Origin of the sequence: Mariprofundus ferrinatatus (assembly GCF_002795825.1) — a bacterium.
In the GTDB taxonomy this organism is placed as follows: Bacteria; Pseudomonadota; Zetaproteobacteria; order Mariprofundales; family Mariprofundaceae; genus Mariprofundus; species Mariprofundus ferrinatatus.
This window is the reverse complement of sequence record NZ_CP018800.1, coordinates 281,171-337,952: the sequence shown is the minus strand read 5'-3', so window position 1 is coordinate 337,952 and position 56,782 is coordinate 281,171. Positions and strand designations below refer to the sequence as shown.

At 56.1% G+C, this 56,782-nt stretch carries 58 protein-coding genes (2 of these 58 cut by a window edge); 24 read left to right on the top strand and 34 right to left on the bottom strand.

Going from position 1 to position 56,782, the window contains the following annotated elements:
• Positions 1-430: the 5' portion of a DNA internalization-related competence protein ComEC/Rec2 gene (locus Ga0123462_RS01690; RefSeq protein ID WP_100264707.1), read on the bottom strand. 1,961 nt of this gene lie to the left of the window's left edge; 430 of the gene's 2,391 nt are visible here — the first part of the coding sequence; the start codon lies at positions 428-430; its stop codon lies off the left edge, out of view.
• A gap of 63 nt (positions 431-493) precedes the next feature.
• Positions 494-1,588, bottom strand: coding sequence for a bifunctional diaminohydroxyphosphoribosylaminopyrimidine deaminase/5-amino-6-(5-phosphoribosylamino)uracil reductase RibD (gene ribD, locus Ga0123462_RS01685; RefSeq protein ID WP_100266431.1), 1,095 nt, complete (start codon positions 1,586-1,588; stop codon positions 494-496).
• Positions 1,589-1,684: 96 nt separating this feature from the next.
• Here ribD and yaaA point away from each other — a divergent pair, with 96 nt between their 5' ends.
• Positions 1,685-2,449: a peroxide stress protein YaaA gene (gene yaaA / locus Ga0123462_RS01680; RefSeq protein ID WP_100264706.1), complete on the top strand. Its 765-nt coding sequence runs from the start codon at positions 1,685-1,687 to the stop codon at positions 2,447-2,449.
• Between the two features lie 55 nt (positions 2,450-2,504).
• Here yaaA and Ga0123462_RS01675 read toward each other — a convergent pair whose 3' ends face one another.
• Together Ga0123462_RS01675 and metA are read right to left on the bottom strand one after the other, a co-directional pair.
• Positions 2,505-3,779, bottom strand: a complete 1,275-nt coding sequence (locus Ga0123462_RS01675; RefSeq protein ID WP_100264705.1) for an O-acetylhomoserine aminocarboxypropyltransferase/cysteine synthase family protein — start codon at positions 3,777-3,779, stop codon at positions 2,505-2,507.
• Between the two features lie 26 nt (positions 3,780-3,805).
• Positions 3,806-4,846, bottom strand: a complete 1,041-nt coding sequence (gene metA / locus Ga0123462_RS01670) for a homoserine O-succinyltransferase MetA (protein ID WP_100264704.1) — start codon at positions 4,844-4,846, stop codon at positions 3,806-3,808.
• Positions 4,847-4,996: 150 nt separating this feature from the next.
• Here metA and polA point away from each other — a divergent pair, with 150 nt between their 5' ends.
• The 4 genes from polA to Ga0123462_RS01650 all read left to right on the top strand — a co-directional run bounded on the left by polA (position 4,997) and on the right by Ga0123462_RS01650 (position 9,542).
• A complete protein-coding gene (gene polA, locus Ga0123462_RS01665; RefSeq protein ID WP_100264703.1) occupies positions 4,997-7,771 on the top strand; it encodes a DNA polymerase I in 2,775 nt (924 codons plus the stop codon).
• A 16-nt stretch (positions 7,772-7,787) separates the two neighbouring features.
• Positions 7,788-8,423, top strand: coding sequence for a PDDEXK family nuclease (locus Ga0123462_RS01660; RefSeq protein ID WP_100264702.1), 636 nt, complete (start codon positions 7,788-7,790; stop codon positions 8,421-8,423).
• Positions 8,424-8,426: 3 nt separating this feature from the next.
• Positions 8,427-8,756, top strand: coding sequence for a cupin domain-containing protein (locus Ga0123462_RS01655; protein ID WP_100264701.1), 330 nt, complete (start codon positions 8,427-8,429; stop codon positions 8,754-8,756).
• 87 nt (positions 8,757-8,843) lie between these two features.
• Complete coding sequence (locus tag Ga0123462_RS01650; RefSeq protein ID WP_100264700.1) at positions 8,844-9,542, top strand: histidine phosphatase family protein; 699 nt, start codon at positions 8,844-8,846, stop codon at positions 9,540-9,542.
• Between the two features lie 170 nt (positions 9,543-9,712).
• Here the strand turns inward: Ga0123462_RS01650 and Ga0123462_RS01645 are convergent, their stop codons facing one another.
• The 3 genes from Ga0123462_RS01645 to Ga0123462_RS01635 form a co-directional block, all read right to left on the bottom strand.
• A complete protein-coding gene (locus Ga0123462_RS01645; protein ID WP_100264699.1) occupies positions 9,713-10,408 on the bottom strand; it encodes a DUF4126 domain-containing protein in 696 nt (231 codons plus the stop codon).
• Between the two features lie 115 nt (positions 10,409-10,523).
• Positions 10,524-12,152 carry a 2,3-bisphosphoglycerate-independent phosphoglycerate mutase gene (gpmI, locus tag Ga0123462_RS01640; RefSeq protein WP_232726510.1) on the bottom strand — a complete coding sequence of 543 codons (1,629 nt, stop codon included), beginning with the start codon at positions 12,150-12,152 and terminating at the stop codon, positions 10,524-10,526.
• A gap of 12 nt (positions 12,153-12,164) precedes the next feature.
• A complete protein-coding gene (locus Ga0123462_RS01635; RefSeq protein WP_100264698.1) occupies positions 12,165-13,526 on the bottom strand; it encodes an MFS transporter in 1,362 nt (453 codons plus the stop codon).
• A 161-nt stretch (positions 13,527-13,687) separates the two neighbouring features.
• On the opposite strand from Ga0123462_RS01635, the gene Ga0123462_RS01630 reads away from it, so the two are divergent.
• The 3 genes from Ga0123462_RS01630 to Ga0123462_RS01620 are packed head-to-tail and all read left to right on the top strand — an operon-like array spanning position 13,688 to position 17,462.
• Entirely contained in the window at positions 13,688-15,550 is a 1,863-nt protein-coding gene (locus tag Ga0123462_RS01630; protein ID WP_100264697.1) for a cation:proton antiporter domain-containing protein, read from the top strand.
• A 6-nt stretch (positions 15,551-15,556) separates the two neighbouring features.
• Positions 15,557-16,471, top strand: a complete 915-nt coding sequence (gene gluQRS / locus Ga0123462_RS01625) for a tRNA glutamyl-Q(34) synthetase GluQRS (RefSeq protein ID WP_100264696.1) — start codon at positions 15,557-15,559, stop codon at positions 16,469-16,471.
• A gap of 49 nt (positions 16,472-16,520) precedes the next feature.
• Complete coding sequence (locus Ga0123462_RS01620; protein ID WP_100264695.1) at positions 16,521-17,462, top strand: PLP-dependent cysteine synthase family protein; 942 nt, start codon at positions 16,521-16,523, stop codon at positions 17,460-17,462.
• Positions 17,463-17,800: 338 nt separating this feature from the next.
• Here Ga0123462_RS01620 and hisS read toward each other — a convergent pair whose 3' ends face one another.
• From hisS to Ga0123462_RS01595, 5 genes are all read right to left on the bottom strand, one after another.
• Entirely contained in the window at positions 17,801-19,042 is a 1,242-nt protein-coding gene (hisS, locus tag Ga0123462_RS01615) for a histidine--tRNA ligase (RefSeq protein WP_100264694.1), read from the bottom strand.
• Complete coding sequence (gene ispG, locus Ga0123462_RS01610; RefSeq protein WP_100264693.1) at positions 19,043-20,140, bottom strand: flavodoxin-dependent (E)-4-hydroxy-3-methylbut-2-enyl-diphosphate synthase; 1,098 nt, start codon at positions 20,138-20,140, stop codon at positions 19,043-19,045.
• Between the two features lies 1 nt (position 20,141).
• Positions 20,142-21,275 (bottom strand): hypothetical protein, encoded by a 1,134-nt coding sequence (locus Ga0123462_RS01605; protein WP_100264692.1) that lies wholly within the window; start codon positions 21,273-21,275, stop codon positions 20,142-20,144.
• On the bottom strand, positions 21,268-22,767 hold the full coding sequence (locus tag Ga0123462_RS01600) for an adenylate/guanylate cyclase domain-containing protein (RefSeq protein WP_232726507.1): 1,500 nt from the start codon (positions 22,765-22,767) through the stop codon (positions 21,268-21,270). Before Ga0123462_RS01600 ends, Ga0123462_RS01605 begins: the two co-directional genes overlap by 8 nt.
• 61 nt (positions 22,768-22,828) lie before the next feature.
• Entirely contained in the window at positions 22,829-23,737 is a 909-nt protein-coding gene (locus Ga0123462_RS01595; RefSeq protein ID WP_232726496.1) for a GGDEF domain-containing protein, read from the bottom strand.
• A gap of 188 nt (positions 23,738-23,925) precedes the next feature.
• Between Ga0123462_RS01595 and yhbY the strand changes: the two genes are divergently transcribed.
• The 3 genes from yhbY (at position 23,926) to Ga0123462_RS01580 (ending at position 25,820) form a co-directional block, all read left to right on the top strand.
• The gene (gene yhbY, locus Ga0123462_RS01590; RefSeq protein ID WP_100264691.1) at positions 23,926-24,204 is read left to right on the top strand and encodes a ribosome assembly RNA-binding protein YhbY; all 279 of its coding nucleotides are present in this window, start codon (positions 23,926-23,928) and stop codon (positions 24,202-24,204) included.
• On the top strand, positions 24,201-24,473 hold the full coding sequence (locus tag Ga0123462_RS01585; protein WP_100264690.1) for a BolA family protein: 273 nt from the start codon (positions 24,201-24,203) through the stop codon (positions 24,471-24,473). The genes yhbY and Ga0123462_RS01585 overlap by 4 nt, the downstream gene beginning before the upstream one ends.
• 111 nt (positions 24,474-24,584) lie before the next feature.
• Entirely contained in the window at positions 24,585-25,820 is a 1,236-nt protein-coding gene (locus Ga0123462_RS01580) for a sensor domain-containing diguanylate cyclase (RefSeq protein ID WP_100264689.1), read from the top strand.
• A gap of 17 nt (positions 25,821-25,837) precedes the next feature.
• Here the strand turns inward: Ga0123462_RS01580 and Ga0123462_RS01575 are convergent, their stop codons facing one another.
• Positions 25,838-26,764, bottom strand: a complete 927-nt coding sequence (locus Ga0123462_RS01575) for a ketopantoate reductase family protein (protein ID WP_100264688.1) — start codon at positions 26,762-26,764, stop codon at positions 25,838-25,840.
• Positions 26,765-26,839: 75 nt separating this feature from the next.
• Between Ga0123462_RS01575 and Ga0123462_RS01570 the strand changes: the two genes are divergently transcribed.
• Positions 26,840-29,110 (top strand): NADP-dependent malic enzyme, encoded by a 2,271-nt coding sequence (locus Ga0123462_RS01570; RefSeq protein ID WP_100264687.1) that lies wholly within the window; start codon positions 26,840-26,842, stop codon positions 29,108-29,110.
• Between the two features lie 187 nt (positions 29,111-29,297).
• On the opposite strand, the gene Ga0123462_RS01565 is transcribed toward Ga0123462_RS01570, so the two are convergent.
• Positions 29,298-30,227 carry a M23 family metallopeptidase gene (locus tag Ga0123462_RS01565; protein ID WP_100264686.1) on the bottom strand — a complete coding sequence of 310 codons (930 nt, stop codon included), beginning with the start codon at positions 30,225-30,227 and terminating at the stop codon, positions 29,298-29,300.
• Positions 30,228-30,329: 102 nt separating this feature from the next.
• On the opposite strand from Ga0123462_RS01565, the gene Ga0123462_RS01560 reads away from it, so the two are divergent.
• From Ga0123462_RS01560 to Ga0123462_RS01540, 5 genes are all read left to right on the top strand, one after another.
• Positions 30,330-30,779, top strand: coding sequence for a hypothetical protein (locus tag Ga0123462_RS01560; protein WP_157821230.1), 450 nt, complete (start codon positions 30,330-30,332; stop codon positions 30,777-30,779).
• An 11-nt stretch (positions 30,780-30,790) separates the two neighbouring features.
• The gene (gene hemA / locus Ga0123462_RS01555) at positions 30,791-32,107 is read left to right on the top strand and encodes a glutamyl-tRNA reductase (RefSeq protein ID WP_100264684.1); all 1,317 of its coding nucleotides are present in this window, start codon (positions 30,791-30,793) and stop codon (positions 32,105-32,107) included.
• On the top strand, positions 32,088-33,161 hold the full coding sequence (prfA, locus tag Ga0123462_RS01550) for a peptide chain release factor 1 (protein ID WP_100264683.1): 1,074 nt from the start codon (positions 32,088-32,090) through the stop codon (positions 33,159-33,161). The genes hemA and prfA overlap by 20 nt, the downstream gene beginning before the upstream one ends.
• Positions 33,162-33,998, top strand: coding sequence for a peptide chain release factor N(5)-glutamine methyltransferase (gene prmC / locus Ga0123462_RS01545; RefSeq protein ID WP_100264682.1), 837 nt, complete (start codon positions 33,162-33,164; stop codon positions 33,996-33,998).
• Between the two features lie 84 nt (positions 33,999-34,082).
• A complete protein-coding gene (locus tag Ga0123462_RS01540; protein ID WP_100264681.1) occupies positions 34,083-34,691 on the top strand; it encodes a hypothetical protein in 609 nt (202 codons plus the stop codon).
• 87 nt (positions 34,692-34,778) lie between these two features.
• Here Ga0123462_RS01540 and Ga0123462_RS01535 read toward each other — a convergent pair whose 3' ends face one another.
• The 17 genes from Ga0123462_RS01535 to nagZ form a co-directional block, all read right to left on the bottom strand.
• Positions 34,779-34,985: a hypothetical protein gene (locus Ga0123462_RS01535; RefSeq protein WP_100264680.1), complete on the bottom strand. Its 207-nt coding sequence runs from the start codon at positions 34,983-34,985 to the stop codon at positions 34,779-34,781.
• 166 nt (positions 34,986-35,151) lie between these two features.
• A complete protein-coding gene (locus Ga0123462_RS01530) occupies positions 35,152-35,631 on the bottom strand; it encodes an FKBP-type peptidyl-prolyl cis-trans isomerase (protein ID WP_100264679.1) in 480 nt (159 codons plus the stop codon).
• Positions 35,632-35,709: 78 nt separating this feature from the next.
• Positions 35,710-36,687 carry an aminoglycoside phosphotransferase family protein gene (locus tag Ga0123462_RS01525; protein ID WP_100264678.1) on the bottom strand — a complete coding sequence of 326 codons (978 nt, stop codon included), beginning with the start codon at positions 36,685-36,687 and terminating at the stop codon, positions 35,710-35,712.
• Positions 36,680-37,399, bottom strand: a complete 720-nt coding sequence (locus Ga0123462_RS01520; RefSeq protein WP_100264677.1) for an SPOR domain-containing protein — start codon at positions 37,397-37,399, stop codon at positions 36,680-36,682. Before Ga0123462_RS01520 ends, Ga0123462_RS01525 begins: the two co-directional genes overlap by 8 nt.
• A 32-nt stretch (positions 37,400-37,431) precedes the next feature.
• Entirely contained in the window at positions 37,432-39,138 is a 1,707-nt protein-coding gene (gene argS, locus Ga0123462_RS01515) for an arginine--tRNA ligase (protein ID WP_100266427.1), read from the bottom strand.
• A 235-nt stretch (positions 39,139-39,373) separates the two neighbouring features.
• Positions 39,374-40,189, bottom strand: a complete 816-nt coding sequence (mutM, locus tag Ga0123462_RS01510; protein ID WP_100264676.1) for a bifunctional DNA-formamidopyrimidine glycosylase/DNA-(apurinic or apyrimidinic site) lyase — start codon at positions 40,187-40,189, stop codon at positions 39,374-39,376.
• Positions 40,182-40,676, bottom strand: a complete 495-nt coding sequence (gene def / locus Ga0123462_RS01505; RefSeq protein ID WP_232726494.1) for a peptide deformylase — start codon at positions 40,674-40,676, stop codon at positions 40,182-40,184. The genes mutM and def overlap by 8 nt, the downstream gene beginning before the upstream one ends.
• A gap of 18 nt (positions 40,677-40,694) precedes the next feature.
• Positions 40,695-41,228, bottom strand: coding sequence for a glycine cleavage system transcriptional repressor (locus Ga0123462_RS01500; RefSeq protein WP_100264675.1), 534 nt, complete (start codon positions 41,226-41,228; stop codon positions 40,695-40,697).
• A 74-nt stretch (positions 41,229-41,302) separates the two neighbouring features.
• Positions 41,303-41,626, bottom strand: a complete 324-nt coding sequence (locus Ga0123462_RS01495; protein WP_100264674.1) for a HesB/IscA family protein — start codon at positions 41,624-41,626, stop codon at positions 41,303-41,305.
• A 29-nt stretch (positions 41,627-41,655) separates the two neighbouring features.
• Positions 41,656-42,792 carry a cysteine desulfurase family protein gene (locus Ga0123462_RS01490; RefSeq protein WP_100264673.1) on the bottom strand — a complete coding sequence of 379 codons (1,137 nt, stop codon included), beginning with the start codon at positions 42,790-42,792 and terminating at the stop codon, positions 41,656-41,658.
• Positions 42,776-43,273: an Rrf2 family transcriptional regulator gene (locus Ga0123462_RS01485; protein WP_100264672.1), complete on the bottom strand. Its 498-nt coding sequence runs from the start codon at positions 43,271-43,273 to the stop codon at positions 42,776-42,778. Before Ga0123462_RS01485 ends, Ga0123462_RS01490 begins: the two co-directional genes overlap by 17 nt.
• Positions 43,274-43,397: 124 nt before the next feature.
• Entirely contained in the window at positions 43,398-44,138 is a 741-nt protein-coding gene (gene cysE / locus Ga0123462_RS01480) for a serine O-acetyltransferase (protein WP_100264671.1), read from the bottom strand.
• A complete protein-coding gene (locus Ga0123462_RS01475; protein WP_232726671.1) occupies positions 44,135-45,394 on the bottom strand; it encodes a M16 family metallopeptidase in 1,260 nt (419 codons plus the stop codon). Before Ga0123462_RS01475 ends, cysE begins: the two co-directional genes overlap by 4 nt.
• A gap of 76 nt (positions 45,395-45,470) precedes the next feature.
• Positions 45,471-47,576, bottom strand: a complete 2,106-nt coding sequence (pnp, locus tag Ga0123462_RS01470; protein WP_100264670.1) for a polyribonucleotide nucleotidyltransferase — start codon at positions 47,574-47,576, stop codon at positions 45,471-45,473.
• A gap of 91 nt (positions 47,577-47,667) precedes the next feature.
• A complete protein-coding gene (gene rpsO / locus Ga0123462_RS01465; RefSeq protein WP_100264669.1) occupies positions 47,668-47,937 on the bottom strand; it encodes a 30S ribosomal protein S15 in 270 nt (89 codons plus the stop codon).
• A 108-nt stretch (positions 47,938-48,045) separates the two neighbouring features.
• Entirely contained in the window at positions 48,046-49,224 is a 1,179-nt protein-coding gene (locus tag Ga0123462_RS01460) for a dicarboxylate/amino acid:cation symporter (protein ID WP_100266424.1), read from the bottom strand.
• Positions 49,225-49,256: 32 nt separating this feature from the next.
• Positions 49,257-50,159 (bottom strand): beta-N-acetylhexosaminidase, encoded by a 903-nt coding sequence (nagZ, locus tag Ga0123462_RS01455; protein WP_198507358.1) that lies wholly within the window; start codon positions 50,157-50,159, stop codon positions 49,257-49,259.
• 364 nt (positions 50,160-50,523) lie between these two features.
• Here nagZ and Ga0123462_RS11435 point away from each other — a divergent pair, with 364 nt between their 5' ends.
• The 5 genes from Ga0123462_RS11435 to Ga0123462_RS01435 all read left to right on the top strand — a co-directional run bounded on the left by Ga0123462_RS11435 (position 50,524) and on the right by Ga0123462_RS01435 (position 53,506).
• Positions 50,524-51,015, top strand: a complete 492-nt coding sequence (locus Ga0123462_RS11435; RefSeq protein ID WP_198507357.1) for a hypothetical protein — start codon at positions 50,524-50,526, stop codon at positions 51,013-51,015.
• Positions 51,016-51,031: 16 nt separating this feature from the next.
• Entirely contained in the window at positions 51,032-51,721 is a 690-nt protein-coding gene (locus tag Ga0123462_RS11510; protein ID WP_198507356.1) for a PAS domain S-box protein, read from the top strand.
• Complete coding sequence (locus Ga0123462_RS11555; RefSeq protein WP_198507414.1) at positions 51,682-52,014, top strand: HD-GYP domain-containing protein; 333 nt, start codon at positions 51,682-51,684, stop codon at positions 52,012-52,014. Before Ga0123462_RS11510 ends, Ga0123462_RS11555 begins: the two co-directional genes overlap by 40 nt.
• Positions 52,015-52,045: 31 nt before the next feature.
• Entirely contained in the window at positions 52,046-52,546 is a 501-nt protein-coding gene (locus tag Ga0123462_RS01440; RefSeq protein WP_100264667.1) for a hypothetical protein, read from the top strand.
• A gap of 225 nt (positions 52,547-52,771) precedes the next feature.
• Entirely contained in the window at positions 52,772-53,506 is a 735-nt protein-coding gene (locus Ga0123462_RS01435) for a hypothetical protein (RefSeq protein WP_198507355.1), read from the top strand.
• A 145-nt stretch (positions 53,507-53,651) separates the two neighbouring features.
• On the opposite strand, the gene Ga0123462_RS01430 is transcribed toward Ga0123462_RS01435, so the two are convergent.
• From Ga0123462_RS01430 to Ga0123462_RS01420, 3 genes are read right to left on the bottom strand one after another with little or no spacing between them, the layout of a single operon-like run.
• Positions 53,652-53,843, bottom strand: coding sequence for a hypothetical protein (locus Ga0123462_RS01430; RefSeq protein ID WP_100264666.1), 192 nt, complete (start codon positions 53,841-53,843; stop codon positions 53,652-53,654).
• 33 nt (positions 53,844-53,876) lie between these two features.
• On the bottom strand, positions 53,877-54,683 hold the full coding sequence (locus Ga0123462_RS01425; protein WP_100264665.1) for an ABC transporter permease: 807 nt from the start codon (positions 54,681-54,683) through the stop codon (positions 53,877-53,879).
• A complete protein-coding gene (locus Ga0123462_RS01420) occupies positions 54,676-55,599 on the bottom strand; it encodes an ABC transporter permease (protein WP_100264664.1) in 924 nt (307 codons plus the stop codon). The genes Ga0123462_RS01425 and Ga0123462_RS01420 overlap by 8 nt, the downstream gene beginning before the upstream one ends.
• A 94-nt stretch (positions 55,600-55,693) precedes the next feature.
• On the opposite strand from Ga0123462_RS01420, the gene ubiG reads away from it, so the two are divergent.
• Together ubiG and Ga0123462_RS01410 are read left to right on the top strand one after the other, a co-directional pair.
• On the top strand, positions 55,694-56,398 hold the full coding sequence (ubiG, locus tag Ga0123462_RS01415; RefSeq protein WP_100266422.1) for a bifunctional 2-polyprenyl-6-hydroxyphenol methylase/3-demethylubiquinol 3-O-methyltransferase UbiG: 705 nt from the start codon (positions 55,694-55,696) through the stop codon (positions 56,396-56,398).
• Between the two features lie 81 nt (positions 56,399-56,479).
• Positions 56,480-56,782, top strand: the start of a protein-coding gene (locus Ga0123462_RS01410) for an LPS-assembly protein LptD (protein ID WP_100264663.1). 1,791 nt of this gene lie beyond the right edge of the window; only the first 303 of its 2,094 coding nucleotides appear in the window; its start codon is at positions 56,480-56,482; its stop codon lies beyond the right edge, outside the window.

The following is a 56,782-nucleotide window of genomic DNA, read 5'->3' as shown; positions in this document are numbered from 1 at the left end:
CCGCAATCTGCTGCCCGGCATCGGGCAGCAGATCTCTTTTGCCGTAGAGGTAGAGAAGCGCCTTTCCGCCAACGGACTCTCCGTCGCTTCGCTCAATATCAGAGAGCAGCAGGCGCAGTGATGAACCGCCCTGCTCCACCTTGACGACCGTGGCCGTCACCTGCAGATCACTGTTCAGCCACGTCTGATCCACCGCCATATCAGATGCATCCTGCAGCAGATCGATCGTGCCCCAGGCCACCCCCAGCAGCAGAACAACTGCCAATTGAAATTTTCTGAGATAGAGCAGTGCGCTAACAATCAGAAGAAAGAGGGTGGCTGCAACTGAGATTGAAACCGCATCGCTGCGCACCAGCAGAAGGCCGACCGTCCAGAGCAGCACCGGCCACAGCAGCGGCACTCTGCGAATATCAAAGGTACTTATCTCCATCCTGTTTTGAGGATAGACGGTTTTACTCTTCTCTGCCTAATCAGTTATGAAAAGGAACCGGGCTTAAACGGGATAAACAACCTGACCGCGAATCATCTGATCGTTGCCCAGCTGTCTGCGCTCGATATCGCTTAACCGGAGGGCATGATCCACGCTCTCGACACCGGTGCCGCCCCATAACGATACCGCATCATGTCCGCCGATCAGGATCGGCGCCTGATAGAGTAAAACCTCATCGGCAAAACGCCCATCAAAGAAAGAGGCGAGCAGTGTGCCGCCCCCCTCAAGCAGAAGGTGGAGGTATCCGTCACCGGCAAGGTGCCTGAGAATCGCATCAAGCGAATTGAGCTGCTCGATCTGCACGCCTGCAGCGCGCCACTTCTCCGTGTGCTCATTGCTGCTGCGCACATAGAAGCGAACCGGCGCATCGGAGCTGAGCAGCTTACAGTTTGCAGCAAAGGGCGGCGTCTCGAAACAGAGTACAACCCGGATCGGCACACTCCCCCTCACTTCAACATCTCGCACGGTGAGTGATGGGTTGTCGTAATGGAGGGTACCTGCACCGATCACAATGGCATCCACCTCCGCACGCACTCCGTGTGCATGCAGGCGAGACTCCGGCCCGCTGATCCACTGCGAATGCTGACGGTGTGTGGCAAGCTTGCCGTCGAGCGAGATTGCCGCCTTGGCTGTGACATAGGGACGCCCGGTTTCAATAAAGTGAAAGAAGGGGCGATTGAGAAGGTCGGCCTCCTCCTTCATAACACCGCCGATCACATCGATATGGGACGCCGCCAACACCCTGCCACCGCCGGCCATTTTAGGGTTGGGGTCGGATGAGGCGTATACCACACGTGCAATACCGGCAGCTCGAATGGCATCGGTGCAGGGTGGTGTCCTGCCGTGAGCCGAGCACGGCTCGAGGGTCACATAGAGTGTTGCCCCTTTTGCCCTGACACCTGCACTGCTGATCGCCGCCGCCTCGCCGTGCGGGCCACCCGGATACTCGTGCCACCCCTCCCCTACAACCTTGCCGTTGTTGACGACCACCGCACCGACACGTGGATTGGGGTGCGTTGATCCGATACCGCGCCGCGCAAGCTCGATGGCCCTGCGCATAAATGAGTCGTGAATATTCAGTGAGGAGTCCGGTGACATATGTTGAGCATGGCCGTTTCCATTTTCCAAATCAAGCCGAAAAGCCTCGATCTGTGAGGGGGTGCAACATTTCACCATGCCGCTTAGGCTTACCCGATGCTGATCGTCATCTCACCCGCCAAAAAACTCGACTTTAACTCCCCGGTTCCCGTTACCGGTTTCACCCGGCCTGAGCATCTGGAGCATGCCGCCGAGCTGGTCGAGCTGATGCGCTGGAAGGACAGCTTCGAGATTGCCGATCTGATGAAGCTCTCGATGAACCTCGCCGACCTGAATATGCAGCGTTTCCAGCAGTGGCACACCCCGTTCACGCCTGAAAACGCCAGGCAAGCGATATTTGCGTTCAGTGGTGATGTCTATCAGGGGCTCAATGCACCTTCGCTGGATGGAGATGCGATTACATTCATGCAGAAGCACCTGCGTATCCTCTCCGGGCTGTATGGAAGCTTACGCCCGCTTGACCTGATGCAACCCTACCGCCTGGAGATGGGCACCAGACTTGTCACCGATCGCGGCCGCAACCTCTACCAGTTCTGGGGCGACATCATCACCGATGCGATCAATGCGTCACTTGCAGATCAGGGTGATGACATCCTGATCAACCTGGCCTCGAATGAATATTTCTCTTCGATCAACACGGCCAGAGTCAAAGGGCGCATCATTACCCCTGTATTCAAGGAGCTGCGCAAGGGGTCATACCGCGTCATCAGCTTTAACGCCAAAAAGGCGCGTGGCTATATGAGCCGATTTATCATTGAAAACAGGCTGGATGATCCCGAGCAGATGAAGGCATTCGACCTGGCTGGTTACACATACAATCCGGATCTCTCATCATCCGACGAGTTTACCTTCACCCGCTAACGAAAGAGGCGCGGCAAATGCCGCGCCTCAGTTGCAACGATCAGGGCATAAGCCTTTAGGCTGAAGCCACCTCCAGCGCCTGATCGATATCGGCGATGATGTCGTCGATATGCTCGATACCGATACAGAGGCGGATCATATCCGGTGTCACGCCGGCAGAAGCCAGCTCCGCATCGGTCAGCTGACGATGCGTGGTTGAAGCCGGATGTGCCGCCAGCGATTTGGCATCACCGATATTCACCAGCCGCTTGAACATGGCGAGTGCGTCGTAGAACTTCTCCGCCGCTTCAAAGCCGCCTTTCACGCCGAAGGTGAGCAAGCCCGAGGGGCGTCCATTGGTATATTTCTGAGACAACGCATAATAGGGAGAGTCTTCCAGCCCTGCATACTGCACCCACTCCACGGCAGGGTGCTTCTGCAGATGCCTGGCCACGGCCATGGCATTGTCGCAGTGGCGCTCCATGCGCAGTGATATCGTCTCGATCCCCTGCAGAATCAGAAAGGCGTTAAACGGGCTGAGTGCTGAACCGGTATTGCGCAGTGGCACCGTACGGGCACGACCGATAAATGCTGCCGGGCCCAGCGCCTCGGTATAGACCACGCCGTGGTAGGCAGGCTCGGGCTGATTCAGCATCGGGAAGCGATCAGCATGTTCTGCCCACGGGAATTTACCGGAGTCGACAATCAGACCGCCGAGCGAGTTGCCGTGTCCACCCATATACTTGGTCAGCGAATAGACCACGATCGATGCGCCATAATCGATCGGACGGATCAGTGTCGGTGCCACGGTATTGTCCACAATCACCGGCACGCCGTGGCGATCGGCCATGGCGCAGATCCCTTCAAGATCAACAATGTTGCCGGCCGGATTGCCGATCGATTCGCAATAGACCGCAGAGGTGTTTTCATCGATCAGTTTTTCGAGACTCTCGGGACGATCATCCTCGGCGAATCGAACATCGATGCCCTGACTTGGCAGCATATGCGCAAACAGGGTGTAGGTGCCGCCGTAGAGCATCGGCACGGTGACAATATTATTGCCCTGCCGTGCGATGGTCTGAATCGCATAGGTGATCGCAGCACTGCCGGAGCTGACCGCAAGACCGGCAATGCCGCCTTCAAGTGCGGCAACACGCTTCTCCAGCACATCGGAGGTAGGGTTCATAATACGGGTATAGATATTGCCCGGCACCGCAAGGTTAAAGAGGTCGGCACCGTGCTGGGCATTATCAAACTCGTAGGCCACGGTCTGGTAGATCGGCACGGCGACCGATTTGGTGGTCGGATCGGTCTCATATCCTTCGTGAATGGCAATGGTTTCTGTTTTCATCAATATCTCCTTGCAATGTGCCTGAATCAGGCGGATTGGTTTTGCGGCCGCGGCCGCTCGAAATCGGTTTGTTCATAGACCAGCCCCAGCCAGTTATTGACGATGGACTTGGCCGTATCTCGCCAGGTGTTATCCAGCAGCGGCTCAAGATGCGCCTCCGGAAAAGCTGGCACCTCTTTATCTTTAGCCAGCGCCTTCAGTACAGCATGATGGTGGCGCTCGGCGATCGCTGCCGCATCACTGTTGAAATAGTGCTCAGGAAGCGGCGGATAATCGCTGCGCTCACCCGCGACAAACCGGCGCACCTCACGTTTGTACTCTTTAAGAAGGCTATTGGTATCGTATTCGGGGTGCCCCTGAAAATAGACGATACTGTACTGGTCGGGGCTTACCGCCATATGCACACCGGCCACCTCGCTCTCGATCAGAATGGTGAGACCTGCCCGCTCCATCGGCTCGCGATGGATGGCATTAAATCGCGAATGCGGCACATCGAAACGGGTATTGATATCGCGCAGCAGCGGATGCTCCTCGTGCACGATACGATGGGGATAGACCCCCCAAAGCTTTCCCCCCATCGGCTTGCGATCGATATGGTAGAGCAGTTTGACCAGCGCATGCGTGGCAAGGCACGAACAGAGGACGGAGGTAACACTCTCTTCTGCCCAGTTGATCACCTCCCTGAGCGGCTCCCAGAACGGCTCCTGATCCAGAGACGGGTTGGTGACATTGGCACCGGTAATAATCAGTGCATCCAGCCCCATCGCCTTAATCTCTTCAAAACTCTGGTAGTAATTGTCGATATATTCCCGGGTTTCACTGCTGCGTTCCAGGCCATCCACCGTAAACGGGTGAACAAAAAACTGGGCAATCTGGTTACAGCTGCCGACCAACCGCATAAACTGGATCTCGGTGGCAATCAGAGCCGCATCGGGCATCATGTTCAAAAGCCCCACGTGCAGTTCACGAATATCCTGGTGCAGTGCCTGTTTCAGCGTCAGCACTTTCTCGCCGCGCTGCCGCAGCTTTTCGAATGCAGGCAGTGATGTATGCTCAACCAGAGGCATGTATCCGAACCCCTCCCCCTGCTTTCGTACCCAAAGTCGAAAGCGACCTGAGAGGATAGATATTTCCGCAGTTAATGCAAAGCGGGCAGATATGGCTGCTGCGTAGAAAACACAAATTGACCGCAGCTGATTGATCGGCAGGCTATGGCTATGCCCCATTTAGTACTTATCGACGGTCCCAACTACGTATTCCGCGCCTTTCATGCTGTGCGCCATAACCTCACCAACTCGAAGGGTGAACCGACCAACGCCGTATTCGGTTACGTGCAGATGCTGAAAAGCGTGCTTAAGGATCTTAATCCGACGCATGTAGCAGTCGCTTTCGATCCCAAGGGCGGCACCTTCCGCAACGAGATGTACAAGGAGTACAAGGCACACCGGCCACCGATGCCTGAGGATCTGGCCGCTCAGTGGCCCTGGATTCTCGATATCACCGACGCCTTCAGGCTCAACCGTATCTGCATCGACAACTATGAGGCCGATGACGTGATCGCCACGCTCGCGAAACAGGCGGAAGCGAAAGGGTGGGATGTCACCATCGTCTCCACCGACAAGGATCTGATGCAGCTCGTCAGTGATCATGTCTGGATGCGCGATACGATGAAGGGAATCGATTACGGCATCGATGAAGTGAAGGAGAAGTGGGGTGTCGGCCCGGATCGTATCCAGGATCTTCTGGCGCTGGCCGGTGACTCCGCAGATAACATCCCGGGAGTGCCCGGCATTGGCCCGAAAACGGCTGTGCAGCTGCTTGAAGCGTACGGCGATCTCGAAGGCGTGCTGTCAAGTGCGCCGGAGATCAAGCAGAACAAGCGACGTGAGAACCTGATCGAGTTCGCAGATGATGCCCGCCTCTCCTACCGGCTGGTTGCGCTCGAAGAGCAGGCACCTGTCGGCCTTAAACTTGAAGAGCTTGCGGTTGACGGCATGGACCGCGAGCACCTCAAGGCGCTTTTCACCCGCCTTGAGTTCCGCCGCTTTCTGGCCGATCTGGACGGGGCTGCTGAACTTACGCAAACAACAAGCGCTGCCATGACCCAAAAACATGCGGCAGAACCATCGCCAGCAGCTGCAGATGTAAAAAATACCGCCCCTGTCGCACCGCGCCGGGATATCCTGGTAGATGACAGTGCGAAACTTTCCGACCTGCTGAACGCGCTGAACGGGGCTGAACTGATCGCCATGGATACCGAAACCACCTCGCTCGCCACCCACAGTGCCGAACTGGTCGGTCTCTCTTTCGCCGTCAGGGCAGCCGAGGCGTGGTATGTTCCGGTCGGCCACCGCGCTGCTGATCTTCTGGCCAGCACTCCGAAACAGCTGCCGCTGCCCGAAGTGCTGGCAGCGCTTAAACCGATTCTCGAGGATAAGAGCAAGGCGAAATGCGGCCATAACCTCAAATACGATGCGCAGGTACTGCGCCGTGCGGGCATTGAACTGGCCGGCATCACTGCCGACTCGATGCTGCTCGCCTACTGCCTCTACCCCGCCAAATATCCGCCCAGGCTTGATGCCGTAGCCGAGGATTATCTCGGGCACAACTGCATCAGCTATGAAGAGGTGGCCGGCAAGGGAGCCAAACAGATCTGCTTCGACCAGGTCTCTATTGAGCAGGCCCTGCCCTACGCCTGTGAAGATGCCGAGATTGCATTCAGGCTCACGGGGCTGCTGCGCGACAGACTTGAGGCCGAAAACCGTTTGAGCCGGCACGATGGGATCGAACTTCCCCTCTCCCGTGTGCTGGCTGACATGGAGTGGAAAGGGACCCGAATCGATGCGGAAAAACTTGCTGAGCTCTCCAGCCGCTTTGGCGATCGCATCCGTGAACTTGAGTCAGCCATCCATGCCGCAGCCGGCGAGGAGTTCAATATCCAGTCGCCGAAACAGCTTGGCACACTACTGTTTGAGCAGCTGGCTATTCCCGGCGGAAAAAAGACCAAGTCGGGGCAGTGGGCTACAGGTCAGGAGGTGCTGGAGGGATTGGCAGAGGAGCATGAGGTACCACGCCTTATTCTCGAGGTGCGCCAGCTCTCCAAGCTCAAATCCACCTATACCGATGCACTGCCGAAACTGATCCACCCCGCAAGCGGTCGCGTACACACCTCTTTCAATCAGGCGATTACCACAACCGGCCGCCTCTCCTCCACCGATCCGAACCTGCAGAATATCCCGATCCGAAGCGCCGAGGGACGGGAGATTCGCAAGGCGTTTGTCGCTGAGCCCGGCAATACCCTGATCGCTGCCGACTACTCTCAGATCGAGCTGCGGTTGATGGCACACTTCTCAGGCGACACCGCACTCTGCAGTGCCTTTGCCCATAATGCAGATATCCATGCCGCCACTGCAGCAGCGGTCAACGATATTGATCTGGCCGATGTTACCGGCGAGATGCGCAGGCGCGCCAAGATCATCAACTTCGGCATTCTATACGGCATGAGTGCTTTCGGGCTGGCCAAACAGCTGGGCGTTGGTCGCGGCGAGGCGGCTGAATTCATCAACGCCTATTTCGATCGCTATCCAGCTGTACGCGGCTTTATGGATGAGACCCTTGAGAAAGCGCGGCAGCAGGGCTTTATTGAAACACTACTCGGACACCGCGTCATGCTCCCTGAGATCAGCAGCAAGAACGGCATGCGCAGGGCATATGCGGAGCGCACCGCCATCAATGCACCGCTGCAAGGCTCTGCAGCCGATATCATTAAGGTGGCCATGATTGACCTGCATCACAGACTCAAGAGCGAATCACCCGAGTCTGCCATCACCCTGCAGGTGCATGATGAACTGGTCGTCGAAGCACCGCATCAACAGGTTGAATCGGTATCTGCCATCGTCAGGGAAACCATGGAGTCGGCAGTAAAACTGCATGTGCCACTGACTGTCGATATTGGTATCGGCAGCAGCTGGTTTGAGGCGCACAGGCTTTAGGAGATAATTGAATACAATGAATGCACAAACCTGGACCGTCATGCTGCTAACGTTGGCTGTTGCGCTGGTGCTGACGCTTGTTGTGATAAACAGAGGCAAAACAAAAAAAACGCGCGGCGATCAACCCCTGCCTCCACCACCGGTTCAACTGAGCATAGTCGAGCAGTGCTGCCTGCAGACGCTGCAGCAGGTAGCAGGCAGAGAGTACAATATCCGCAACAAGGTCAGTCCGACAGCACTCGCTCTCGATGGCGCTGAACATATCCGGCAGCGGCTGGATTTTGTCCTGTTCGGCAAAAAAAGCGGTAAACCTGCCTGTGTAGTGCAGCTGAAATCTGCAACAAACCATGATGAAACTGTGCTCGACAAGGCGCTTGCCGATGCAGAACTTCCGCTCTACCGGCTACCGCGAAAAAGCAGCTATTCCTTCCTGGAGATCAGCGAACTTCTGGCGCCACACCTTGAAACGCCGTCCCCGTCACCGGATGAGATGCTGGCCACGATATCGATGCAGGCTTTCCACGTTTGCAGCAAATGCCAGTCGCCAATGAGCCTTAAACGCGCCAGCAGCGGCCCTCATAAAGGGGTCCTGTTCTGGGTATGCCCGGGTTATCCCGGCAACTGCTCCGGCGTAGAACTCTACAACGAATAACCGATGAAACAGGGCAATATACTCTCAACCATCCCGGCCGATCTTCCGGAAGAGTTGAGTGAGCTGCTTGTTCACAACAGCAACCTCCGCATCGAGCGTATCGTATCGAGAGGGCACCGGTCGGATGAAGGATTCTGGTACGATCAGGATGAGGATGAGTGGGTACTGTTGCTTCACGGCTCCGCCCGCCTGCAGTTTGAGGACAAGGTGCTGACCATCTCTGCGGGGGATCACATCTTAATACCTGCGCATACCAGGCACCGTGTCTGCTGGACCGATCCCGATGTCGAGAGCATCTGGCTCGCCATCTTCTCCAAAGAGCCCCTCCGCTGAGAGGAAAATAAACGCCGCCTTTTGCAGCCGCCGTCAAATCAGGCTATGATCTTATAACTGAAATCTGCGACACATGGAGGAGAAGCGATGTTACGCATAGCAAGCATCCTGATAGCAACTGCCACTGCCCTGAGTGCTTTCTTTGTCACGCCGGCCAGTTCCGAAGAGTTCAAGCCGCTGAACATCTATTACGTCCGCCACGGAGAAACGCTTGGCAACGTCACCCACAAGCATGGCGACTACTATGATCGAACCTTCTCCGAAGAGGGGGCACGACAGGTTGCAGAACTGACAGCCAAACTTGATGAGATCGAGTTCGATCATATTGTTACCAGCCCCAAATACAGGGCCATGAACACGATTTTTCCTTATCTGAAAAAGCACAACCTGAAGGCTGATATCTGGCCGGAACTGGCCGAATGCTGCTGGCAAAAGGAGCGGGGAGACAAGGCGACGCGTATCGGCAGGGACGACCACATCGAAGTGGAGCCTGGGATGCAGCCCTATTTCACCTTTGCCGAAAAAACAGACTCCCGCGAATTCAAGGCGCGCAACTATGGCGATGGCTTGCTGATGGTCTCCCTGGCTTATGAGCGGCTGCTCAAAAACTACAGCGGCAGCGGCAAAACCATTCTGGTTGTTGGCCACTACCACTCCGGAGGCCGCCTGATCGAGATGTTGCAGGGCTACTATCCGGAAGGGAACTACCAGCTGTGGAATGCGCGAATCACCCAGCTGCAGGAACAAGAAGATGGTAGTTTCAGCCTGATCGCCAGCAACTACTGAGCGGCCATGGATAAGACCATGGCATTAAAGCTGCTGCTGGCCTGCATCCTCTGCCTTAGCCTGATCACCGGCGCCGTGTTTCTGTTCCAGTGGCTTACTTCATGAACCTCAACGACCGCTTGAACCGAAGGCCGGAAATGGGCACTCACCAAATAGTTCAAAAGATGGTGTCAGGGCTCCCTGACTTGAGGGGTGTCGCTTTCCCTGTTTGATTCGGCCTGTTGAATCGGCCCAATCGCCTCTGGTTTCGGTTCCGGCTCTTTGCCGCCGAAGAAGGTACGCAGCTTTCTGAACACCAGCTTGATACCGCGCCAGAGCTTCGGCAGCAGCCAGATCATCAGTACGATAAACGCCAGCATCAGGGCCAGGAAAAGGGTCGGATGGTTCAGTGCCGTCCACAACCCTGCCACCACCGCCACATCCTCAAGGATCGAGGCGGTCCAGTTGGAAAAAGGTTCGGGGGAGGTGTTGATCAGCGCGCGCGATCCCGCCTTGGCCGCGTGTGTTGTGGCCGCCAACCCGCCACCGAGAATGGCAGCCGCCAGGCCCACAACCGGATCAACCTCACCGACCGCGCCGGCGGCCATCATGGCTCCGGCAGGAATGCGTACAAAGGTGTGCATGAGATCCCATCCCGTATCGACACCCGGTATCTTATCGGCGAAAAATTCAACGAAATACATCGCACCGGCAGCAAAAAGCACCAGCGGATCGGAGAGAATCTCCAGTCCGGGCGGCAGATCGATACTGCCGGTTGAGCCCATCAGCCCCAGAACCAGAATAGCTGCATAGAGATTGATGCCGCTGGCCCATGCAGCACCCATGGTCAGTGCAAGAACCGCAGCGATCTGATCAAGCTGTTCCATAACACGCTCCTCGCCCGGAACAAATTCCGGTTACAGAGCCATGATTATCGTTAACGGCAGTTGCTGCAACGGTTTAATTTGAAACAGCCGGGGGAATCTCTACCCCGGCATCTTCTCAGTTTCGTACAATTAGCGAGGGGTAGATATCATCCGGAACCTGCTGACCCATCATCTCGAACAGGGTTGCAGCCAGATGCGCAAGCCCGGGCTTTGTCTCGATGGTCTGCTCATCATCCGGCTGGCGCAGATTGTAGGAACCGTCATAAGTCGGATCGAACAGGATGCATGGCACCGGATTGATCGAGTGCTTGGTAGAGGCCTCTTGCGCCCCGTCCTTGGCAAACACCAGCATCTCCTCGGCATTGCCGTGATCGGCCGTGATCAGGGCTTTTCCACCCGCTTTTTCAAGGGCATCGACGATACGCCCTACCGCAGCATCGACGGTCTCAATCGCTTTGATGGCAGGCGCCATCATGCCGCAGTGTCCGACCATGTCGGCGTTGGCAAAGTTGATCAGCCCGAATCCGTACTGATCCGACTCAATCAGTTCAACAGCCTTGTCTGCAATCTCGTTCGCCTTCATGGCAGGCGCATCGGCAAAGGAGACCTTCTTGTCCGAGGGGATCAGGATGTAATCCTCCATTGCAGGATCGAGCGGCTGGCGGTAACCGCCATTGAAAAAGAAGGTAACGTGCGGATATTTCTGCGTTTCGGTCAGGCGGAACTGCTTGATGCCGAGGTTGAGGATACGCCGCCCGAACGGGTTATCGACCTTGGTCGGCCCCATCAGCTGCAACTTTGGCAGGTTGCGATCCTCGTCGTAAACCATCATGCCGGCATAGAGAACATCAGGGCGGTTGCCGCGGTCAAAACCGTCAAAGTCGACAAGCTCGAACGCTTCAGTGATCTCGATGGCGCGGTCGCCGCGGAAATTAACCATCACCACAGCATCGCCGTCCTGCATGGCGCCAACCGGGTGATCTGCTTCGTCGACGACGACAAACCCCTCCATGTCCTGATCGATCAGGTCGGGCTTTTCGCTTCGGAAATGGTTGATGGCTGCCATCATGGAAGGGAAGTGGTGACGACCCTTGCCGTGTACCATCAGGTTCCACCCCTCCTCAACCTTGGCCCAGTCGCGGTCGCGGTCCATGACAATCCGCTCCCTGCCGCCGCCGCTGGCGAAGTGGTAGTTGAAGCCCTCATGGCTGTTGATAAAGGTGAAATCCTCTTCCAGTTCGCAGACAAATTTCTGGGCGGTCTGGATACCGACATCGCGCCCGTCAAACAGCGCATGTACACGCAGTGACTTGATGCCGCGCTCGAAGGCGTGGTTGATCAGTGACTGGAAGTGGTCGAGATGAGAGTGGATATTGCCGTCGGAAAGCAGCCCGATCAAGTGGATCGTGCCCCCTTCATCGCCCGTTGCCATCACCTGCTTCAAAGCCTCGGAGTCGAAAAAGGAGCCGTCGGCAATGGCTTTATTGATACGGGTGGGGCCCTGATCGAGTATCTCTCCGGCGCCCATGGTCAGGTGTCCCACCTCGGAGCCGCCCATATCCTTCTTGGCAGGCAGACCGACAAATGGTCCGTGCGTCATCAGCGTGGTATGTGCACAGCTGGACCAGAGGCGGTCGAAGACAGGTGTACTGGATTGGGCAATTGCATCCTCGGGGCCGCCGGAGCCCATGCCCCAGCCGTCCATAACGATCAGCAGTACCGGTTTTGCGCTGTTACTATTCAAACCAACCTCTCTTCAACATTCAGCCATTTCAGGCTTCAGCAGCACATCCAAAGCATGCGGGTCAAAAAGTTTTTTATCCACTCTCAGAAATACCGCATTCTCTTCCGGCACCACCTTCGCCTCGAAAATACCCGCAAGTTTCAGGATTTCCGCCTCAAGCAGCTCAGCATCAACATCAGATTCCACATGTGCCATGACAGTCGAGCGCATCACCGGCATCTTCATGCCGGCAGCAACAACCAGCCAGATCAATCCCAACATGGCTGCGCCGTAAAAAACGCCCTGCACATCAAAATGGCCATAAAACCAGCCACCGACCGCACCGCCGATAAAAGCGCCGAAAAACTGCGATGTGGAGTAGACCCCCATGGCCGTGCCCTTGGCATCGATCGGTGCCATGCGCGAGATCAGGGACGGCAGTGTAGCTTCCAGCACATTGTAAGCGATAAAGAAGAGCAGCAGTGCTGCAATGACAGAGAACATCGAATCGTGCCAGAGCCCGAGCAGGATGCAGGAAACCGTAATCAGGCTGATACAGAGAAGGAATACCTGCTTCATCTTCTCCTTCTTCTCGGCAATGATTATCAACGGCACCATAAATACGATCGCCACCAGCAGTACCGGCAGATAAACCCACGGGTGATCAACAGCATCAATACTCAGGTGATCGCGCAACACAAAGGGAAGCGCGATAAACAGCGCCATCATGATACTGTGCAGAATCATAATGCCGAAATCGAGCCTGAGCAGCTGCCCATCCTTCAGAATACGACCGAATTCACCGGGTACCGCCTCGACATCACAGTGCATGGAGAGGTGATCGGGATTGGGAACCAGCAGGAAGAGCACAGCAATGCCCAGCAGCGCAAACAGGGCTGTAAGCCAGAAAATGCCGTCCACACCCACCCAATTGTTAAGCATAGGACCGGCAATCAGCGCCACGGTAAAGGAGAAACCGATCGTCATGCCTACTACGGCCATCGCCTTGGTGCGCACCTCTTCACGCGTCAGGTCGGCCAGCAGTGCCATCATCGCCGCAGCAATCGCACCGGAGCCCTGCAGGGCGCGCCCGACAATGACCATCCAGATCGAGTCGGCCATCGCAGCCACCACACTGCCGACCGCGAAGATCAGCAGGCCACCTGCAATGACCGGTTTCCTGCCGATACGATCGGAGAGCCAGCCAAACGGAATCTGCAGCATCGCCATGGTAAAACCGTAGATACCGAGCGCCAGGCCGATGGTGGTAGGTGTTACCCCTTCAAGCCCTTCGGCATAGAGCGCAAATACCGGCAGAATAAGGAACAGCCCGAGCATGCGCAGGCCATAGATGCCCGCAATGGAAAATACACTGCTTTTTTCAGCTGAATTCATTAACACGACACCTCATCTCTGCAACTGCTGCTTAAGCCGCGCGGCATGATAGCACCAGAGCCGTCCGGAAGCATGTGGCAGAACGGATTTTATCCCTTAATTGTCATGTGGCTAAAAACATCGCTTGCCCGTGCCTGCAGAGGGCGGCAGCATTTTCTGCAATGTTTCCTGAAACCGCCTCTCCCACCACCACCTTTGTCATTGCCGTACTGATTGCCACGGCAGCACAGATGCTGGCCAGCCGCTTCCGCTTTCCGCCGATCCTGCTCTGGCTGCTTGCCGGCATGGCGCTGGGCCCGTTCGGCCTGCATGCCATGCATGTGGAGACGATCGAGGCGGCGTTGCACACGCTGATAGAACTTGGCCTTGCCATTATCCTCTTCGAGGGGGGGTTAAGCCTTAACCTGAAGGAGTTAAGGGCCAACGGCTGGGTGGTTGGCCGTATGGTCATCTTCGGACCGTTATTGACGATCCTGATTGGCGCCACGGTCGCCAACATGATGACCGGTATCGACTGGCCGCTGGCGCTTCTGTTCGGCGCGCTGGTCTCGGTGGGTGGACCCACCGTGATCCTGCCGATCATTCGCCAGATGCGTCTGGGGCGTAAAATCAGCCATGTCCTAACTGCCGAGGCGATGCTGATCGATGTGGTCGGCGCCATCCTGGCCATTGTATTCCTGCAGCTGGCACTCACTCCCGACATTCCCAACCTGATCGTTGCGCAGGAGATCCTGCTGAAAATTGTTGTCGGTTTCTTTATCGGCCTGGCAGGCGGCCGCCTGCTGGCCATGCTGCTCTCCAGCGAATGGAGCCGGGATGTCGAAATCCGCACCATTCTTACCCTCTCCTCGGTATGGGGCGTTTTCCTGCTCTCCGACAGCATCAGTTCGCAGGCAGGCCTGCTGGCTGTGCTGATGATGGGCGCAACCCTGCAGCGCATGGAGGTTCACGACATCCAGCGCCTGAAACACTTCAAGGGCAGCCTCTCAATGCTGCTGATCTCGGTACTGTTCGTGCTGCTGGCCGCACATATGGATCTGGGCGTCATGGTCGACTACCTCTATCCGGGCCTTCTGATCTTCGCGATCCTCGTCTTTTACGCCCGCCCACTGGCCATACTGCTCTCCACCTTCGGCAGCCACCTCTCCTTTAACGAGAGCCTGTATCTTGCCGGCATGGCGCCACGAGGTGTGGTCGCTGCAGGTATCACGTCGCTGTTTGCCCTGATCCTGAAAGAGAATGGCAACCCCCAGAGCGATATGCTGGTCGCTCTGGTCTATATCATCATCATCTCCTCCGTACTCGGTTACAGCCTCTTCGCCAGGCCTTTGAAAAAACTGCTCTCCATCGATGGTGGCGATGAGCGTTCGGTACTGATCGTCGGCGGCGGCCAGATTGGCGCAGAACTTGGCCGAGCCCTGGGTGAGGATCGGGAGGTTCGATTCCTCGATCTCAATAGTGAAGTGGTCACCAGCCTGCAGCGTTCCGGTTACAACGCGATCTGCGGCAATGCGCTTGATCCGCTGTTCTGGGAGATCATCCATGCCGAAGAGATCGGTGCAGTGATTGTCATGACCGGCTCCTCCGACCACAACCTGCTGATAGCAAGGCTTGCCAGCGAAAACTTCCACACCCCTGAAATCTATGTCGCCCTGCAGGAGGATGGTGCCGAGAAGCACAGCAACCTGATCCACCAGCTGCAGGCGCGCAGGCTCTTCGCCAAACCGTACAACTTCACCTACTGGAACGATCAGGCTTACCGCAAACGTCTGCTGTTTGAGTCCCGATTCATTGAAGAGGATTCACGACTGATCGGAGAGAAGATGTGCGACGTTCGCATTCCGCACGGCGTACAACCTATTGCCATTGTGCGTGAAGGCAAAACCCTGATCCCGCATGACAACCTTAAATTCGCCGCTGGCGACGAGATCAAGGTACTGATGCGCCCCGATCGCATGCAGGAGGGGCAGCCGCTGATCCTGCCTCCGGCCAGCAAGCTGCAAGAAGAACCTAAAGACGCCTGATCCACCATGCAGCTGCGTACAAGGTTTGCCCCCAGCCCCACCGGGCTGCTGCATGTCGGCAACGCCTATTCAGCCCTGCTCTGCCGGCAGTGGGCTCAAGAGAACGGTGCCGAGCTGCTGCTGCGCATTGAAGATATCGATCATACCCGCTGCCGGCCGCAATTTATCGAATCCATCCTGGAGGATCTGGCCTGGCTGGGAATTGAATGGCCGCAACCTGTACGCATTCAGAGCAGGCACCTTGAGGATTACCGCTCCGCCATCCATCGTCTTCGCGAGCTCGGTGTCATCTACCCCTGCTTCTGCACCCGCAAAAGCATCCGCCAGGAGATGGAGCGTATGGCTCTTGCTCCGCACGCGGGAGATGTCGCAGGCCTCTATCCCGGTATCTGCCGTGATCTCTCCGAGGGCGAGCGGGCAAAACGCATGGAGAAATATCCCTTTGCATGGCGCCTCGATATCGGCAAGGCGCTGGCAAAGGTAGAATTACCGCTTATCTGGCGTGAAGCGGATGGTACTGCCCAGGCTGCATTGATCGATCATGACGAGGTGATTGGGCGCAAGGATATCTCCTTCAGCTATCACCTCTCCGTCGTGGTCGACGACGCCATACAGGGAATCACCGACATCATCCGCGGAGAGGATCTCAAAGCGGCTACCGGCATTCATCGCCTGTTGCAGAGGCTACTGGAGCTGCCCGAGCCGACCTACCATCACCACCGCCTGCTGAAGACCACATCAGGCGAACGGTTGGCCAAACGCAATAGCGCAACCACACTTGCCAGCCTGCGCGGGATGGGTATCGCGCCCGAACAGCTGCGTGGCTTTCTGCTCAATCAGCAACAGCCTGTCTGGCCGTTTGCAGAGCAGGATAATAACAATAATCGTGAAAAGATCGTGCGTTTACTTGGCAACAGCTGATTGTGTGCCATCATTGCGCGCAAATTAAGAGAAAGAGCGGGAATACATTTTGAAGACAGTACTCGACCTGATCGGCAATACGCCGATGGTGCAGATACAGCATATGACCAGCCACCTGCCAGACAACATTCGCATTCACGCCAAGCTTGAGCGCTTCAATCCGGGTGGTTCGGTAAAGGATCGCCCTGCCCTATGGATGATCCGCGAAGGCCTGAAAACCGGCAAGCTGGACAAAAGTAAAATCATTCTCGACTCCACATCCGGCAATACCGGTATCGCGCTGGCGATGATCGGAGCAGCCATGGGTTTTCGCGTGCGGCTGGTGATGCCGGGCAATGTTTCGGATGAACGCAAGCGCATCTGCCGCGCCTTCGGTGCCGAACTGATCTTCTCAGACCCGCTGGAAGGGTCCGATGGCGCCATCGTTGATGCGCGCAAGATCTATGAAGAGGATCCCGATCACTACTTCAAGCCGGATCAGTATAACAACCCCTCTAATCCGCGCGCCCATGAGGAGTCGACAGGCCCTGAGATCTGGCGCGATTCCGAAGGCAAAGTTACCCACTTCGTAGCCTCCATGGGCACATCCGGAACCATGGTTGGTACCGGCCGCTACCTGAAACGGATGAATCGTGATATCCGAGTAATTGCAGCGGAGCCCGACTCCCCTTTCCACGGCATCGAGGGGCTGAAGCATATCGAATCGAGCATCGTGCCGGGTGTTTACGATGCTGCCGTACATGATGAGAAGATCGGCATCGACACCGACGAAGCCTACCGCTTCACCCAGCGCCTTGCCGCTGAAGAGGGTATCCTCTGCGGCCAGTCCTGTGGTTGCGCACTGGCAGCAGCCCTTAAGGTTGCGGAAAAGCTGGCGGCGGAGGGCAAAGCAGGAGAGATTGTCGCCATCTTCCCCGACGGCGGTGAAAAGTATCTCACCACACCGGTCTTTGCCGGCAGTGACCGCGTCTCTTATGCGGAAGGTATTTAAATATTGATACTGAAAGCTGTTTCCGTGACACGAACAGAATCAGAGAGGAGCGATCATGGAACAGCAGCAGGACAAGGACAAAATCACCAGATATCAGAATATCGCTTTCGCAGTACTCGTTGCGCTTCTGGCCGTTAGCATTCTGATCACCTTCGCCCTCGGCTAAACGCACTGCCGGTTGCATCTGCAGTCTTGTTTTCTCTCAGCTTCGAATCCTGTTCGGGGAGCCGTACAGGACTCGAACGAGGAAGAGCTTCCGATTCAGCGGAGAGATGAAACCCAAATAAATAGCGGGCCGCAAATGCGGCCCGCTATTTTTCCCCTTCCCGGGAAACTTGTCAGGCCGAAACGGCCCGAATAACCTCAGCCAGTGTAAGCGTTTGCTGCTCGCCGCTTGCCATATTCTTCAGCGCCACCTTGCCGGCAGCCATCTCATCGCCACCGATGACAGCAACAAATCGGGCCGCCTCGCGATCGGCCATCTTGAACTGCCTCTTGGCTGCTCCGCCACCGCAATGAACAACCGACAGTCCGGCAGCACGAAGACCGGAAGCCTGTGTGAGCGAGTAGTTGATGGACTCAGCACCCAGAGCCACCACGGCCACATCGATGCCTGCAGCTTCATCATCTTCGAGCAGCATGGCAAGGCGCTCAAGACCTGCCGCGAAGCCGATGGCGGGTGTTGCAGGCCCGCCAAGGCTCTCGACCAGGCCGTCGTATCGACCGCCAGCCAGTACGGTGCCCTGAGCTCCAAGCTGGTCGGTGACAAACTCAAAAGCGGTCCGGTTGTAGTAATCAAGACCGCGCACGATGCGGGCATTGAGTTGATAGGGAACGGCGAGTGCATCCAACCCCGCTTTCAGGCCGGTGAAGTGAACATCGCAGGCATCGCAGAGGTGGCCGACCATCTCAGGCGCATCGGTCAATGCCGCCTGGCAGGAGGCCACCTTGCAATCGAGCACGCGCATCGGGTTCTTGGTGATACGGTCGTTGCAGGTTTCACACAACCTGTCGGCACGGGCGTTGAGATATTCAACCAGTCGGTCGCGATAACCGGGACGGCACTCAGGGCAACCGAGCGAATTGATCTCCAGTCTTAATCCGGCAATGCCAAGCTCAGTCAGGAACGCCTGCGCCATCGCCAACACTTCCGCATCCTCGATCGGGCCGGAGGCGCCGAACAGCTCCATCCCGATCTGCTGGAACTGCCGGAGCCGCCCCTTCTGCGGTCGCTCGCGGCGGAACATCGGGCCGATATAGAACCAGCGCTGGGCGCCGGAGCGGGTCAGCCCCGCCTGCAGGTAGGCGCGCACGGCCCCGGCCGTACCTTCCGGGCGCAGGCAGATGTGATCCTCGCCCTGGTCGACAAAGCAGTACATCTCCTTGGAAACGATATCGGTCTCTTCACCGATCGAGCGCACAAAAAGCTCGGTCGGCTCAAGCACCGGCAAACGCACCTCGGAACAGGCGAAGGTGCCAAATATCCTGCGCGCAGCAGACTCCACCCTGCGCCACTTACGCACCTCATCGGGCAAGCCGTCATGGATACCTCGAATACTCTGCAAACTTTTTCCAGCCATTTATGATTCCTTTTCCTGTCGCTTGGCAGCCGCACGCTGCTCGATCTCAGCCACCAGCTGGTCGAGGATCGCATCCTGCCTGATCTTCTCCGACTTCTCGCCGTCACGGTAGAGCATATGCACCGGATAGCCACCGGTAACGCCCACCTCGGCCTCCTTTGCCTCACCCGGCCCGTTGACCACACAGCCGATCACAGCGACATCGATATTCTCGTGGATATGCGCCACGCGCTTCTCGAGCTCCTGCACGGTCTCAATCACATTGAACTTCTGGCGCGCACAGCTCGGGCAGGCGATCAGGTTCACGCCGCGATGACGCAGACCGAGCGATTTAAGGATCTCGAAGCCGACGCGTATCTCCTCTTCGGGTGCCGCTGCCAGTGAAACGCGGATCGTATCGCCGATACCGTCGGCCAGAAGCAGACCCAGGCCAATAGATGATTTCACCGTACCGCCGAACAGGCTGCCTGATTCGGTGATGCCGAGGTGCAGCGGATAATCAACCTGTTCAGCCAGCTTGCGATAGGCAGCCACCGTCATCGGGATGTTACTCGCCTTCAGTGAGATCTTGATATCATTGAAATTCATATCCTCGAGAATATGGATATGGCGCAGTGCCGACTCCACCATCGCATCGGCACACGGTTCGCCATACTTCTCGTCCAGATCCTTTTCAAGCGATCCGGCATTAACTCCGATACGAATCGAGATGCCGCGCTCGGCTGCAGCCTTCACAACCCGCTCGACGCGGTCGCGCGAACCGATGTTGCCGGGATTAAGGCGCAGGCCGTGCACGCCCGCATCAAGGGAGGCAAGGGCCATCTTATAGCTGAAATGGATGTCGGCGATGATCGGAACGCTGGTCTGGTTGATAATCTCCGGCATCGCCGCTGCAGATTCCGGATCAGGCACGGAAACACGTACAATATCGGCACCGGCACTCTCCAGCCGCTGAATCTGCGCCACTGTGGCATCGATATCGGTGGTCAGCGTATTGGTCATCGACTGCACCGCAATTGGTGCATCGCCGCCCACCTTTACACCGCCGACATCGACCTGCCTGCATTTTCTTCTTGGTTGTACGATCTTATCCTGCATATTACTCCACGTCCGGGATGGGGTCGTTATCCTTCTGAGAGCGCAGCAGATTCAGTCGCTCTTTCAGCTGCCTAGCACGGTGCAGCGCTTCAGCATACTCCGACTGGCCCGGCATCAGAGTCACGGCATCGCGCCAGAAAGCAATCGCTTTATCGAGCTCCTCTTTCTGAAATGCCTCACTTCCCTGCTCAAACAACTGCTGGGCCCGGGCAGCAATCCTGCGATCGAGCTGGCTGGCGAGCTTTGCAGCGCCCTGACCGCCACTTCTGCGGTAGCGCTGCAGCAGCTGCCTCGCCTCCATCAATCTCCCTTCCTGTATCGCATCACTGATCTGGCTGGCAGTGACTGTCTTGTAGGCCGACACCCGCTTCACCACCACCATGCTCTTCTTGGCAGTCGCCTCCGGCTCCAGCTTCAACTCTGCAGGCAGCTTCTGTCGGATCTCGGCCATAAGGCTTTTACCGCTATCTGAATTGGGCTGCAGGCGCAGATGCGACTCGATTTCCACATAGGCGATCTCAGGCCTGTCTTCGCGCAGATATCGCCTGGCTTCGTCATAGGCATCATCGGCACGTTCATCGAGAAGCTGATTGAAGATTTTTCGTTGGCGAAGGAATACCTCATCCTCACTGTCCAGCCCTTTGGGCGGATCGTAAGCGGCCAGGTTCTGCATCCATGTAGCATCCTCTTCGCGACGCTGGCGCAACAGCCGGTCCAGACGCAGCTGACGCATACGGGTCTCCATCTCAACCCGCTTCTGCTCCATCTGTTCAGGCTTGATCGTCACATCTTTAGCCTTGCCATAGGCATCCATGGCTGCATGCCATTTCTGCTCCTTTTCAAACTGCCTGGCAGACCTCAGGTAGTGCACAAAAATGCGGCGGCGGGCAGGCTCAATTTTCTGATCGAGAAGTTTGTGTGCGGCTGCATAATCGCGATGCTCTTTGTCCAGTTCGAGCACACGCTCACGCGCCTGCATAATCAGGCCGCGTTCAAAATCGCGCTTGATCGACGCATAGGAGTTCAGCAGCGGGAAGCTGACACCTGTGTCGATGCCGGGGCCGTTTTTGACACAGGCGGTGACAAACAGCGTCAGCAGAGCAGTGATCAGAATCCGTTTCAACAATTCAGACATCTCCTTCCATCTTCTGTACATCCTCGGGAAGCTGAAGGTTGAAGGCCAGATCGACGACATGTTCGATATTTCGCTTCACCTGTTCGCTCTTTACTTCCACCACGCCAAGCTCGAGATCATGGCTTACACCCTTGATATCCTGTTCGCCAATACTTCTGAAACCAAAACCGGGGCCAAGCTGCTCAAAGGTGGCGCGCGACATTACCAGTTCTCCCCCCTCTCCGACACTACTCATGCGTGAAGCGACATTTACCGCATCACCGATAATCGTGTACTCCAGCCGTTTGGCAGCCCCGATATTGCCGGCAATGGCCTGACCGCAGTTCAGGCCTATTCTGAATGAAATCGGCTCGCCATCGAAACGAACAACGCCCAGCTCCCTGCAGGCCACCGCAATGGCAAGGCCGGCCTTGGCGGCATGTCTGGCATGATCCTTGTCGGCAAAAGGATGGTTAAACACAGCCATCACGGCATCGCCGATATACTTGTCCACGTGGCCGCCGTAGTAGGCAATAATTCTATTGAATACCTCGAAGTGCGTATTGAGGACATTAACCACCTCTTCAGTATCGGTGATCTCGGAAAACGAGGTGAAGTGGACCATGTCGGCAAACAGAACTGAAACCTCCTGACGGTGGTTCTCGAGTTTCATCTGCCCCCCCTCGAACACATCCGTCACCAGCTTCGGATTGAGGTAACGCTCGAACACATTGCGCAGCGCCTCCTTATGCAGAAGCTCTTTCGCCATCATATTGAACTGGGAGATTGCATCGGAGATCTCATCGTTTCCGCGCACAGGCATCTTCACGTGGTAGTCGCCGCCGGCCACTTTACCCGCAGCATTGGCCAGCATCTCGAGGCGCTGACTCATCTTTCCAGCCAGCCAGTAGACCCAGAGTGCCGAGATCAGAACGACGATCAGGGCGCCAAGCAGAATCTCTTTCACCAGCTGACTGGCGATCTCCTCCCATGCCTGTTCGGAAAAGTGAACAGCCACCTCGCCGAGATCGGTCTTGGCATAACGGACACTCTTGGCATACCAGAGCGCTCCGATTGACAGTTGCTGCACCTTGGTGCCGTTGATTTGTGCCGATGAAAGCGCCTTGCCGTCACCGACCTCACCGTAGCGCCGGACGCCGCCATCCACCTTTTTCAGCAACACGCCGAGCACCGTCGGCACCTTCTCAAGGAAGCCCTGCACCACAAGGTCCGTCTCGGCACTGCTGCCGGAGAGCATCGGCAACTTCAACTCATCGGTGAGCCTGTCGACCTGCAACTCGGCCTGGGCGGCCTGGCTTTCCAGCCATGCATCGCGTTCGATATCCAGAATGACAAAGAAGAGTACAACGACAGACAGGGCAACCGTGAACCCCACAAGCATCGTCCAGCGCAGACGAATTGGAATGCGCGGCGCAAATTTCGCCTCCGCTCTGGCCTGAGGTTCAGCACTCTCCTGTTGGGTTTTCGGCGGATTCAACTCTTGCTCGCTCACAGCTCCACTCTATCGAAAGTGCTTTTCGGGGCAACGCCGGAAAACAGGCTCGCCGGGGGCTTCAATCCGCCCCGTTCTGAGGGGAATCGGGAAGATCGCCCGTGGAAGCGACCCTGTTTCTCCCCTGCTTCTTGGCCATGTACATGCGACTGTCCGCCTCATGAAGAAGCCGTTCGACCAGAGTAGATGGCGCAGCTGCAAGATCGCCATCAAGCGCCCCGACACCTGCAGAAAAGCCAGCCGTAATCTCATTGCCGCCGTCGAGATGAACGGGCGAAGCGTTCAACTGTTTCAGCCACAGTTTTGCAGCCTCCTCGGCCCCTGCACGATCCGTATGCGGAAGCAGAACAAGAAACTCCTCTCCACCCCAGCGGCCAGGAATATCGGCCCCGCGTGTGTAATCCCTGAGAACATTCGCCATATGCACCAGCACAAGATCGCCGGCAGCATGCCCATGCAGGTCATTAACCTGTTTGAAGTGGTCAAGGTCAATCATCACCATGGCGTAGTCGTGCTGATATCGAACCGCCTCGGATACGCCCTGAAGCATCGCATCCATCATGTGACGCCGGTTATAAAGACCTGTCAGCGGGTCATGGATTGCCTGAAGGCGGAGAGCCTCCCTGGCCTCTTTCATATTGTTGATGATTCGAAGGATAAGTTTCGCCTCCATGCCCCCGATGACCGCGCCATCGCCGAGAACATCAGAGGCCAGAGCCTGGACCTCATCACTGCCGGTAACATTAAACGCCAGATAGGGCTGAGTGATCTCAAGAGCCAGCTCGATACTGGAAAACATAGGGATGCCGTGCTCTTCGGCCAAAACCATGCCCGGCGCCTCGCTGTCGGAATCGACCATGCCAGCCACCGTGACAAGCTCCTCCTCCAGCAGCATTTCGAGTATAGCCATGCCGCCGGATCCCCCGCCAAGAATCACAACACTGTGCCGTGCTTCTCCGCTGTCGCTCATTCCCGCCCTCCTGGATTCACTATATTCCGGATGGCGACACTAACCTGAAAGCGGAGAAAATGAAGCCTGTCGCAGGGGAGATCCCGGCTTCATCTACAGGACACCCCGCCGGGACTTCTCAGCACCCCTGCGACGGATTAACTTTCATATCTGCAAACAGGCCATAGTATGCGCGCCGGAGATATCACATGACACTGAACAACAAAGAGATAAAAGCACTGAAGGGCGCGGCCCATCACCTGAAGCCCGTTATTATGGTCGGGCAGAAAGGCATCACCGAAAGCCTGGTCCTGGAGACTGAATCAGCACTTGAGATTCATGAACTGATCAAGGTTCATGTTGCAGGCGATGACCGCGAAATCCGCAAGGCCGCAATCGCCATGCTGGCCCAGAAAACGGGGGCGGAACTGGTCAACACCATCGGCAAAACCTGCATCCTCTATCGCAAGCGGAAATCGGATTCTTGAACCCGGCTGTCGAAATCATTCGCACCACTCTCGAGCAGCGCTTCGCACCCGTAACACTTCATATCGTTGATGAGTCCTGGAAACATGCCACTCATGCCGGTGCCAGAGAGCACGGCGGCGGCCACTTCCTGGTCGAGATCAGGGCTTCTGTATTCAATGGATTGTCGCGCATGCAGCGCCACAGAATGGTAATGGATGCACTGAAGCCTCTCTTTCCCGACACCATTCATGCCGCCAGCATCAAAGCCGAAGGGACGGAGCCCGGGTGATCACGCCGGCAAATACCCCGGCCTTTTTCTTGCAACCAGTTTCTATTACAAGCACCATTTGATCGTTGTTATTCAGGATGAAAACCTTCAAATCCCGGAGCGGAGGCAGCGATGAACCAGATTAATCTTATAAACCAGCTCCTCGATGACATGGACACAGTTCGTCCTCTTCTCCTCTCCGCCCTGCCTGATAACAGTGAACTCCGGGCAACAACCCGACGTATGATTGCCGCCCTGGAACAGCTCAGAGAACAGCCGGGCATACCCCATGCCACCCATTTATGGGTGAGCCAGCAATTCGCCAAGCTGCTGGATGTTCACCATGCCCCCCTGCTCCGCCCTGCATTCGACGGCACTATCACCAACGACTCCAAGGAGAGTCTTGCTGCACATGTGCAGCAGCGCCAGATGCTGACCATGCAGGCGCTGAAGGATATTCCCGCAACCCATGACCTTCTGGATACCTCAAGCGAAATGATAGGTGAAAAAGCCGGGAAAAATGAATCCCTGCAGAAACGGGCTCAACATCTCCATCTGCTGCTTCAGAGGCACCTGCAGCATGACGCAGATCTGCGCGTCGAACTGCAGCAACTGGCTGAAGCCTTCGGCCCGTCCCTGAATGCCATCTCAGGTATCCTGAAGCAGGCCGGAGAAGAGTCTCCTGAGCTGAAACAGGCCACAGAACTGCTGGAGAGAGAGCTCCCCAAGGATCCCGATCAGGCATTGGTGATACTGCAACAGGCAAGGGCGGGGATACTTACAGCCGGAAACAAACTGAGCAGCGCAAGTGAGAAGCTGAATGAAACGATTCAGTCCCATATTGAAAGCCTCTCCACGCTTTCGAAAAAGCTCGAGGAGGCTGAGTCTGCTGCACGTAATGACCCGCTCACAGGCCTGGCCAACCGCAGACTCCTTGATGAGTACCTGAAGGAGCTTGGCCAGACGGTTTACAGCTGCCTGCTCATCGACATAGACCACTTCAAGAGAATCAACGATACCTATGGCCACGATGTGGGAGACGAGATTCTTGAGCAGATCGCCCGCATGCTTGATAAATGTACCCGCAGCACCGACATTGCCGCACGGGTCGGCGGCGAAGAGTTCTGCATCATCTTTCCCGGCACAGGCACGGAGAACAGCACCAGAATGGCTGAAATACTTCGCCAGTCTATCGAGAAGAAGTCTTTCGGAACATCTGCCGGCATGATTGATATTACGGCCAGTATCGGCCTTGCAGAACACATTCCGGGCACAGAACACTCGGCCACATTCAAGGCTTCTGATGAAGCGCTATACCGCTCCAAAAAGAACGGCCGCAACAGAATTTCAGTCGCACTGAAGCGATAGCAGAGCAGCCCCGGGCGCTATACTCCCGGCTTCCTGCCTGAACCCTCAACGGCATGAACAAGCGCGGTCAGCATCCGGTTTACAGGCGTGGCAATATCATGGCCAGCACCCCGACGCACCACGACGCCGTTGAGATAGTCGACCTCAGTCAGATGCCCTGCCTCAATATCCTGCCACATGCTTGTTTTTACCGGCCCCATCATGAGCGTCGCATCGATATGCCTTAGGATATCCTGCTCGCCTATATCAATCCCTTCGGCCAGCGCTACGGCAACGGTTTCCCGCATTGCAGCCTGCACGATTGCCAGCAACTCTTCAGACTCACACATCTCTCTGGCGAATCGCCGGGAAATGGCTGTTATCGCGTTAAAACCGGTATTCCAGAGCAGTTTCCGCCACAGCATGGCGGCAGGATCGTCATCGATTCGGGCCGGTACATGGCCAGCCTGCAATTGTTCGACAAGTCCGCAGAGCTGATGCTCCCCCGCCCCGCATTGCCACAAACCAAGCCTGATACCACCTGCAGCCGAATGGATCACATGGCCCGGAGCCTCAAGGCGCGCCCCGATAAATGCGCTGCCGGCAGCGACAGCATTATCGGGAAATGCTTTCGCAACCCAATCAGGCGCCTCAATACCGTTCTGCAGCGTCACCAGCAGGCTGTCCGGAGTGATTGACCCTTTGACGGTTTCAATCAGATCCTCAAGCCCGGTCATCTTGCTGCTGAAAACAACCACATCCGCCCCTGCAGCCAGATCAGGAGCGCAGCCCGCATGCACCTTCAGGCTCAGCCTCCTCCCCTCCGACTCATGCAGCAGCCCGTACTTCTGAAGCGCCTCCAGGTGCGCTCCGCGAGCCAGGTAGATAATTTCGTTTCCGGCCTGTTGCATGCGGCTGCCATAGTGGCTCCCCACCGCACCCGATCCGGCAAAGACAACTCTCAAACTCCCTCCATGACCACGGCCTCTTCCGGCGCTATGATTGCGCTCCGCGATGAGATTACACCACAGGAGCCCACCATGCCAAAAGAAGCGATGAAAAGAGAAGCGCTGGAGTATCATCGCTCGCCGACCCCTGGAAAGATCAGCATCAGGCCGACCAAACCGTGCCTGACCCAGCGTGATCTGGCTCTCGCCTACAGCCCGGGCGTGGCCGAACCCTGCCTAGCAATTGCCGACAACCCTGAGCTGGCCGACGAATACACCTCCCGTGCCAACCTTGTCGCCGTAATCAGCAACGGTACCGCCGTGCTTGGTCTGGGCAATATCGGCGCACTGGCCGGAAAACCTGTGATGGAGGGCAAGGGCGTCCTCTTCAAACGCTTCGCAGACATCGATGTCTTCGACATTGAACTGGCAGAAACAGACCCGATGAAATTTGTCGAGACAGTAGAACGCATGGAGCCCACCTTCGGTGGCATCAACCTCGAGGATATCAAGGCACCTGAGTGCTTTATTATTGAAGAGGAGTTGAAGAAGCGGATGAACATTCCTGTACTGCATGACGATCAGCATGGTACAGCTGTGATTACCGCCGCCGCCTTTATCAACGCCCTGATCCTGCAGAAGAAAAAGATCGAGGAGGTGAAGATCGTCTGCCTCGGTGCTGGTGCTGCCGGTTTCGCCTGCATGAAACTGATCGAACAGCTGGGCGCAAAACGCGAAAACATCCTCTTCCTCGACCGCAAAGGGGTGATCACCAGAGACCGCGATGAAGATATGCCGCCGCACAAGGCATACTTTGCATCTGATCGCAGTGAGCGGACACTTGAAGAGGCGATGCATGGTGCCGATGCCTTTATCGGCCTTTCGCAGGGCAACATGGTGTCGCCCGAGATGCTGTTATCCATGGCCAACAACCCGATCGTGTTTGCCATGGCCAATCCGGAACCTGAAATCGACTATGAACTGGCCATGCATACCCGCAAGGACCTGATCATGGCTACCGGCCGCTCCGACCATCCGAACCAGGTAAACAATGTGCTCGGCTTTCCGTTCCTCTTCCGCGGCGCACTCGATGCCCGTGCCACAACCTTCAATGAGGAGATGAAACTCGCGGCCGTATATGCGCTGGCTGAACTGGCCCGCGAGGATGTTCCCGCCTCGGTCCTCAAGGCCTACGGGATCAGGGAGCTGCGTTTCGGCCCCGAATACATCCTTCCGAAACCATTTGATCCACGCCTGATCGAGGTGGTTCCGGTAGCCGTTGCCAAAGCCGCCACCGAAACCGGCGTGGCTCGCAAACCGCTTACCGATGCTGACGCCTACTCCCATGATCTGGCCGGACGCATCGATTCATCACGGCTGTTCATGCGTATGATCATGGACAAGGCCAGAGCCAATCCGGTCAGGCTGGTTCTGCCGGAAGGTGAGGATGAAACCATTGTACGCGCTGCCATTGAAATGAAGGAGATAGGCATTGCCACACCGATCCTGATCGGCCGCAAGGAGCAGATGGACCGGCTATGCAAGCATGAGCAGCTTGACCTTGAGGGCATTGAGGTAATCGACCCTTATGAAGAGGACTCGCGCTTCGACAGTCTTGCCGACGCCTACTATTTTGACCGTAAACGTCATGGCGTTCTGCGTGATGATGCCGCCAAGACGCTGCGCGGTGATATCAATATCTTCGGCTCCATGCTGGTGCGCCAGGGCTTTGCCGACGGTATGCTCTCCGGTCGTACCGCCCACTATCCAACAGTGCTGCGTCCCCTGCTAAAGGTGCTTGGACATGATACCGGCGGTCACCATCACCATGTTTACGGTATGTATATTATGATCATGGAGAACGGTGCTTACTTCATGGCTGACTGCACCGTCAATGTTGAGATGAATGCTGAGGAGCTGGCACGACTGGCCGAACTTGCCGCAGAAACGGCCCAATCGCTTGGGTGTGATGCGCGAGTCGCCATGCTCTCCTTCTCCAACTTCGGCAGTGCCGAACATCCTGAAACGGCAAAGGTGGCCGAAGCGACCCGCATTCTGCATGAGCGTTGTCCCGAGCTGATTGTCGATGGCGAGATGCAGGCCGATACGGCTGTGAACGATGCGATTCTCAAGGAGTACCCGTTCAGCAAGCTGAAGGAGCCGGCCAATGTTCTGATCTTCCCTACCATGCAGGCGGGTAACATCTCCTACAAGCTGATGCGTGAGCTCGGTGGCGGCACGGCCATCGGACCGATCCTGCTGGGGCTCCCCTATCAGGCACATGTACTGCACACTGGCGCATCGGTTGACGATATCGTTCACATGGCCGCAATCGCCGCTGCCCGCGAAGCCTCGACCAAGTAACAGGCTAACTACCCAAACAATAAAGGCGACCGGTTGGTCGCCTTTATTTATTCACCTCGGAACATAGCCACAGGCCGCTTCCGGCCGGAAACGGACATTCGTTGTGTTTGCTGAGTGCGGGCTACAAGTCGTTTTGACAACCAAAAAAAGCGGCCGATGGCCGCTTTTATAATGAATATTCCGGGAATTAACCGCGCGGAAGGAAGGATCGCGGATTGATCAGCTTTCCGTTGCGGCTGACCTCATAATGAAGGTGTGGACCGGTGGAGTGGCCGGTTGAGCCTACGCGGCCGATCAGCTGATTGTGCTTGACGATATCACCGATGTTGACCGCCATGCTGCCCATGTGCGCGTAACGCGTTTTGTAGCCGTGGCCATGTTCGATATCAACGACATAGCCATAATCCGGCATCCTGCCTGCAAAAACAACCACGCCGCGGCTGGCTGCCAGTACCGGTGCACCGAAGCGGTTGGCGATATCGACACCTTTATGCTCTGACTTACTACCGTCAAAGGGGTCAATTCGAGGCCCGAATCGGGAGCTGATCCAGCCACCCTCGGTCGGCCATGCATGTGGACGTGCGCTCTTGGCATCGCCCTTTGCCTCAAGCATAAAATCAACTGCTGTGAGCTGCGTTCCCAGTTGCTGCAGGCGTCCATCGAGCTGCTGCATGGTCTCAAACAGACCTGATTCGACATTGGCCACATCCACCTTCACTTCGCGTGGACCTCCGAAGGCCGGCTTCAATCCGAAATCAAACTGTGTGCGATCAAGTGATGCCACATCAACAAGTTTACTGCCCAGCTGATCGAGGCGGGAGATTCGGGCCTGCATCTGGCCCAGGGTGCGGGCATAGAGTGCCATCTTCTGCTGGTCACTATCGAGCCTCTGCTGCAACTCGTTTAGCTCACGCATCTTGTTCATCTGAGCATAATCAAGAGCCACCTGGGTCTGCTTGAGTGCAACAGACAACTGCCTTGCTTCGGAAAGCGAATAAACACCCCAACCACCGAACAGGAATGCGGCAGATAGCACAGCCACTGCAGCGATGCCTATATTTCGGCTGACCACAAGACCGAAAATGCGACCGTTCGAAGATTGTTTAAGCTTTACCAAAAAGCCTCCATGCCTTTATGAATCACGACCCAAATCCGTGCAGTACAATCATTACCATTTACTCGTAATTGACTGTAAGCGCGAAGTTTTTATGCTTGTCCGATGAATCCTGAGACTTCTCCCGGACAAGAGATCTATATTCAGCGCCACTGTATGCAAAACCTGCTGCATGAAGCGTTGATTTCAGACCCAAAACCTTGCAGCGGTTTGCTTGCAGGCGGCGGCAATATGATAGATACGGCGATTCCTGTCACGAATTTTGTCAACATTGGTAATGTGGATATGCCACACCCCATGCTTGCCGGGCACCCTTTAACCGGCATCTACCTCTCGGTTCATCCGGGCCAACAGCCGGATCGGATACAGATTGAGAAGCTCGCGAAATTTTGTGAATCGCAGTACGGCATTGCACCGCACTACTGCCTGATACTGGATCTGGGCCAGCATGGCCGGATCGATGCCACACTCTATTCGGATCTGGCGCTGACCAAGACGCGATCGCTTGAGATGCTTGAAGACAGTGGTCTGTACCCGGTTTCCGCAAACCGTTAGGCTTTCGACCCATGCGCATCTGTCATATCGGACTGAACCATAAAACTGCCCCCGTGGAGCTGCGGGAGCGCCTTGCCGTTCAGGAATCTGACATTGCTGAAATTCTTCAGCAGCGCATCAAACACCCCGCCATCCGCGAAGCAGCCCTGCTCTCCACCTGCAATCGCGTTGAGATGACCGTGGTCACTCACGATCCTGATGCGGCCATTGCCGCCGTACATGAGTGGTTTGCCGAGAAGGCACAGATGGGCATGGAACAGGTGTGCGAGCACCTCTACTCCTACACAACCGATGAGGCGATCCGTCACCTGTTCTGTGTGGCTTCAGGGCTCGATTCGCTTGTGCTTGGAGAACCGCAGATCCTCGGACAGGTTAAAAACTCCTACGAACACGCCCTGACATCCGCAACAGCGGGCCATGTGCTGCACAGATTATATCAGTCCACCTTCGCAGCCGCCAAGCGGGCTCGCAGTGAAACCGGCATCGGCAAACAGGCGGTGAACATCTCCTCCTGCGCCGTCGAGCTTGCCCGACATATCTTTGGAGACCTTGCCGGCAAGACCGTGCTGCTGATGGGTGCCGGAGAGATGGCCGAGCTTGCCGCCCGCCATCTGCGCGGTAACGGCTGCTCCGATATCCTGGTTGCCAACCGCACCCTGGAGCGCGCTCAGAATCTGGCCATGGAGTTTGAAGGGCATGCCCTCACTCTCGACCAGCTTCCCGACTACCTCGATGCCGCCGATATCGTTCTTTCAAGCACCGGCGCCAGCACCTTCGTGCTGTTGCCCGAAACCGTGAAAACTGCCATGAAGAAGCGCAGAGGCCGCCCGATGTTCCTGGTTGATATCGCCGTTCCACGCGATATCGATCCGCGTATCGGCGACATAGATGGTGCCTATCTCTACGATATCGACGACCTGCAGCAGGTGGTACAGGGCAATGTCGAGCACCGCCAGCAGGAGGCGGAGCTGGCCCGTGAAATCATCGAAGAAGAGGCGATCACTTTCCTCTCATGGCTCAAATCACTTGAGTCCGTACCGCTGATCCGCACCATTCAGCAGCAGATGGAGCTGCGCCGCCAGGAAGAGATGGAAAAAGCACTTCGTTATCTGAAAGATTTCGATGATGCACAGATTGATGCCGTGGAGCGTTTCAGCAAGGCACTGATGAAGCGTTATATGCATCCAACGCTGCAGACACTGAAGAGCCTTCCTGATGATATCGAGGGCGACCTCCTGATGGGTGCCGCCAAGCGGCTGTTTGACCTCGAATCCACATCACCCACGCTGCTCCATACAAAGGGGAAAAATGAACAGTCGTCTGGATAATATCCTTCGCCGCCGCGAAGAGATCGCCATCCTGCTCTCCGACCCCGATGTAACCTCCGACAACCAGCGATTTATCAAGTTATCCCGGGAGTATGCCGAAATCGGACCTGTTGCCGACGAGGTGGAACACTACCTGAAACTTGAGCAGCAGCTGCGTGATAATCAGGAGATGATCGCAGACAGCGATTGCGATGCAGAGCTGAAAGAGCTGGCCGAGGCAGAGATTCCGGAACTGAAAACGGCGATGCGAGAGAGCAATGAGAAGCTCAACATCCTGCTTCTCCCGAAGGACCCGAATGATGCCCGGGATATTATCCTCGAAATTCGGGCTGGCACGGGTGGTGATGAGGCAGCCCTGTTTGCTGCCGATCTGTTTCGCATGTACAGCCGTTATGCCGAAACGCAGGGGTTCAAGGTGGAGATTCTGTCCGCCAGCGATACCGGCATCGGCGGATACAAGGAGATCGTCGCACAGGTAACCGGCGACGGCGTATTCTCCCGCTTCAAATTCGAGTCCGGCGTGCACCGCGTGCAGCGCGTTCCGGAGACGGAGTCGGGTGGCCGCATCCATACCTCGGCCTGCACGGTAGCGATTCTGCCGGTTGCCGAAGAGGTGGAGGTAAATATCCGCCCCGAAGATATCCGCATCGACGTCTATCGCGCCTCCGGCGCCGGCGGCCAGCATGTGAATAAAACCGAGTCGGCTGTTCGCATCACCCATGAACCGACCGGCATCGTGGTCACCTGCCAGGACCAGTCCAGCCAGCACAAGAACAAGGCGCAGGCGATGAAGGTGCTGCAGGCAAGGCTTTTTGATAAAGAACAGTCGGAGGCAGACAGTGAAAGGGCCGAGGCTCGCAAAGGCATGGTCGGTTCGGGCGACCGCTCCGAGCGCATCCGCACCTACAATTTCCCGCAGGGAAGAATCACTGACCACCGCATCAACCTTACCCTCTACAAGCTGGAACAGATTCTGGGCGGCGACATGGGCGAATTGATCGACTCGCTGCTCACCTACCATCAGGCGGAGCTGCTCGCAGCGCAGAACACCTGAATGATCATCCGCGACCTGCTTCGCGAAGCATTTAATGATTTGCAGCAGGCGGGCTGCGACTCTGCGAGGCTCGATGCAGAGCTTCTCCTGATGCACATCTCGGGGCTCTCCCGCACCGATCTGATTATCCGCGCACTGGATGAGGCCCCGAAAGAGATTGAACAACCCTTCAGGGCTCTCGTCGCCCGTCGCGCATCACGCGAACCGCTTGCCTATATCACCGGAGAAAAGGAGTTCTGGTCACGTCTGTTCCGGGTCACGCCGGATGTACTGATTCCACGACCGGAAACCGAACATCTGATCGAGGCGGTGCTGGAGCGCTTTCCGGATCAACATGACAGTTACACGTTCTGCGATATCGGCACCGGCTCCGGTTGCATTGCAGTGACCCTCGCATGCGAATATCCGGCCTCACAAATTGTGGCCACTGACATCTCTATAGCCGCATTAGAAGTAGCCAAATCCAATGCCGAACGACTTGATGTTGCAGATCGCATCACTTTCCGCCACGGCGATATGCTACAGGCACTGGATAACCATGACGGCCCATTTGACGCCATCATCTCCAACCCCCCTTACGTGGCATATCATGAGATGGATGGCCTTGAAGCGGAGCTTTCGCATGAGCCGCGCGGTGCGCTCACCGATGAGAGGGATGGCCTGAAATTTCTGGCCACCATCCTGGCCGGCGGATCAACACGGCTGAAGCCCGACGGCCATATCATTGTTGAAACCGGCAGCTGCGGCCTGCCGGAAACACCTTCCCCCCTGCTGCTGAAAAAAGAGATATTCGATCTCGCTGGCCATCTTCGCGGCGGCATTTTCCAAACGAAGTAATTCTGCAAGCCACACATCGAACCATAGCTGAGTGGGAAACCCGGATTTTTGTTCTATACTCAGCACTATCAGATTGGAGGCGATATGGGGAAGATCATGTTGTTCATGGTGGCAGGATTGCTGCTGATCGGTTGCGGGCCGAAAAAACCGAACCTGCCGGAGGTGGGCGTTCCTCCCAAGCCACTGGTTCAGAAGGGCTTCTCCTTTACGCCCCTTGCTGAAACAGGCTGGTACATTATCGGACAGGTTCCTTACAGGGTCGCTCTGGCCAGGCAGGGAAAGAGCACCGATGAAACCCACGCCATTCAGGGCATGGTATTTAATTTCAAAAACTTTGACTCAGACGAAGATTTCATCAGGGCAGTCAAAGCGGGGCAGGCGCAGGATACCGATATAACCGACCCCGATCGCTTCAAGGTTACTACACATGATACGGTGCTGCGCCCTCACAAAGGGGAAAGGTGTGCATTCTCCCACATCGTGACGGAAGATCATGGTGCGGTGAAAAGAAGTGCCACGGATGGATTCATGATTCTCGAGATCTATGCGCTGGTTTGCAGGCACCCGGAGAACCGCAGTGCGGCGGTCAGTGTCGACTACTCGCAGCGTTACTATGCACAAAACCGAAACAGCGACATTGAAAGCAAGGCCATCTCCCTGATCGACAGCGTCTCTTTTGAGCCGCTGCATTAGTCTGAGGCCACTCCAGACAGCCTGATTCCAGTACGGAAATAAAAAAAGCCCGGCACGAGGCCGGGCTTAGCGTTTGAGCGTTATATCTTAGTGGTCGCCTTTCTCGCCATGACCATCATCGTGATCTTTCTTCTCTTCTTTCTCTTCTTTGGCATCGCCGTGGTCAGAGCCGTGGTCGGACGCCTTCTCTGCCGCATGGCCTGAGTCATGGCCGTGGTCACCTGCGTAAGAGGCCGGCACTACAGCAAACGCTGCAGCCATAAGAAATGCAAACATCATGATTAGCTTTTTCATTTATATCCCCCGGAGAGTTAATAATCAGCAACTCTTTTATGTAGTGGGGCGACAGTAGCACGGCACATATTCGAACGAATAGCGCATATTTTCCTCCCCTTTGAAATGCAAAAGGGCCGCCCGTTCGGGCGACCCTTTCAATCTCTCCAGTGCCTGAAACCGGGGGTTAGCAGCAGCCACCTTCGGCGTGAACATGGCCATGCTCGCGCTCTTCATCGGTGGACTCACGAATCTCTTCAACAGTGACATCAAAGTGCAGGCGCTCACCGGCCAGCGGGTGGTTGCCGTCAATGGTTACATTATCGCCATCAACCTCGGCGACACGGATCACCTGGACACCTTCAGATGTCTCGGCCTGGAACTGCATGCCGACCTCGATGTTATCGACGCCCTGGAACATCTCGCTAGGTACAACCTGGGTCAGTGCAGGATTGTACTCACCGTATCCGTCAGCAGCCTCAATGGTAACCTGCAGGGAATCGCCAATTGATTTGCCATCCAGTGCATTCTCAAGGCCGGGAATAATATTCTGCTCACCATGAAGATATACCAGCGGCTCGCCGCCACTGGATGAATCGATCACATCTCCGGAATCATTGGTCAGGGTATAGTGAAACGAAACGACTTTATGGTTACTGATCTGCATGTTTTTCTCCTCAAAAAAAAGCGGCGCCGAGGCGCCAGATGGGGCGGGACCCTACGCGAAGAGGCTACAGAAACAAGTTCAGTGGTTTGAAGGTGCTATATAGAGCAGTGGAAAACGCTCCCGAGCCATGCCAAGTGCAGCCATCTCATCTTGCAGGTGTTTGCGGGTCAACGGAATTTCATCCAGAAACTGAAGTTTGCCGTCGCGATATGCAAGACGCCCGAAAATGCCGATCGCCTTGATATGCCGCTGCAGTGCAGTGAGCCGCAGTTTGTGGTGCCAGTCATCAAAACCGCCGAATGCCGCTGCCAAATGTGGAGGCAGGTTGCCGAAAAACTTTTCACTCCATAACAGCCGTTCCTGTTCCGGATAATCCTGGTAGCAGTCGTAGAGAAGCGAGGCCAGATCATAGGTGACAGGGCCCATTACGGCATCCTGATAATCAATCATACCGAGCGGCAATTTCCCCTCAGGCAGCATCAGGTTTCGACTATGATAATCAAGATGCACAGGCACGACCGGGATTTCGGTCAGTGTCTCAAGCGTTGCCGCAAGACTAGCGTGGAACTGTTCACGCTCCGCAGCGGTCGGCTCAACGCCAGCCACCTTCGGCAGATACCAGTCGAGATAGAGATCGCATTCGCGCCGCATTCGCGCCATATCAAAGCGCGGCAAAACCATGCCCGGATCGGATCCCTGCAGCAGATGCAGCTGGTAGAGCGCATCTTCAAACAGCGCATTCAGGTCATTTCCGGAAGCGCGATAGCTGGCCCAGGTTTCATCACCGAAATCCTCCAGCAGCAGGAACCCCTGCGTTACGCTTTCGGCAAACAGCCTGGAAACGCGGATTCCAGTCGCATTGAACCAGGCGAGCACAGCAAGAAAAGGCTTCACATCCTCATGCTGGGGCGGCGCATCCATCAGCACATAATCAATGCCTTTGCAGTTTACCCTGAAATAGCGCCGAAACGAAGCATCACCGGCCAGTGGTGCAATCGCATTGTCACCAAGTACCGATGCGAGCCATGCTTCCCGCTGCCGGGCGCGCTCATCCATCGCTGACCAGCAGTCCTCTTATCTTCATCTTGCCTTCGATATCGCGAATCACATCTCTCGCCTTTTCCTTGTCGGCATAGGGCCCGGCATAGACCCGGAACCATTGACCGCGTTCAGCAAGGTTGACGGTATAAACAAATGCCGAGAATCCACCCTTCATCAACTTGGCCTGCAGCTTCATGGCATCACTGTTGGACTTGAAGGAGCCGAGCTGGATGCGATAACCACCGGTCACAGGTTGATTTGCAGCCACTACAGGCTGCTCAGCCGAAACCTGTTTCGGAGCATCCACTTCAAGAGACCTGTCCATCGCTCTGGCCGGTGCAGGCGCGGACTCTGCGACCGGCGCCGGCATGACCGACTGCTTCGGCAGCTCCTTGTAAAACTGTAATTCACCCACCTTGGTGTGGGCACCGGCTCCGGCCTTGCTCTTCCACTGCCCGACCTGATCTTCAAGCTCATCGATCTTTGCCTGCAACAGAGCGGCTTCAGCATCTCGCTTCTCCAGCTCCGCTTCCACCCGACTGAGTTCCGCCTTGGATACCTTGTCTGTTGTAGCAGGCAGCTTCAGCTGGTTTCCGCCCAGCCAGAAACCAGCCCCGAAGCATAGCCCTGCAATAACAATGATCGCCAGAACCGGGAGGGCCGAGTTGCTCTCTTTCTTCCCCTTGGCGCGGGATGAGGCCTGCACTTTGGCATAATCGCGTGTCATATCTGCCCTCTCAGGCTAAGAGGTAGCATCAATTACATGCGCTCCGGTGCGGAAACGCCGAGAACGGCCAGTGCATTTCGGATCACCTGTGCAACCCCCCTGGCAAGCAACAGTCGCGCAGCAGTCAGTTCAGCATCCTCGGTTACCACGCGGTGTTTGTGGTAGAAGCTGTGGAAATCGGCCGCCAGACGCATGGTGTAGGTGGCCACACGATACGCCTCAAGCTTGTCGGCTGCCTTCATCAACAGATCAGGATAGCCGAGCATATGTGAAATCAGCCTCTGCTCTTCATGGGAGGTAAGCAGGGAGAGATCCACCTCCTCCACAGCCGGAACAGTGACCCCCTCCTCCTCCGCTTTGCGCAGGATCGCGCAGATACGGGCGTAGGCGTACTGCACATAATAGACCGGGTTCTCATCATTCTTCTTCTTGGCGACTTCAAGGTCGAAATCGAGCTGACTCTCCACACGACGGGTCATGAAGTTGAAACGGACTGCATCTGCACCCACCTCGTCCACCACCTCGCGCAGGGTTACAAAGGTTCCGGCGCGTTTGGACATGCGCACAGGTTTACCATCGCGGGTCAGGTTCACCATCTGCACTAGCAGCACATCGGGCTGCGCTTCCAGTCCGGTCAATGCCTTCATGGCTGCCTGCACGCGGGTAACATAACCACCGTGATCAGCGCCCCACACATCAATCATGCGACCATAACCGCGCTTAAACTTGTCGACATGGTAGGCGATATCGGCTGCGAAATAGGTCGGTGTACCATCCTGCTTGGCCAATGGGCGGTCGACATCATCACCGAAATCGGTGGTGCGGAAGAGCAGTTGTTCGACCGGTGTATAATCCTCGACCTCCTTACCTTTCGGTGGCGGCAGCGTTCCCGGATAGACAATGCCATCGGCTTTCAGCTTCTCGATCAGTTCCAGTACACGACCGGATTGATGCAGATTACTCTCGGAGAAGTAGAGGTCGAAAGAGATATTCAGAGCCGCCAGATCGTCGCGGATCATATCCATATTGGCAGCCACAGCATCCATGCCGATCATTTGCAACCGTTTATCCGCATCCATCGTCGCCAGTTCGCGGTACTCGAACTTCTCCAGCAGGCCACGGGCAATATCAATCACATAATCGCCGGGATAGGCCGATTCGGGAAACTCAACTGTTTCGCCCTGCAGTTCACGCATGCGCAGCCAGACCGATTCGGCCAGCACTCCGATCTGGGCGCCGGCATCATTGATATAGTATTCGCGGTGCACATCGCGCCCGCAGACTGCAAGCAGGCGACCTAAGACATCACCGACCACCGCACCTCGGGCATGACCGACATGCATCGGACCTGTCGGATTGGCGGATACAAATTCGAGATTCACCTTCTCAGAGTGCTCGTCCAGCTCTACGCGGCCGTAATTGTCGCCGGCAGAGAGAATGGTTTTCAGGATGCCCGCCTCGCTTGCCTTTTTAAGGCGTATATTGATAAAGCCGGGACCTGCAATGTCGGCCCCCTCAACGGCATCCGGCCACTGCACCAGTTCAAGAATCGAGGCGGCAATCTGTTGCGGGCTTCTCTTGAGCAGGCGCGCCAGCGGCATCGCCACATTGGCGGCGTAGTCACCATGCTCTTTCATCTTCGGACGCGTCAGCTGCACATCCGGCATCTCTGCCCCTTCGATATCCTTGAGCAGTTGCTGCAGAGCCTGCTGCAGAGCCTGTTCCAATGCCTGTTTCACCTTGCCTCCGGTTGCCATCCTGTAAATGCGCCCAGACTGAATATGTTCAGTGAGCCTCGCAGGCCATGGAAGGCCTGCTAAAATCAGGCGGTATTCCGCATGATTTTGTATGCAGCGGCACAATCATATCTTGCCACTGCGTAGTAAAAACCTTCACGAATGAAGTTTTTCACTCCCTGTAAACAGTCGGCGCATCTTAACCGTGCGGCGGACCTTTTTCACGTGATCAAGCGAATCAGTGCTGACAGCCCGGACAGTAGAAGCTGCTTCGGCCCGCCTGCACCATACGTTTAACCCTGTTTGCACACCTGAAACACGGGGCGCCTTCACGGCCGTAGACCTGAAAACGATGCGCGAAGTATCCCGGTTTACCATCCGCTTTGACGAAGTCGCTAATGGTGCTTCCACCCGCCTCGATAGCCTCCAGCAACACCTGTTTGATTGACACAGCAAGTAACGCAAGTCTCTTTTCCGAAATCCGTCCCGCCGCCCTGGCCGGATGGATGCCGGCGCGAAACAGCGATTCAGCGGCATAGATGTTTCCCACTCCGACCACCGTTGCCGCATCCATGATCACAGCCTTGATCGGCGCTTTTCTGCCGTTGCAGGAAGCCGCCAGAAAGTCACGGCTAAACGAATCACTGAGCGGTTCAGGGCCAAGCCGTGCAAACCACGGGTGCCGATCAAGTGTCGCGGCGTCGAGCAGCCCGGCATACCCGAATCGGCGCGCATCGCGGTAGCGCAGGCTCTGGCCGTCATCCAGATCAAGACGCACATGTTCATGCGCCCCTTTTTCACTCTCCTGGGAGAGCAGATGAAACTGACCGGTCATGCCGAGATGCCACACCACTGTTTTACCACCCTCAACCTCAAACAGCAGATATTTCGACCTTCTGGCGACGCCCATGATCTTCCGCCCGATCAGTTCTGACAGATCCGGCAGCGGATATCTAAGGTTCTTTCGATAGGCGGTGACCCTTATGATTTGTCGATTCTGCAGCAGTGGTGCAAGCCCGGATCGCACCGTTTCCACTTCGGGCAGCTCAGGCATCCAATCTTCTCATCAGGCTCTTGCTGGAGATAACACGGTCGATAAACAGGATACCGTCAAGGTGATCGACCTCATGCTGTATCACCCGTGCCTCAAATCCGGTCGCATTCAGGGTCTGCCGTTTGCCGTGAATATCGTTGTAGCTGATGCGGATGCGCTTTGCCCGTTCCACCATGCCAACCCAGTCGGGTACGGAGAGGCAGCCTTCACGACCCAGCGACTCCCCCTCTCTGGATTCGATATGTGGATTGGCCATATAGAGCAAGCCATGATGCTTACAGGGTCGCAGGCTTGCACTGCAATCCACCACCACCAGCCGCTGGTTTATGCCCACCTGCGGCGCTGCAATGCCAACCCCGCCTGGACCAGCCCGCATGGTGACCTCAAGCCTCTTGAAAAGAGCCTTCAGCGCATCATCAAAGGATGAGACGATCCCGGACATGGCCCGAAGCCGTTCATCCGGATGTTTCAGGATTTCAAATTGCACAGCTACTGCAAGCTTCGATCAGAGAACGGCGTCATCCAGGGTGTGTACTTCGACATCGATATCGAGATCGCCTGCCACGTTTTTCATTGCCGACTTCAGTGCCTTTGACTGGCTGCCGGCAACCACCTCAAGCACCATCAGGTAAACGTCGCCATCATCGGATGCCTTCGATCGCGTAGAGACATCGACGATCGAAAAATTCAAAGCGGCCAGCGCATTGGTCACCGCATGCACGATTCCGACAGTATCGGCACCGTGAACAGTAATAACATGATCCGGCTCCAGCGCCTGGCTTGACGCCTCCTCATCGCTGATCACCTGTGACTGGACCGTAAGGCGGGTACGCTGCTCAAGCTCCGCCAGCGAGGCCTTCAATTCGCTGATACTGCGATCTTCCGGAAGCTTGACGATCATCATCATGGTGAAGCGACCGCGCAGGGCAGTCATCGAAGAGTCCTCGATATTGGCCTTCAGATGCAGCATCGATTCGGCAACATCACGAACAATGCCGGGACGATCATGACCTGAGATGGAAAGTAGTACATTCGACATAGCTGCCCCCTGAAACTTTGGCACTCAGGCTATGAGGCCGAACGATTTAATTCAATTCGATTTCTTGATTGTTCTCAGACAGAGAAAGATACACCGCAGCCACAACTCCCTTTCTGGTTGGGGTTGTTGTAAACAAAAGCCGACGAGAGCATATCCTTCTGGAAGTCGAGCCTGAGGCCGGTAAGCGCCCTGGTATAGGATTCAGCATCAACATAGAGCGTAAAGCCGTCGAATGCCGCTTCAATATCCCCTGCAGCCGGGCCATCCACCGTATCCATAACATATTCCAGACCTGAACAGCCAGCCTCTTTGACAGAGAGCCTGAGTCCCGCTTTTCCTGCAGCAGCAACAATTTCGCGGATGCGGGCCTGAGCCGGTTGCGTCAGTTCAATATCCATTTTCCCCACCTCTGTTTACGTGAATAGCATCAGGCAGTGATGCCTGCCATGCCTTTAAGCCGCTTATCAGCGCCAACCAGTGCTTCAACCAGCGCCAGCGCATCTTCACGGCTACTGTCGGGAGCAAAGCTGACACGCAGTGAGCTTCTCGCCTTAAGCTCGGAGTACCCCATCCCCAGCAGCACATGCGAAGGCTCGCGCTTGCCGGATGAGCAGGCCGAGCCGGATGCTACGGCAAAGCCGGCCAGATCCAGCTGCATCAATAGCGTCTCACCATCCAGCCCCGGCAGAATCACCAGACTGGTATTGGGGGTGCGCACTGCGCATTGCGACACCACTTCGACATAGGGCAACTTTTCAACCAGCTCGGCCTCGAAGAGGTCGCGTACCGGTCTGCATACACTGAAATCAAGCTGGCCGAGGGCTGCTGAAAAGCCTGCGATAGCCGGCACATTCTCGGTGCCGGAGCGACGTCCTCGCTCCTGACCTCCGCCCGGCGTCAGCTCTTTGAGCCTCACGCCGCGGCGCACCAGCAGGGCGCCCACACCTTTGGGGCCGCCGATTTTGTGTGCAGAGATACTCATAAAGTCGATACCGAGCTCATTGAACCTGAGCCTACCCTTGCCGAGCATCTGAACCGCATCGACAAGCATCGGTATGGATCTGTTGCGGCAGAGAGCTGCCACCTCTTCAACCGGCTGCAGGGCACCACTCTCGTTATTGGCATACATCATGCAAAGCAAGCGGGTCTCGTCATTGATAGCTGCCTCAACGCTATCGGCCGTAACCACGCCGTCCCTGTTCGGGCGGAGCTTCACAAGTTCCCACTCCGGGTTGGCTGCCACAAACGTCTCCAACGGGTTAAGGATTGCAGGGTGTTCGATGGCGGTCGTAACGATGCGCCCGGGATTCGCCGTGGAGAGTACACTGTGAATGGCAATATTATTCGCCTCGGTGCCACCTGATGTATAGACGACACTACCCAACTCGGCGCCGACAAAGGCGGCAAGAGTGTCCCTGGCATCATCTACGATGCGGCGTGCGGCGCGTCCTGCCCAGTGCAGGCTGGAAGGGTTTCCTGGCGCAGCGGTTGCTGCCTGAACCATCGCCTCCAGGCTTATCGGCAGCTGCGGATATGTGGCATTACAGTCAAGATATCGATGCAATATTCACCTTCGTCTCATGCGTTTCAGGCTGCGGAATATAGTTGCGCACGTCGCCCAGTTCCACATTGTCGAGCAGCACATTTTCGCTGCAAACCTGTTCCAGGCTGACCGCATCCAGAAAACGGTAGATATGCTGACCGAGCGACTCCCAGAGCTGGTGGGTGTCGCAACGGTTACCGCGATGGCAGCCGCGCACGCCGTTCTCGCACATGGTCGTACGTACCGGTTCATTCACGGCCCGGATAATGTCGGCAATCGAAATATCGTCCGGATCTTTGGCAAGCAGGTAACCGCCACCCGGGCCACGCACGGAACGAACCAGACCTGACTCACGCAGACGCCTGAACAGCTGCTCAAGATAGGAGAGGGAGATAAACTGGCGCTCGGAAATGGCTGCCAGCGTGACAGGGCCCCCGGCCTGCTGCTTGTTGAGATCGACCATGGCCGATACAGCATAACGTCCTTTGCTTGTTAATCGCATATAAACCTCCAGATACAATACCCGCGTAAAAGTGTCGGATATTATAAACCAGACCCTTTTAGTCAAGTATTAAACGCAAATGAATGTTATCTGATAAGTCAGGATGCGATGACGGATTCTGAAATCAGATGCCGCCGCCGAGGAAACGCTCCAGCTTCTCCTGTTCGCTCAGACGATCCTTCTCGAGGTCATCGGATGCCTTCGCTTCATTCCCCTTGGCGTCCGGATGGAAGGTGTCGATACGTGCGTTCACATCATCGATCATCTTCAGCACATGGCCGAGCGCCTCGGCAACCGGGTTGGCCAGCAGATGGTGATCAAGATTGATTTTACCGTCCTCGATCAGCGATTCGGTAGTCGCCACGACGGTGCCCGGGATGCCGACCACGGTTGAATGCTCCGGCACATCACGGAATACCACGGAGTTTGCGCCGATTCGCGACTGCTGGCCGATGGTAATGGCACCGAGCACCTTGGCGCCGGCGCCGACAATCACACCATCACACAGCGTTGGATGGCGCTTGGTCTTCTCCCAGGTTGTGCCGCCCAGTGTCACGCCATGGTAAAGCGTCACATCGTCGCCGATTACCGTGGTTTCTCCAATCACAATACCCATGCCGTGATCGATAAAGAAACGCCGGCCGATCGTGGCTCCCGGATGAATCTCAATACCGGTCAGAAAACGTGCGATATGCGAAACAAAGCGGCCCAGCCAGAAGAGATTGCGCCGCCACAGCGCATGGGCCAGGCGATACATCCAGATGGCATGCAGGCCGGGATAGCAGGTCAACACCTCCCACGAGGATCGGGTCGCGGGATCACGGTCGAATGCTGTACGGATATCTTCTCTGATTGCGCTCATCATGGCGCAATATTATCACAAATTTTTGTCAGTGCCTTACCCGGTGCGGCAACACTCCACAGCATGCCTGCGGCAAGATGTTCTTCTGCCCAGCCGGAAACCTCATCAACCCCGACTGCCCTGATCTTCTCCAGCCACTGTATGGGAGAGAAAAGCAGGGGCTCATCAAGCCGGCCGCCGAGATAGAGCATCTGCCCCTCGACGGAATCCAGCCCCATCCTCAACTGCACCTCAAGCTGCTTGCGGGCCCGCTCGACCTCATGTGAGGTGATGCTGGCAGGAAATTCAGCCAGCAGCTTTGAAAGCAGCGACACGCACTCAGGCGCACGTTCAGGCTCAAGTCCGCAGCTCAGCGACCATGTGCCGACATCGCTGAGCGAGTTCAGGTGCGAACCGACACTGTAGGCGAGTCCGCGCTTCTCACGCACCTCACGAAACAGCCGGGAACTCATGCCGCCGCCGAGCACCTGATTGGCAAGCCACGCTACCGGTCTTGCATCCGACGCTGCTGCCAGGCCTGGCACTGAAACCACGATCTGTGCCTGCTCCCCATCCCGCTTCAGCGCCTGCACACCCGTTGCCATTGCAGCAGGTTTCTTCCTGCTTTCCGTGCCGCCGGATTTCCGCCAACCGGCTGCAGCTACGGCGTCGACCAGATCCTGATGCGCAATATTTCCTGCTGCTGTAATCAGCATACGCGGCGGGCAGTACCACCTGTTAAGAAATGCGGCGAGATCATCGTCAGAGAGTGACGCCAGCGAATCATGTGAACCGAGCACCGGCAGACCGATGGAGTCATCCGGAAAGAGTGCTGCCACATGCTGGTCAGTCACCCACTCCTCGGGAGTATCATCGACCATCGCCATCTCGGCATAGATGACTTCGCGTTCACGCCGCCACTCCTCTGCGGGCAGCGCCGGCTCCTGAACCATGGCAACCAGAATATCCAGTGCCTCGCGCCACTTCTCATGCAGCACATGCAGATGGAAACAGGTGCGCTCCCGTGAAGTATAGGCATTGGCATTGCCACCCAGCTCATCAAGTTTCTCGGCAAGCTGATGCACATCCATCTCTTTCGTGCCCTTGAACAACATATGCTCGAGCGCATGCGTAATGCCAGCCTGTGATTTCAGTTCATCACGACTGCCGACATCGATAAATATCCCGAGTGCGACACTCTGGGCAGCAGGCATATGGTGACTTAACACAAGCGGTCCACCGGCTACCTGTGTCTCATGGTAAAAATCGGATTGCATCATCGCATTCAATCTTTGTATCCTTAAATAGAAAGAGGCAGGCATAAAGCCCGCCTCTTTCCGGTTTGTCTCAGATGCATCAGCTCTCGGCGTTGTCGTCGAGAAGTGCCTTCATGGAGAGACGGATACGGCCGTTTCGATCGACATCCAGTACCTTCACACGCACTTCCTGACCTTCGGAAAGCTCATCGGCAACCTTATCGACACGGTGGTTGGCAATCTGTGAGATATGCACCAGACCGTCAGTTCCGCCGACAACGCGTACGAATGCGCCGAAGTCCATCAGCTTCACAACCTTGCCGGTGTAGATCGCACCGACCTCAACCTCGGCCACGATATCCTCGATCATCTTCTTCGCCTTTTCACCGGCCTCACCGGTGACCGCGAAGATCTTGATCGTGCCGTCATCTTCAAGATCAATCTTGGCACCGCTCTCTTCAACGATACCACGGATCACCTTGCCGCCGGCACCGATCACTTCGCGAATCTTGTCCGGATTGATCTTCATGGTAATCATGCGAGGGGCATGGTCGGCGATGGAACCGCGCGGTGCATCAATGCACTTGGCCATCTCATCAAGGATGTGCATACGGCCTGCATGTGCCTGACCGAGAGCCTCACGCATGATCTCACGGGTCAAGCCGCCGATCTTGATGTCGAGCTGCAGCGTGGTAACACCATCGCGGGTACCGGCCACCTTAAAGTCCATATCGCCCAGATGATCTTCATCACCGAGGATGTCGGTCAGAACGGCATAACCATCCTTCTCGAGGATCAGGCCCATGGCCACGCCTGCAACAGCTGCCTTGGTAGGAACACCCGCATCCATCAGCGCCAGCGAGGTGCCGCAGACAGAAGCCATCGAAGATGAACCGTTGGACTCGGTAATCTCGGAAACCGAACGGATCGCATAACCAAAATCATCCATGGCTGGCAGTACAGCTTCGATACCACGGCGGGCAAGGCGACCGTGGCCAATCTCGCGGCGTCCCGGAGGTCCGAAGCGACGCGCTTCACCCACAGAGTATGGCGGGAAGTTGTAGTGCAGCATGAAACGCTGCTTGGCCACACCTTCCAGCGACTCGGTCATCTGCATGTCGGACTCGGTTCCAAGCGTGATGGTAACCAGTGCCTGGGTTTCACCACGTGTAAACAGGGCGGAGCCGTGCGTGCGTGGCAGTACGCCAATCTGACAGTCAATGGCACGAACCTGATCGGTTTTTCGGCCATCGATACGCGGGTTGCCATCGATAATGGAGCGGCGAACCACATCCTTCTCGAGGTTCTTCATGGCAGAGCTCACATCGTTAGATGTAAACTGGCCCGGATTCTCTTCAGTACCTGCCAGCTGGGTCTGTGCGGCTGCACGGAATGCTTCGATCTTGGCTGCGCGGGCAGATTTGTCGACGGTTGCATAGGCATCACGAACATCGGCTTCAAATGCAGCTTTGACAGCCTCCTTCACCGCATCGTTTCCTGCCAGTTCAACTACAAGCTTCTCTTTACCGGCAACCTTCACCAGCGCTTCGATCGCATCAAGAACCGGCTGGTAGCCCTCCTGACCGAAGATGATCGCATCGATCATCTGCTCTTCAGAAAGCTCTTTCGCTTCAGACTCGATCATCAGTACCGCATCGCGTGTACCGGCAACAATCAGGTCCAGCTTGGACTCTTCCATCTGCTCATAAGTCGGGTTCAGTACGAACTCGCCATCGATCAGGCCAACACGGGAAGCGGCGATCGGCTCGGCAAATGGCACATCGGAAATGGAGAGTGCAGCAGAAACGCCGTTAATCGCGATGATATCAGGGTTGGTGCTTTCATCGGCTGAAACAACAGTCGCAATCACCTGAGTCTCATGAAAGTAGCCTTTCGGGAAGAGCGGGCGGATCGGACGGTCGATCAGGCGGGAGGTGAGTGTCTCCTTCTCTGAGGGACGGCCTTCACGCTTGAAGAAACCGCCGAGAAAACGGCCGGCTGCGTATGTTTTTTCCTGGTAGTGAACAGTCAGTGGCATGAAATCCACGCCCTGCAGTGGCTGTTTGGCAGCAGTTGCAGCAACGTGAACAACAACGTCGCCGACCTGAGCCAGAACCGAACCACCGGCCTGACGGGCCACGCGCCCTGTTTCAAATGAGATTGTGCGGCCACCAACTTCGGCCTGGGTAGTCTTTACATCAAACATTATATATTCCTTTTAATCGCACATGCCCTTGGCTTGGATAGAACCGACAAAAAGAAAAAAGGCGGCCCACAAGGGGCCGCCTCAATGTTTCTTAGCGACGCAGTCCCAGACTTTCGATCAGGGTGCGATAACGGCCGAAATCCTTATTCTTAAGGTAGCCGAGCAGGTTACGACGCTGGCCGACCATTTTCAGCAGGCCGCGACGGGAGTGGTGATCTTTATGATGGTCTTTAAAGTGACCGGATAACTGATTAATACGTGCAGTCAGCAGAGCAACCTGCACTTCAGGGGAGCCTGTATCGCCTTCGCTGCGACGGTACTTCTCGATAATTGTGTTTTTTTCTTCCAGCGCCAAAGACATGAACGTTGTTACCTCTTTATTTCTTTCCTTTTCATTAGGGCGGCGAACAATAGCGACAGCGCAACAGGCATGCAATTATTTATTACATCTCCGAAAAGATGGTTCTAGCTACCCTTTCGGACGCATCAGGTTGGCGATCACTGCAGCACCGACCGAATCACCGAATACATTGACCGTGGTCCGGCAGCGGTCAAGGAACCAGTCAATGGCCAGAATCAGGCCGATCCCCTCCAACGGCAGCCCGACAGCCTCAAGCACGATCACCATCGTCACCAGCCCCGCTTCGGGTATGCCAGCAGCCCCGATCGCAGCCATCGTGGCCGTTAACAACACCAGCATCTGCTGACCGAAGGTAAGATCTATGCCGTAGGCCTGGGCGATAAAGAGCACCGCCACCGCCTCATAGAGGGCGGTACCATCCATGTTGATAGTCGCCCCCAGCGGCAGCACAAAACGGCGCGCCTTTTTATCGACACCGGCCATTTTCACCCCTTCCATGGTAAGCGGCAGCGTCGCACTCGATGAGGCGGTAGAGAAAGCGGTCATCAGCGCCGTTGCCATATGGCGCAGATATTCGAGGATGGCGCGGCGCGCCAGCAGCATAAGCAGCACAGAGAGCACCACCATGTGCGAGAGCAGCCCCGAGATCACGGCCGCCGCATATTTGGCCAGCCCGGCCAGCTGGGCGAAAAATGCCTCGCCACCGCCTGCCGAACCGAGCTTGGAGGCGATCAGCGCAAAAACGCCGACCGGCGCAAACACCATCACCCATTCGACAATCTTCATCATCGCCTCGTTCACCCCTTCGAAGAAGGAGAGCACAGGCTGCCCCCGCTCGCCTAGGGTGGAGAGCCCCGCCGCAAAGAGCATGCAGAATACGATCACCGGCAACAGTTTGAGATTAGCGGCAGCATCGATGATATTGGGGTGCACCAAGGAGAGAATCAGGTCGGTGATACCGACATCCCCCGCCTTCGGCTCGGGCGCTTCGCCACCTGCGGTCAAATCTACACCAACACCCGGCTGCCAGAGGTTGGCCATCATCAATCCGATGGAAACTGCAATCAGCGTGGTAACGGCATAGTAGGCGACCGAGAGGCCACCCATGCGGCCGAGTTTTCTCACATCACCCAATCCTGCCACGCCGGTGATAATGCTTGCTGCCACCAGCGGGATAATCAGCATTTTGAGCGTGGTGAGAAATAGCTCTCCAAGCCAGGCCACCGACTCCATCGCTTCGCCCCAGACATATCCGGAGATGCCGCCAGCCACAATGGCTGCCAGCATGGCAAACAGGAGCCTGTTCTCAACGACACTTCTCAAGACACTTCTCCCATGTCAAAACTGTTGTAAACATCGGCCACGCCATCCGGCATGCAGACCAGCAGGATATCGCAGCCCGCCTCTCTGGCCTCGCGTGCCGCATGCAACACATCCTCGCCAACCCCTTTCATGCAGAGGTCATCGCTCCAGATTTTGCCATCGAATCCGAAGCGCTGGCGCAACACCTCCTGCAACCAGAAGGGGGAAAGTGTCGCCACCCGGTTCTCCACTTCGGAGCAGATCACATGCGCGCTCATCACGTGTTTCATACCCGCTTCGATCAGGCGTGCGAATGTCTGCGCCTCCCGAATCAGCAGGTCCAGAGATGCCGTCACCTCGGGCACCGCCACATGTGAGTCGGCATTGGCGCGGCCGTGACCCGGGAAATGTTTGCCCACCCCCTCGATACCGGCATCGCTTAGGCCCCGCATGCACGCCTCACCAAGGGCTGTGACTATTTCGACATCCCCTGAATAGGCGCGCTTGCCGATAATGGCGTGACCACTTTCGTGGAAAAGATCGAGGTCGGGGGCGCAGTTGTGGGTGAAGCCGAGCGCTTTCAGCGCCTTGCCGACCACAAGGTTATCTTCGTAAACCGCCCTCTTTGCCGCTTCTGGGTCGGTGAGATAGCGCTCGCCATATTCGGCGGGGTGGCGGCGACTGTTGAATGGCGCCCACGGAATGCGGTTGACCCTGCCCCCCTCCTCATCGATTGCAGCCCATGTATCGGCTCCGGTGCAGCTGCGTACATCATCCAGCAGCGCCGTTACCTGTTCGGGACTTTCGATGTTGCGGGCGAAGAGGATCACCCCCAGCGGCGGCCACCGCTTCAGCCACGCCCGCTCCTGCTCGGTGAGCAGGGTGCCCTCCAGCCCAATCATCAGCTGTTTATGCATCATATCAAATAGACTCCCCGTAAGCGCTCGCTTGGCATAACCACAATACAACCTGTCTCATCACTGCACGACAAGAGCAAATCCCCTAATCCGGCGCGTTAGTATAACAAGGTGTTCACCTGGCCCTTAGTTCGAGCCCTGCTCAGGAATACTGTTGAGACTAAAAATAAATCGTTGTGAGTGGCGGATTCCGGCCATCTCCGGCCCTTCGTTCAATTTGATTAAATTGTGCCATACCTAAACAAGCGCCTCCATAGCCACTTTCTCTCCCATCAGGGAGAACAGTTTCATCTTTTCCCAAAAGGGACTATATTCAACATATCCACTATGGGAATGAAGGGGCTCAGGCTCCAATCGGGAGATTGCTATGAGCGAAGATATTCAAAAGGTGTACGACCGGCTGGTGCAACTTGAGCTGGAAGTTAAAAACCTGCGCGAAGGCTATGTCATTGTGAACACGCGCTATACCGATTCACTGGCTGTTCTGAAAGAGCTGACCAACCAGGCAACGGTCGCTGCCAAGCGCGCCTCGATAGCTGCCACTAAATCGAAGGACGCAGCGGCTCGCGCTGCAATAGCCGCCAAAGAGGCGGCAGTCCATGCTGTCGTTGAGGCAGCAGAAGCGGCAGCGGATGCTGCTGCCCAGGCGGCGGAAGCTGCGGCGGAAGCTGCGGCTGCAGCTGCAGCTGCTGCATCAGCGGCGGCGACCGCCGCGGCACACCAGGCTGAGGAACTGGCCAAGAAGCTGTCGGCAGAGGCGGCAGAATCTTCGCGGATTGCCGTCGAAGCGGCTGCCGAAGCGGTCAAGCTGGCCAACGAGGCGAACCAGTCTGCCCGTGGGGCGAATAAACAGTCATAACGGGATACACATCATTGTGAAGGCGAACAAATACACGAGTGCCATTATTGATAATGCCCGGAATGCTTTTGTTAGTATGGATATCCAGGGAAAGATTTTGGATTGGAATCCTAAAGCAGAGCGCCTGTTTGGATTCAGTCATGATGAAGCAGTTGGCAGAAATCTGACTGAAACCATTATCCCGCCTGAACTTAGGGATGCACATACTGCAGGGCTTAAGCATTACCTTGAGACGGGCGAGCATAAAGTTCTCAACCAGCATGTGGAAATTAACGCGTTGCACAAGAATGGTTCAATTGTTCCAGTGGAACTGACCATTGTTCCCACTGAGAGTGATGATGAACCCATCTTCATTGCTTTTATTCGTGATTTGACGGAAAGAAATGAGGCCAGTGAACATCTTAAAGAGTCTCTTATACGTATAAGGAAAGGTCTTATAGGAACAATTCAGGTCATTTCAAATGCGGTTGAGTCCAGAGACCCTTATACCGCCGGCCATCAGCTGCGCGTAGCAAAACTGGCCAGAGCCATTGCCCAGGAGTTGGGGCTGGATGCGGAGGTGATTGAAGGCGTACGAATGGGGGCAATCATTCACGATATCGGCAAGCTTCACCTGCCGGCCGAAATCTTGAGCAAGCCAGGGAATCTGACCGAGCTTGATACAGTCTGGTTAAGACCCATTCGGATGAGGGCTTCAATATTCTGAAAGGTATCGAGTTCCCCTGGCCGGTGGCGGATATCGCCCACCAGCATCACGAGCGGCTGGATGGCTCCGGCTATCCGCAGGGGTTGAAGGGCGAGCAGATTTGCCTGGAAGCCCGCATCGTGGCGGTGGCCGACGTGGTCGAGGCGATGTCGAGCCATCGACCCTATCGCGCCAGTTTGGGCATCGACCGGGCATTGGAGGAAATCCAGAGGGGGCGGGGCACAAGCTACGATGCCGATGTGGTTGATGCCTGCCTGAAGCTTTTTGCACAAAACAGGTTTGCCTTTGCCTGATTGATGGGCGAATAACGGTATGGAGGCTTGTATGGACAAGGAAACAGAAGCATTACAGCTAAGGCTAGTAGAAATGCATCAGGAAATTATGAACCTTCGTGAAGGTTATCGCATCACGAGCCAGCGCTATACGGACGCTATAGCCTTGATTCATAACCATGCTAAGCAAGCGGAGCAAGCTGCAAAACAAACAGCAGAGCGGGTGAAAGAGGCTGCTAAAAAAGCTTCAGATGCAACCGAATTGGCTGCCCAAATTGTAGAGATTGCAGCCACCCTCGCACAAGATAAGGCTGAGGAGCGCGGCCGCGTGTTATTGGACAAGGTGAAATTATTTAAAGATGTTGCAGAAGCGTTAAAAGCGCATATCGCAGAAGCTGCACATGTTGCGCTAGAGGCTCAAACAAACTCCGCCCTGGCGGTTAAGGCCGTGGCAGATTCAGCGGCGGAAGCGGTAGCTGATGTGGCAGTATCTGCAGCAGCAGCAGCAGAAGAATTAGAGGCAGACATAATGAAATCAAGCCACGGAAACTGACCAATTTGCATTTCACATTTGTCCAGCGAAGGGCCGTTCATGGCCGACTATCGCCTGTGGCGACCGGCAAGATGCGGCCAACTCTAGACATTGGGAGTTAATGTATTATGCCCTCGAATTATGATCTCATTGATCCTCAGCTAAGCAGCAAAGAGGGCTGTTTTTTGTAGCTTTTCTTCTTATAGTACTAACTGCCGTTCAAATAATGCTAGCTTGGCTTTCTCTATGAAAACAGACATCGAACAAATGCTCGAACTAATGGATTCTACGTTTCAAGACTTGGAGAGTTCAATGCCAAGCGCGCCTCAGTTTGTTCAGCTTTCATTTGGTTTTGCCTATAGGTACAAAGATAAAGATATATACCAAGCCATAATTCAAAAACTCGCTCGAGTGCAAAGTCTGGTAAGGGCTGCTCTCTTATTATTAAATCATGGTTTTGTTCAAGAGCAAGCAGCACTTCAGCGCGCAATTGATGAAACTAATGAAGACATTGATTTCCTAGTATACGCGGTGACAAATGACTCTATTACAGAGCTTCATGAGCGCTTCCTAGATGCGTTCTGGGAAGAAGAGATTGATGAGTCAGGGACCATGATGGGATCTAGACAAAAACGACCAATGATTCCAAGAAAAAAGATTCAAGCTTATCTAGCAAGAATTGATGGAGATACTACCCATCAAGAGGCAGTAAGAACCTTAAGCAAGGCATATTCAGGGTACGTGCATGGCGCTTCTCCTCACATCATGGATATGTATGGAGGCAATCCACCCCATTTTCATACAAGTGGAATGTTAGGCACTCCAATGATGGAAGCACATGCTGATGATCTCTGGAATTATGTGTATAGAGGTTTTATTAGCCACATAATTGTCTGCAAGGCATTTGGGAAAAAAGCTCATGTAGATATACTTAATGAACACTTATATCGGTTTGAACAAAATGCTGGTATGCGTGATTAAATATTGACTTTAAAACTTCTCGAAGCACAAGTGAATGTTCATTGTTGAACAACCGATTCTGGCCGATCAAAGACGTTCAGAATGCTAGAGCGATAGCCTCAATCCAGTGGTACCCAGATTTGTCCGGACTGGGCAGATAAACTGATCACCCTGTCTTGCGGAGGAGTTCGGGATAACTGAAAACAAGAACTGCGCCGGTGACAGCAGCCAGAACAACGGCCAGCCAGATCACCTTCTTTGTGGGTGAGGCTTTTTTGAACGATTCATAGGCAACGGCCAGGCCTGTAAGGCCGAGGATAATGAAAACTGCCGTAATAAAATAATCAGCCAACTGCATATGTCCTCCAGCACCCCTGCCCGGTCAACGTTATCACCTGAGCTCCATGCGCACATCCAGTTTATCGCGCAGGGCATCACCGAGAAGATTCACCGCCATTACCAGTGCAAAGAGCACAAGGCCCGGCCAGATCACCAACCCGGGGGATACCAGCATCAGGCTTGTGCCCTCTCGGATCATGGTGCCGAGCGAGGCATCGGGCGGCTGCACGCCGACCCCGAGGAACGAAAGCCCAGCCTCGCCGATAATCACGGCAGCCAGGCCGAAACTCGCCTCAACCAGAAGCGGAGCCGCAATATTCGGCAGCAGGTGCCGAATGGCGATGTAAACGACCCCGCTGCCGTTGGCGATGGCTGCCTCGACAAACGGAACGGATTTAAAAGAGAGCACCTGCGCGCGTGCGAGGCGGGCAAAACCGACCCACCCGACCACCACCAGCGCCATGACCAGGTTATCAATACCGGGGCCGAGCATCGCAGCCAGTGCAATGGCCAGCAGGATGCCGGGAAAGGAGAGCACGATATCGGCAACGCGCATCAGCACGGCATCAACCCAGCCACCCATCCAGCCAGCAACCATCCCGACCGAGACTCCGACCAGCCCGCCAAACAGCACCACCAGCACCCCCACCATCAGCGAGAGCTGCAGCCCCTCCGACAATCGCGCCAACACATCGCGCCCGAGCGCATCGGTGCCGAGCAGGTGAGGGCCACTCATACCGTTCAATACCGCATCAAGATCGACAGCATGGCCATCCAGCCCGGTTACCAAAGCCGCAAGCAGAACCAGCAGCGGAAAAGCGAGGCATATCCCCGCCAGCCTCACTGCAGCGTTATCCATGACGCTGCCTCGGATCGAGCCAGAGGCCGAGCAGGTCGGCCAGCAGGTTGGCCAGCACATAGAAGGCGGCAATCATCAGCACACACCCCTGCACCAGCGGATAATCGCGGCGCTGGATCGCCTCGATGGTCAAGAGCCCCAGCCCGGGCCAGTCGAACACGGTTTCGGTAATCACTGCGCCGCCCAGAACCGCTCCCAGCTGCAGGGCAAACATGGTGATTACCGGAATGGCGGCAAGACGCGCTGCATGCGTCCACCAGATCTTCTGCTCGGAAACGCCGAAGGCGCGAGCCGTGCGCGTGGCATCCATGCTCATCGCCTCAAGCCATGAGGAGCGGGCCATGCGCGACAACACGGCAGCCAGTGCCGTGCCGAGGGTAATGGCAGGCAACACGATTGAACCGGGCTGATCCATGCCGGAGACCGGCAGCCAGCCGAGAAACACCGCGAAGAAGAGCATCAGCATCGGGCCGAGCCAGAAGTTGGGGATCGACACGCCGAGCAGCGAAAACCCCATCGCCGCCACATCCTCTTTTTTGCCGGCATGGCGTGCCGCCCAGTAACCGAGCGGCAGTGCCAGCATCACGGCAAGCAGAAGGCTGACGCCTGCAAGCTGGGCGGTGGCCGGAAGCCGTTCGATGATCAACGCCAGTACGGGTCGCTGATCGACCAGCGACATGCCCCAGTCGCCCGAGGCAAGGCCTGAAAGGTATCCGCCATATTGCACGAGAATCGGCTGATCCAGCCCCAGAGCCTGCCTGAGTGCCTCACGGTCGGCGGCCATGGCGGATTCACCCAGCAGTGCATCAACCGGATCGCCCGGCACCAGATGCAGCAGGAAAAAGACAAGCGTGGCCACGCCGATAAGCGTGGGGATGGCCTGCAGCAGGCGGGTAACCATAATCTGTCCGAACATACGGCCAGCCTACCCCGGATTTATGGCGTGGCCAGCCTCTGAGGCATGCGATCTGGCCTTGCCTTCGCCCGTCTCAAAAGACAGCCTGCAGCCTATGCAGACACAGCACTTTGACAGCGATGAAATTGCCAAGTTCGAGGCGATGGCCGAGGAGTGGTGGGATCCCGCCGGCAAGTTCAAGCCGCTGCACAAAATCAATCCGCTCAGGCTCGATTACATTGACCGCGAGGTAAAACTCGCCGGCAAAACGGTACTCGATGTCGGCTGTGGCGGTGGCCTTCTGGCTGAAGGGATGGCGTCACGCGGCGCCAGTGTAACCGGCATCGACCGCTCCCCAAAAGGGTTGGGTGTAGCGCGCCTGCACAGCGAGAAATCCGGCGTCCCGGTGCAGTACGAAGAGTGCGATGCTGAAACCTGGGCTGAGAGCCATGCCGGATTTTACGATGCGGTCACCTGCCTCGAGGTGCTGGAGCATGTGCCGGATGTGCCGCGCACAGTGGCAGCCTGTGCCGCCATGATCAAACCGGGGGGGCACTTCTTCTTTGCAACACTGAACCGCAACCCTGTCTCCTACATCAAGGCGATCCTCGGGGCTGAATACATTCTCGGCTGGTTGCCGAAAGGTACCCACGAATATGCCAAGTTCATCAAACCTTCCGAGATGAATGTTGCACTGCGCAGTGCAGACCTTGAGATCAGGGACCTGAAGGGGATGAGCTACGCCATGCTCTCCGACCACTTCTCTCTTTCGGACGACCTCTCGGTCAACTACCTCGGCTTCGCCGTCAAGCCGGCCTGACCTCGCAGGCATCACTGCCCCGCCATCGCACCGTTGACTACAGAGTGGACGGGTAGAAATAGTCGGATAGCCTGCCTGCCCATGCTGCCCAACCGCCTGATATGTATTGTTGCCGCCCTGTTGCTGCTGTTGCCTGCCGGCAGGCTGCTGGCTGCACCTGTCGATATCAGCGCCGATGAGATATCCCGGACAGCCGATGGCGTCATTATTGCCAAGGGCAATGTGATCATCAAAAGGGATAACGAAACACTTCAGGCCGATGAGGTGTTCTACCGTACTGACCAGCGTATTCTCGAGGCCCGCGGCCATGTCGTGATCGAATCGCCACAGGCTACGATCCAGGCTGAGGATGCCGTGCTTCAGACCGGCAGCAAGACAGGCAAC

What these genes read in the sequence shown, in the direction of transcription:
- Ga0123462_RS01500 (WP_100264675.1), bottom strand. Translation starts at nt 41,228, where the DNA reads ATGTCGAATGTACTACTTTCCATCTCAGGTCATGATCGTCCCGGCATT.
- Ga0123462_RS01660 (WP_100264702.1), top strand. Translation starts at nt 7,788, where the DNA reads ATGAATGCACAAACCTGGACCGTCATGCTGCTAACGTTGGCTGTTGCG.
- yaaA (WP_100264706.1), top strand. Translation starts at nt 1,685, where the DNA reads ATGCTGATCGTCATCTCACCCGCCAAAAAACTCGACTTTAACTCCCCG.
- Ga0123462_RS01540 (WP_100264681.1), top strand. Translation starts at nt 34,083, where the DNA reads ATGGGGAAGATCATGTTGTTCATGGTGGCAGGATTGCTGCTGATCGGT.
- metA (WP_100264704.1), bottom strand. Translation starts at nt 4,846, where the DNA reads ATGCCTCTGGTTGAGCATACATCACTGCCTGCATTCGAAAAGCTGCGG.
- hemA (WP_100264684.1), top strand. Translation starts at nt 30,791, where the DNA reads ATGCGCATCTGTCATATCGGACTGAACCATAAAACTGCCCCCGTGGAG.
- Ga0123462_RS01495 (WP_100264674.1), bottom strand. Translation starts at nt 41,626, where the DNA reads ATGGATATTGAACTGACGCAACCGGCTCAGGCCCGCATCCGCGAAATT.
- Ga0123462_RS01520 (WP_100264677.1), bottom strand. Translation starts at nt 37,399, where the DNA reads ATGACACGCGATTATGCCAAAGTGCAGGCCTCATCCCGCGCCAAGGGG.
- mutM (WP_100264676.1), bottom strand. Translation starts at nt 40,189, where the DNA reads ATGCCTGAGCTGCCCGAAGTGGAAACGGTGCGATCCGGGCTTGCACCA.
- hisS (WP_100264694.1), bottom strand. Translation starts at nt 19,042, where the DNA reads ATGGCTGGAAAAAGTTTGCAGAGTATTCGAGGTATCCATGACGGCTTG.
- Ga0123462_RS01525 (WP_100264678.1), bottom strand. Translation starts at nt 36,687, where the DNA reads ATGGATGAGCGCGCCCGGCAGCGGGAAGCATGGCTCGCATCGGTACTT.
- Ga0123462_RS01485 (WP_100264672.1), bottom strand. Translation starts at nt 43,273, where the DNA reads ATGCGATTAACAAGCAAAGGACGTTATGCTGTATCGGCCATGGTCGAT.
- polA (WP_100264703.1), top strand. Translation starts at nt 4,997, where the DNA reads ATGCCCCATTTAGTACTTATCGACGGTCCCAACTACGTATTCCGCGCC.
- Ga0123462_RS01530 (WP_100264679.1), bottom strand. Translation starts at nt 35,631, where the DNA reads ATGCAGATCAGTAACCATAAAGTCGTTTCGTTTCACTATACCCTGACC.
- Ga0123462_RS01435 (WP_198507355.1), top strand. Translation starts at nt 52,772, where the DNA reads ATGAAAACAGACATCGAACAAATGCTCGAACTAATGGATTCTACGTTT.
- Ga0123462_RS01570 (WP_100264687.1), top strand. Translation starts at nt 26,840, where the DNA reads ATGCCAAAAGAAGCGATGAAAAGAGAAGCGCTGGAGTATCATCGCTCG.
- Ga0123462_RS11435 (WP_198507357.1), top strand. Translation starts at nt 50,524, where the DNA reads ATGAGCGAAGATATTCAAAAGGTGTACGACCGGCTGGTGCAACTTGAG.
- yhbY (WP_100264691.1), top strand. Translation starts at nt 23,926, where the DNA reads ATGACACTGAACAACAAAGAGATAAAAGCACTGAAGGGCGCGGCCCAT.
- pnp (WP_100264670.1), bottom strand. Translation starts at nt 47,576, where the DNA reads ATGTTTGATGTAAAGACTACCCAGGCCGAAGTTGGTGGCCGCACAATC.
- Ga0123462_RS01425 (WP_100264665.1), bottom strand. Translation starts at nt 54,683, where the DNA reads ATGGATAACGCTGCAGTGAGGCTGGCGGGGATATGCCTCGCTTTTCCG.
- prfA (WP_100264683.1), top strand. Translation starts at nt 32,088, where the DNA reads ATGAACAGTCGTCTGGATAATATCCTTCGCCGCCGCGAAGAGATCGCC.
- ispG (WP_100264693.1), bottom strand. Translation starts at nt 20,140, where the DNA reads ATGCAGGATAAGATCGTACAACCAAGAAGAAAATGCAGGCAGGTCGAT.
- Ga0123462_RS01675 (WP_100264705.1), bottom strand. Translation starts at nt 3,779, where the DNA reads ATGAAAACAGAAACCATTGCCATTCACGAAGGATATGAGACCGATCCG.
- Ga0123462_RS01560 (WP_157821230.1), top strand. Translation starts at nt 30,330, where the DNA reads ATGAATCCTGAGACTTCTCCCGGACAAGAGATCTATATTCAGCGCCAC.
- Ga0123462_RS01420 (WP_100264664.1), bottom strand. Translation starts at nt 55,599, where the DNA reads ATGTTCGGACAGATTATGGTTACCCGCCTGCTGCAGGCCATCCCCACG.
- Ga0123462_RS01650 (WP_100264700.1), top strand. Translation starts at nt 8,844, where the DNA reads ATGTTACGCATAGCAAGCATCCTGATAGCAACTGCCACTGCCCTGAGT.
- Ga0123462_RS01655 (WP_100264701.1), top strand. Translation starts at nt 8,427, where the DNA reads ATGAAACAGGGCAATATACTCTCAACCATCCCGGCCGATCTTCCGGAA.
- Ga0123462_RS01460 (WP_100266424.1), bottom strand. Translation starts at nt 49,224, where the DNA reads ATGCTGGCAGCCATTGTGGCTGGCGGCATCTCCGGATATGTCTGGGGC.
- rpsO (WP_100264669.1), bottom strand. Translation starts at nt 47,937, where the DNA reads ATGTCTTTGGCGCTGGAAGAAAAAAACACAATTATCGAGAAGTACCGT.
- Ga0123462_RS01630 (WP_100264697.1), top strand. Translation starts at nt 13,688, where the DNA reads ATGTTTCCTGAAACCGCCTCTCCCACCACCACCTTTGTCATTGCCGTA.
- ribD (WP_100266431.1), bottom strand. Translation starts at nt 1,588, where the DNA reads ATGTCACCGGACTCCTCACTGAATATTCACGACTCATTTATGCGCAGG.
- Ga0123462_RS01430 (WP_100264666.1), bottom strand. Translation starts at nt 53,843, where the DNA reads ATGCAGTTGGCTGATTATTTTATTACGGCAGTTTTCATTATCCTCGGC.
- nagZ (WP_198507358.1), bottom strand. Translation starts at nt 50,159, where the DNA reads ATGATGCATAAACAGCTGATGATTGGGCTGGAGGGCACCCTGCTCACC.
- Ga0123462_RS01635 (WP_100264698.1), bottom strand. Translation starts at nt 13,526, where the DNA reads ATGAATTCAGCTGAAAAAAGCAGTGTATTTTCCATTGCGGGCATCTAT.
- Ga0123462_RS01475 (WP_232726671.1), bottom strand. Translation starts at nt 45,394, where the DNA reads ATGATGCAATCCGATTTTTACCATGAGACACAGGTAGCCGGTGGACCG.
- Ga0123462_RS01535 (WP_100264680.1), bottom strand. Translation starts at nt 34,985, where the DNA reads ATGAAAAAGCTAATCATGATGTTTGCATTTCTTATGGCTGCAGCGTTT.
- cysE (WP_100264671.1), bottom strand. Translation starts at nt 44,138, where the DNA reads ATGATGAGCGCAATCAGAGAAGATATCCGTACAGCATTCGACCGTGAT.
- Ga0123462_RS01595 (WP_232726496.1), bottom strand. Translation starts at nt 23,737, where the DNA reads ATGAGCGACAGCGGAGAAGCACGGCACAGTGTTGTGATTCTTGGCGGG.
- ubiG (WP_100266422.1), top strand. Translation starts at nt 55,694, where the DNA reads ATGCAGACACAGCACTTTGACAGCGATGAAATTGCCAAGTTCGAGGCG.
- Ga0123462_RS01440 (WP_100264667.1), top strand. Translation starts at nt 52,046, where the DNA reads ATGGACAAGGAAACAGAAGCATTACAGCTAAGGCTAGTAGAAATGCAT.
- gluQRS (WP_100264696.1), top strand. Translation starts at nt 15,557, where the DNA reads ATGCAGCTGCGTACAAGGTTTGCCCCCAGCCCCACCGGGCTGCTGCAT.
- Ga0123462_RS01645 (WP_100264699.1), bottom strand. Translation starts at nt 10,408, where the DNA reads ATGGAACAGCTTGATCAGATCGCTGCGGTTCTTGCACTGACCATGGGT.
- Ga0123462_RS01605 (WP_100264692.1), bottom strand. Translation starts at nt 21,275, where the DNA reads ATGTCTGAATTGTTGAAACGGATTCTGATCACTGCTCTGCTGACGCTG.
- Ga0123462_RS01580 (WP_100264689.1), top strand. Translation starts at nt 24,585, where the DNA reads ATGAACCAGATTAATCTTATAAACCAGCTCCTCGATGACATGGACACA.
- prmC (WP_100264682.1), top strand. Translation starts at nt 33,162, where the DNA reads ATGATCATCCGCGACCTGCTTCGCGAAGCATTTAATGATTTGCAGCAG.